At 37.2% G+C, this 57,671-nt stretch carries 58 protein-coding genes and 1 tRNA gene (2 of these 59 only partly in view); 11 read left to right on the forward strand and 48 right to left on the reverse strand.

What is annotated here, in order from left to right:
- The 3 genes from IGJ32_RS09640 to zapA all read right to left on the reverse strand — a co-directional run.
- Positions 1–888: the beginning of an endonuclease MutS2 gene (locus IGJ32_RS09640; protein WP_010718649.1), read on the reverse strand. It extends 1,473 nt beyond the left edge of the window; 888 of the gene's 2,361 nt are visible here — the first part of the coding sequence; the start codon lies at positions 886–888; the stop codon falls past the left edge of the window.
- Between the two features lie 130 nt (positions 889–1,018).
- Entirely contained in the window at positions 1,019–1,567 is a 549-nt protein-coding gene (locus IGJ32_RS09645; RefSeq protein ID WP_010718650.1) for a CvpA family protein, read from the reverse strand.
- Between the two features lie 21 nt (positions 1,568–1,588).
- Positions 1,589–2,026 carry a cell division protein ZapA gene (zapA, locus tag IGJ32_RS09650; RefSeq protein ID WP_010718651.1) on the reverse strand — a complete coding sequence of 146 codons (438 nt, stop codon included), beginning with the start codon at positions 2,024–2,026 and terminating at the stop codon, positions 1,589–1,591.
- A 221-nt stretch (positions 2,027–2,247) separates the two neighbouring features.
- On the opposite strand from zapA, the gene rnhC reads away from it, so the two are divergent.
- Positions 2,248–3,162: a ribonuclease HIII gene (gene rnhC, locus IGJ32_RS09655; protein WP_342081864.1), complete on the forward strand. Its 915-nt coding sequence runs from the start codon at positions 2,248–2,250 to the stop codon at positions 3,160–3,162.
- A 263-nt stretch (positions 3,163–3,425) separates the two neighbouring features.
- Here the strand turns inward: rnhC and IGJ32_RS09660 are convergent, their stop codons facing one another.
- From IGJ32_RS09660 to IGJ32_RS09695, 8 genes are all read right to left on the reverse strand, one after another.
- Complete coding sequence (locus tag IGJ32_RS09660) at positions 3,426–5,738, reverse strand: glycosyl hydrolase family 18 protein (RefSeq protein WP_373169210.1); 2,313 nt, start codon at positions 5,736–5,738, stop codon at positions 3,426–3,428.
- A gap of 456 nt (positions 5,739–6,194) precedes the next feature.
- Complete coding sequence (locus IGJ32_RS09665) at positions 6,195–8,840, reverse strand: hypothetical protein (protein WP_342081866.1); 2,646 nt, start codon at positions 8,838–8,840, stop codon at positions 6,195–6,197.
- Positions 8,841–9,121: 281 nt separating this feature from the next.
- Positions 9,122–9,694 (reverse strand): TetR/AcrR family transcriptional regulator, encoded by a 573-nt coding sequence (locus IGJ32_RS09670; protein WP_010738025.1) that lies wholly within the window; start codon positions 9,692–9,694, stop codon positions 9,122–9,124.
- A 21-nt stretch (positions 9,695–9,715) separates the two neighbouring features.
- Positions 9,716–10,387: an ABC transporter ATP-binding protein gene (locus IGJ32_RS09675; RefSeq protein WP_010718656.1), complete on the reverse strand. Its 672-nt coding sequence runs from the start codon at positions 10,385–10,387 to the stop codon at positions 9,716–9,718.
- Between the two features lie 12 nt (positions 10,388–10,399).
- Positions 10,400–11,470, reverse strand: coding sequence for an ABC transporter permease (locus tag IGJ32_RS09680; protein WP_342081867.1), 1,071 nt, complete (start codon positions 11,468–11,470; stop codon positions 10,400–10,402).
- Positions 11,471–11,732: 262 nt separating this feature from the next.
- Positions 11,733–12,839: an alpha-hydroxy-acid oxidizing protein gene (locus IGJ32_RS09685; protein WP_034699072.1), complete on the reverse strand. Its 1,107-nt coding sequence runs from the start codon at positions 12,837–12,839 to the stop codon at positions 11,733–11,735.
- A 308-nt stretch (positions 12,840–13,147) separates the two neighbouring features.
- Positions 13,148–13,939 (reverse strand): PhzF family phenazine biosynthesis protein, encoded by a 792-nt coding sequence (locus IGJ32_RS09690; RefSeq protein ID WP_010738028.1) that lies wholly within the window; start codon positions 13,937–13,939, stop codon positions 13,148–13,150.
- A 1-nt stretch (position 13,940) separates the two neighbouring features.
- The gene (locus IGJ32_RS09695; RefSeq protein WP_207426831.1) at positions 13,941–14,906 is read right to left on the reverse strand and encodes an ornithine cyclodeaminase family protein; all 966 of its coding nucleotides are present in this window, start codon (positions 14,904–14,906) and stop codon (positions 13,941–13,943) included.
- A gap of 91 nt (positions 14,907–14,997) precedes the next feature.
- Between IGJ32_RS09695 and IGJ32_RS09700 the strand changes: the two genes are divergently transcribed.
- Entirely contained in the window at positions 14,998–16,392 is a 1,395-nt protein-coding gene (locus IGJ32_RS09700) for a PLP-dependent aminotransferase family protein (RefSeq protein ID WP_342081868.1), read from the forward strand.
- A 181-nt stretch (positions 16,393–16,573) separates the two neighbouring features.
- On the opposite strand, the gene IGJ32_RS09705 is transcribed toward IGJ32_RS09700, so the two are convergent.
- The 6 genes from IGJ32_RS09705 to IGJ32_RS09730 form a co-directional block, all read right to left on the reverse strand.
- Positions 16,574–16,822, reverse strand: a complete 249-nt coding sequence (locus IGJ32_RS09705) for a hypothetical protein (RefSeq protein ID WP_178285764.1) — start codon at positions 16,820–16,822, stop codon at positions 16,574–16,576.
- A gap of 23 nt (positions 16,823–16,845) precedes the next feature.
- On the reverse strand, positions 16,846–17,133 hold the full coding sequence (locus IGJ32_RS09710) for a hypothetical protein (protein ID WP_342081869.1): 288 nt from the start codon (positions 17,131–17,133) through the stop codon (positions 16,846–16,848).
- Between the two features lie 44 nt (positions 17,134–17,177).
- Complete coding sequence (locus IGJ32_RS09715) at positions 17,178–18,368, reverse strand: hypothetical protein (RefSeq protein WP_342081870.1); 1,191 nt, start codon at positions 18,366–18,368, stop codon at positions 17,178–17,180.
- A gap of 26 nt (positions 18,369–18,394) precedes the next feature.
- Positions 18,395–18,790: a DUF1310 family protein gene (locus IGJ32_RS09720; RefSeq protein WP_342081871.1), complete on the reverse strand. Its 396-nt coding sequence runs from the start codon at positions 18,788–18,790 to the stop codon at positions 18,395–18,397.
- 305 nt (positions 18,791–19,095) lie between these two features.
- Complete coding sequence (locus IGJ32_RS09725) at positions 19,096–20,418, reverse strand: 2-hydroxycarboxylate transporter family protein (protein WP_342081872.1); 1,323 nt, start codon at positions 20,416–20,418, stop codon at positions 19,096–19,098.
- A 218-nt stretch (positions 20,419–20,636) separates the two neighbouring features.
- Positions 20,637–22,277, reverse strand: coding sequence for a malolactic enzyme (locus IGJ32_RS09730; RefSeq protein WP_034699054.1), 1,641 nt, complete (start codon positions 22,275–22,277; stop codon positions 20,637–20,639).
- Positions 22,278–22,560: 283 nt separating this feature from the next.
- Here IGJ32_RS09730 and IGJ32_RS09735 point away from each other — a divergent pair, with 283 nt between their 5' ends.
- A complete protein-coding gene (locus IGJ32_RS09735; protein WP_010718667.1) occupies positions 22,561–23,394 on the forward strand; it encodes a GNAT family N-acetyltransferase in 834 nt (277 codons plus the stop codon).
- A 72-nt stretch (positions 23,395–23,466) separates the two neighbouring features.
- Here IGJ32_RS09735 and IGJ32_RS09740 read toward each other — a convergent pair whose 3' ends face one another.
- The 8 genes from IGJ32_RS09740 to IGJ32_RS09775 all read right to left on the reverse strand — a co-directional run bounded on the left by IGJ32_RS09740 (position 23,467) and on the right by IGJ32_RS09775 (position 27,152).
- Complete coding sequence (locus IGJ32_RS09740; protein WP_241546312.1) at positions 23,467–23,643, reverse strand: SEFIR domain-containing protein; 177 nt, start codon at positions 23,641–23,643, stop codon at positions 23,467–23,469.
- Between the two features lie 157 nt (positions 23,644–23,800).
- Positions 23,801–24,361, reverse strand: a complete 561-nt coding sequence (locus IGJ32_RS09745; RefSeq protein ID WP_081128138.1) for a hypothetical protein — start codon at positions 24,359–24,361, stop codon at positions 23,801–23,803.
- 188 nt (positions 24,362–24,549) lie between these two features.
- Entirely contained in the window at positions 24,550–24,756 is a 207-nt protein-coding gene (locus tag IGJ32_RS09750) for a hypothetical protein (protein WP_342081873.1), read from the reverse strand.
- Between the two features lie 25 nt (positions 24,757–24,781).
- Positions 24,782–25,093, reverse strand: coding sequence for a DUF1292 domain-containing protein (locus IGJ32_RS09755; protein ID WP_010718676.1), 312 nt, complete (start codon positions 25,091–25,093; stop codon positions 24,782–24,784).
- A gap of 23 nt (positions 25,094–25,116) precedes the next feature.
- A complete protein-coding gene (ruvX, locus tag IGJ32_RS09760; protein ID WP_010718677.1) occupies positions 25,117–25,548 on the reverse strand; it encodes a Holliday junction resolvase RuvX in 432 nt (143 codons plus the stop codon).
- Positions 25,545–25,811, reverse strand: a complete 267-nt coding sequence (locus IGJ32_RS09765; RefSeq protein ID WP_010718678.1) for an IreB family regulatory phosphoprotein — start codon at positions 25,809–25,811, stop codon at positions 25,545–25,547. Before IGJ32_RS09765 ends, ruvX begins: the two co-directional genes overlap by 4 nt.
- 268 nt (positions 25,812–26,079) lie before the next feature.
- A complete protein-coding gene (locus tag IGJ32_RS09770; protein WP_010718679.1) occupies positions 26,080–26,796 on the reverse strand; it encodes a DNA/RNA non-specific endonuclease in 717 nt (238 codons plus the stop codon).
- Positions 26,797–27,081: 285 nt separating this feature from the next.
- Positions 27,082–27,152: transfer RNA gene (locus IGJ32_RS09775), tRNA-Gly, on the reverse strand.
- 119 nt (positions 27,153–27,271) lie between these two features.
- Between IGJ32_RS09775 and IGJ32_RS09780 the strand changes: the two genes are divergently transcribed.
- Both IGJ32_RS09780 and IGJ32_RS09785 read left to right on the forward strand, forming a co-directional pair.
- Positions 27,272–28,024 carry a threonine/serine exporter family protein gene (locus IGJ32_RS09780; protein ID WP_010718680.1) on the forward strand — a complete coding sequence of 251 codons (753 nt, stop codon included), beginning with the start codon at positions 27,272–27,274 and terminating at the stop codon, positions 28,022–28,024.
- Positions 28,025–28,039: 15 nt separating this feature from the next.
- The gene (locus IGJ32_RS09785) at positions 28,040–28,531 is read left to right on the forward strand and encodes a threonine/serine exporter family protein (RefSeq protein WP_063627444.1); all 492 of its coding nucleotides are present in this window, start codon (positions 28,040–28,042) and stop codon (positions 28,529–28,531) included.
- A gap of 142 nt (positions 28,532–28,673) precedes the next feature.
- Here the strand turns inward: IGJ32_RS09785 and IGJ32_RS09790 are convergent, their stop codons facing one another.
- Positions 28,674–29,537, reverse strand: coding sequence for a TIGR03943 family putative permease subunit (locus tag IGJ32_RS09790; protein WP_010718682.1), 864 nt, complete (start codon positions 29,535–29,537; stop codon positions 28,674–28,676).
- A gap of 10 nt (positions 29,538–29,547) precedes the next feature.
- On the reverse strand, positions 29,548–30,486 hold the full coding sequence (locus tag IGJ32_RS09795) for a permease (RefSeq protein WP_342081874.1): 939 nt from the start codon (positions 30,484–30,486) through the stop codon (positions 29,548–29,550).
- 221 nt (positions 30,487–30,707) lie between these two features.
- Here IGJ32_RS09795 and IGJ32_RS09800 point away from each other — a divergent pair, with 221 nt between their 5' ends.
- Complete coding sequence (locus tag IGJ32_RS09800; protein WP_342081875.1) at positions 30,708–31,055, forward strand: thioredoxin family protein; 348 nt, start codon at positions 30,708–30,710, stop codon at positions 31,053–31,055.
- Between the two features lie 291 nt (positions 31,056–31,346).
- On the opposite strand, the gene IGJ32_RS09805 is transcribed toward IGJ32_RS09800, so the two are convergent.
- The 10 genes from IGJ32_RS09805 to dnaX form a co-directional block, all read right to left on the reverse strand.
- Entirely contained in the window at positions 31,347–31,607 is a 261-nt protein-coding gene (locus IGJ32_RS09805; RefSeq protein ID WP_002328071.1) for a hypothetical protein, read from the reverse strand.
- Positions 31,608–31,752: 145 nt separating this feature from the next.
- Complete coding sequence (rsmI, locus tag IGJ32_RS09810) at positions 31,753–32,619, reverse strand: 16S rRNA (cytidine(1402)-2'-O)-methyltransferase (protein WP_010718684.1); 867 nt, start codon at positions 32,617–32,619, stop codon at positions 31,753–31,755.
- Between the two features lie 540 nt (positions 32,620–33,159).
- On the reverse strand, positions 33,160–33,504 hold the full coding sequence (locus tag IGJ32_RS09815; RefSeq protein WP_010718685.1) for a DNA replication initiation control protein YabA: 345 nt from the start codon (positions 33,502–33,504) through the stop codon (positions 33,160–33,162).
- The gene (locus IGJ32_RS09820; RefSeq protein WP_342081876.1) at positions 33,497–34,321 is read right to left on the reverse strand and encodes a PSP1 domain-containing protein; all 825 of its coding nucleotides are present in this window, start codon (positions 34,319–34,321) and stop codon (positions 33,497–33,499) included. The genes IGJ32_RS09815 and IGJ32_RS09820 overlap by 8 nt, the downstream gene beginning before the upstream one ends.
- A 35-nt stretch (positions 34,322–34,356) precedes the next feature.
- Positions 34,357–35,298 (reverse strand): DNA polymerase III subunit delta', encoded by a 942-nt coding sequence (gene holB / locus IGJ32_RS09825; RefSeq protein ID WP_010718687.1) that lies wholly within the window; start codon positions 35,296–35,298, stop codon positions 34,357–34,359.
- An 8-nt stretch (positions 35,299–35,306) separates the two neighbouring features.
- On the reverse strand, positions 35,307–35,636 hold the full coding sequence (locus IGJ32_RS09830; protein WP_010718688.1) for a cyclic-di-AMP receptor: 330 nt from the start codon (positions 35,634–35,636) through the stop codon (positions 35,307–35,309).
- A gap of 14 nt (positions 35,637–35,650) precedes the next feature.
- Complete coding sequence (gene tmk / locus IGJ32_RS09835) at positions 35,651–36,295, reverse strand: dTMP kinase (RefSeq protein WP_010718689.1); 645 nt, start codon at positions 36,293–36,295, stop codon at positions 35,651–35,653.
- 63 nt (positions 36,296–36,358) lie between these two features.
- Positions 36,359–36,955: a recombination mediator RecR gene (gene recR / locus IGJ32_RS09840; protein WP_010718690.1), complete on the reverse strand. Its 597-nt coding sequence runs from the start codon at positions 36,953–36,955 to the stop codon at positions 36,359–36,361.
- 23 nt (positions 36,956–36,978) lie between these two features.
- Complete coding sequence (locus IGJ32_RS09845; protein WP_010718691.1) at positions 36,979–37,290, reverse strand: YbaB/EbfC family nucleoid-associated protein; 312 nt, start codon at positions 37,288–37,290, stop codon at positions 36,979–36,981.
- Between the two features lie 24 nt (positions 37,291–37,314).
- Positions 37,315–39,063 (reverse strand): DNA polymerase III subunit gamma/tau, encoded by a 1,749-nt coding sequence (gene dnaX, locus IGJ32_RS09850; RefSeq protein ID WP_034699015.1) that lies wholly within the window; start codon positions 39,061–39,063, stop codon positions 37,315–37,317.
- A 297-nt stretch (positions 39,064–39,360) separates the two neighbouring features.
- Between dnaX and IGJ32_RS09855 the strand changes: the two genes are divergently transcribed.
- From IGJ32_RS09855 to IGJ32_RS09865, 3 genes are read left to right on the forward strand one after another with little or no spacing between them, the layout of a single operon-like run.
- The gene (locus tag IGJ32_RS09855) at positions 39,361–40,608 is read left to right on the forward strand and encodes an SPFH domain-containing protein (protein ID WP_010718693.1); all 1,248 of its coding nucleotides are present in this window, start codon (positions 39,361–39,363) and stop codon (positions 40,606–40,608) included.
- Positions 40,609–40,630: 22 nt separating this feature from the next.
- Complete coding sequence (locus IGJ32_RS09860) at positions 40,631–41,842, forward strand: TFIIB-type zinc ribbon-containing protein (protein WP_342081877.1); 1,212 nt, start codon at positions 40,631–40,633, stop codon at positions 41,840–41,842.
- Positions 41,839–42,636, forward strand: a complete 798-nt coding sequence (locus IGJ32_RS09865) for a TPM domain-containing protein (RefSeq protein ID WP_342081878.1) — start codon at positions 41,839–41,841, stop codon at positions 42,634–42,636. The genes IGJ32_RS09860 and IGJ32_RS09865 overlap by 4 nt, the downstream gene beginning before the upstream one ends.
- Positions 42,637–42,752: 116 nt before the next feature.
- Here the strand turns inward: IGJ32_RS09865 and IGJ32_RS09870 are convergent, their stop codons facing one another.
- Complete coding sequence (locus IGJ32_RS09870) at positions 42,753–43,409, reverse strand: Crp/Fnr family transcriptional regulator (RefSeq protein ID WP_010738044.1); 657 nt, start codon at positions 43,407–43,409, stop codon at positions 42,753–42,755.
- A 194-nt stretch (positions 43,410–43,603) separates the two neighbouring features.
- Between IGJ32_RS09870 and IGJ32_RS09875 the strand changes: the two genes are divergently transcribed.
- Together IGJ32_RS09875 and IGJ32_RS09880 are read left to right on the forward strand one after the other, a co-directional pair.
- Positions 43,604–43,882 (forward strand): hypothetical protein, encoded by a 279-nt coding sequence (locus tag IGJ32_RS09875; protein ID WP_010718697.1) that lies wholly within the window; start codon positions 43,604–43,606, stop codon positions 43,880–43,882.
- Between the two features lie 18 nt (positions 43,883–43,900).
- Complete coding sequence (locus tag IGJ32_RS09880; protein WP_342081879.1) at positions 43,901–45,088, forward strand: MFS transporter; 1,188 nt, start codon at positions 43,901–43,903, stop codon at positions 45,086–45,088.
- A 317-nt stretch (positions 45,089–45,405) separates the two neighbouring features.
- Here the strand turns inward: IGJ32_RS09880 and IGJ32_RS09885 are convergent, their stop codons facing one another.
- From IGJ32_RS09885 to IGJ32_RS09930, 10 genes are all read right to left on the reverse strand, one after another.
- Positions 45,406–48,156 carry an endo-beta-N-acetylglucosaminidase gene (locus IGJ32_RS09885; RefSeq protein WP_373169211.1) on the reverse strand — a complete coding sequence of 917 codons (2,751 nt, stop codon included), beginning with the start codon at positions 48,154–48,156 and terminating at the stop codon, positions 45,406–45,408.
- A gap of 206 nt (positions 48,157–48,362) precedes the next feature.
- Positions 48,363–49,133, reverse strand: coding sequence for a DeoR/GlpR family DNA-binding transcription regulator (locus IGJ32_RS09890; protein ID WP_096710034.1), 771 nt, complete (start codon positions 49,131–49,133; stop codon positions 48,363–48,365).
- 270 nt (positions 49,134–49,403) lie between these two features.
- The gene (locus IGJ32_RS09895) at positions 49,404–50,267 is read right to left on the reverse strand and encodes a ketose-bisphosphate aldolase (RefSeq protein WP_034698965.1); all 864 of its coding nucleotides are present in this window, start codon (positions 50,265–50,267) and stop codon (positions 49,404–49,406) included.
- Complete coding sequence (locus tag IGJ32_RS09900) at positions 50,267–51,694, reverse strand: PTS fructose transporter subunit IIC (protein ID WP_207426813.1); 1,428 nt, start codon at positions 51,692–51,694, stop codon at positions 50,267–50,269. Before IGJ32_RS09900 ends, IGJ32_RS09895 begins: the two co-directional genes overlap by 1 nt.
- Positions 51,695–51,765: 71 nt before the next feature.
- On the reverse strand, positions 51,766–52,230 hold the full coding sequence (locus IGJ32_RS09905; protein ID WP_342081881.1) for a PTS sugar transporter subunit IIA: 465 nt from the start codon (positions 52,228–52,230) through the stop codon (positions 51,766–51,768).
- A 249-nt stretch (positions 52,231–52,479) separates the two neighbouring features.
- Complete coding sequence (locus tag IGJ32_RS09910) at positions 52,480–54,006, reverse strand: M60 family metallopeptidase (protein ID WP_225792581.1); 1,527 nt, start codon at positions 54,004–54,006, stop codon at positions 52,480–52,482.
- 231 nt (positions 54,007–54,237) lie between these two features.
- A complete protein-coding gene (locus IGJ32_RS09915) occupies positions 54,238–54,501 on the reverse strand; it encodes a type B 50S ribosomal protein L31 (protein ID WP_010718705.1) in 264 nt (87 codons plus the stop codon).
- 97 nt (positions 54,502–54,598) lie between these two features.
- The gene (rho, locus tag IGJ32_RS09920; protein WP_010718706.1) at positions 54,599–55,894 is read right to left on the reverse strand and encodes a transcription termination factor Rho; all 1,296 of its coding nucleotides are present in this window, start codon (positions 55,892–55,894) and stop codon (positions 54,599–54,601) included.
- The gene (locus IGJ32_RS09925; protein WP_010718707.1) at positions 55,891–57,162 is read right to left on the reverse strand and encodes a UDP-N-acetylglucosamine 1-carboxyvinyltransferase; all 1,272 of its coding nucleotides are present in this window, start codon (positions 57,160–57,162) and stop codon (positions 55,891–55,893) included. Before IGJ32_RS09925 ends, rho begins: the two co-directional genes overlap by 4 nt.
- Before the next feature lie 222 nt (positions 57,163–57,384).
- A protein-coding gene (locus IGJ32_RS09930; protein WP_010718708.1) for a class II fructose-bisphosphate aldolase crosses the window boundary here: on the reverse strand, positions 57,385–57,671 show its 3' portion. 583 nt of this gene lie beyond the right edge of the window; only the last 287 of its 870 coding nucleotides appear in the window; its start codon lies beyond the right edge, outside the window — the gene reads right to left on this strand; its stop codon occupies positions 57,385–57,387.

Here is a 57,671-nt window from a genome sequence, read left to right on the forward strand (position 1 = left end):
ACTGATTGCAGGAACGATGGCTTTCAGTTCTTTCCCAAAACGTGCTTTGGCGTTCATCAAATCTAGTTTACCGATCACGTATGCGTTATGAATGATTTCATGTCGATGAGGAACCAGTTCAGCAGAAAGTTCACTTAAAATACGTTGGATCTCATTACGCTCTGCAATTTGATACTGTCTCAAGCGATTATTTAATTCAACGATCTGCTTTGGTTCAACAAATAATGTTTGCCCAGAAGCACTTTGATCATGGACTACCCCACCAAAGACACCCCGGTATTCTTGCTTGACAGGAATCACATAGCGATCATTTCGCATGGTAATAATCGTATCACTTAAGTATTTGGCGTTTTTCCCCCGAACAATGCCATCTAGTTGTTCTCTCACCGTTTGTTCACTTCGACGAATATTTTGACGAATGATTTTTAATTCAGGGGAAGCATCATCTGTTACTCGCCCATCTTCATCGATCGACTCTTTTAAACGTCGATTCAATTCGGGGATCGTCACCAATTGTTCTGCCCAGAAATAAAGACGTAAAAATTCAATTTCGCTATCTGCTAAATCAGCAAAGAATCGTTTTAATTCACTTGTAGTCGATAAAACACGCGCAACTTGCGCTAATTCGAGTCCATTCAAATCAGCACCGATCTCAATTCGTTTCATATGAGGTCGAATGTTCTCTAACTTAGGAATAGGGATTCCCCCACGTAACCTTTGAACTTTTAAGCCATCTTCTGTTTCTGCTAACCAATCTGTTAATTTCTCTTGTTGGTTGATTGGCACTAACTTTGCGAGTTCTTCTGTTCCTTGCGCGGTTACCACAAACTGACGAACAAGCTGTTTCACTTTTTCAAATTCTAATGTTTCTAGGATTCGATTATTCACGTTATCACCCTAACTTTCACTAAAAGAAGTTGTCACATTTCGCATTGACTCATTGGTCTTTGCTGTCCTGTCACAACTTCGTTTTTTTTCTTTCACTACTTACTGTTACACTTTTACAAAAAATTTTTGATTAGTTTATCACATTCGTTATCCATAAATCATGGATTTTATTGGTTAGAAATGGTGTCTGCTCTACGATAAAGCGGGCAAGACTATTTCCACTAAATTGTTTTTGAACGATATCTACTGGCACAAAAGTCAATAAACTCAAGAGCAAAAATATCGTGACATAGGCAACGATTAAAGATAAGATGCCTCCCGCAAGCCAATCGACTTGTTTTAGGATCGGAATATAGGTCAAGCTATGAACAAAAATCCCGATAAAACGAGTAAGCAATCCTCCAATAAATAAAATCAGCAAAAAGGCGACTCCTGCATAAAAAGCTTCATCTAATCTGAAAGAAAATGTCTGATCAAAAAAGACCATTTGGGAATTAGATGTTACCGCAGGATAAGGAATATATAATTCCAGACGACTTGCTAGATCCTTATAAAAGTGCTGTGCTGCCATAAAAGACAAGATATAACCGATCGTATAAACGACCTGCATAGAGAATCCTCGTCGCGCACCTGAAAAAAATGCAAGCAGCAAGATAAATAAAATCAAAAGACTTAACATGTCTTGTTCCTTTCTCTTTCATCAATTTGAAGATTTTTGTTTGATTTGACCTTTTCTTTTTTCATTTAAAATTTGTTGGGCTTCCACATGATTCTTGATTTCTCGATCTGCTTGTCCGTTTTCTTTCAACACTTCTCGTGCTTCGTTTTCAATCGCTTCAATTCTTTTGATTCGATTTTCCATTTCCACAAATTTGATCATTTTTTTCTTTAAATCTGCTACTTCTTTTTCAAGTTCGAGATTTCTTTCTTGCTTCTTCAATTGATCCGAGAGCGCATTGACAGCCATTAAGATCGCTGCTTGTTCATTATCGATTTGCGGAGACAAATCCTTCAATTCTTTTAGTTGTTCATTGATCAAATTTGTCACGATATCCATATGGTGCTTTGTTTCACGTCCAATAATCGTGTAAGTTTGGTCGGCAATCACTGCTTTATAGCGTGTTTTTTCGTGCGCCATCCGAATCATTTCCCCCTATTGATAAAATTATTATCTAGTGTACCATGAAATTAATGATTTAACAGTTGTACACAAATTTTCTTATATTTACCTTATCATTATATGATAAACTTTGAAAAAATGCTATGTCTCGTCCCCAACTGAACGACAAGGAACTATTGAGGGATCTTTCATCTAACAAGCATCTAAATTTATTAATTTAACTAAAATGGAGGTACATAATGAGTAATATTATCATCAAAGTAACGACTGCCCAAATGGAAAAAATGAAACAAGCTTATCTTTCTTATCTTTTACCTAAAAAAATTCCTTATACCGTATTTGCTGCTAAAAAAAATGGCACGACCATCACTGCATACACCTCAGGAAAAGTCATGTTCCAAGGTGCAAATGCCGAAAAAGAAGCAAGTCAATGGGGAAAGGCAGCTTCAGCAAAACCCAAAGCTGGAAAAACAGCTGCATCTTTGCCTAAGAACATCGAATCTTTATCTGTATTAGGAAGTGATGAAGTGGGAAATGGGAGTTACTTCGGTCCATTGACAGTTTGTGCTACTTACGTGGCCAAGGAGCAACTAACACAACTAAAAAAACTAGGCGTTCGTGATTCAAAAGAATTAAAAGATCCTCAAATCATTCAATTGGCTAGTATCTTGAAGAAGACGATCCCTTATCAACTTTTAGTACTCGATCCTAAAAAATATAACGAGATCCAACCGAAATACAATGCTGTGCGTATGAAAGTTGCTTTGCATAATCAAGCGATCCATTTACTGCTGAAAAAAATTGCTCCTGTCAAACCAGAGGCAATCTTGATCGATCAGTTTACACCAGAAAGCAATTATAAAAAGTATGTCCGTTTGGAAAAAAATCAAGTGCAAGAAAAACTCTATTTTGTGACCAAAGGAGAACAATACCACTTAGCGGTAGCTGCGGCATCGATCATCAGCCGAGCAAGTTTTCTAGAAGAATTAGCTAAAGAATCAGCAGAGATCGGTCTAGAGTTACCTTCTGGCGCTGGAACAAAGTCGGATCGAATAGCTGCAAAAATCATTGAACAAGGTGGCGTTGATTTGTTAGCAAATTATGCAAAATTACATTTTGCGAATACTGAAAAAGCAAAAAAAATGAGTTTATGATATCCCTTTAACGCTTTATTCTAAAGATAATAAACGTTGTTTCAGAAATCATTCTGTAGGTATGAAGTGTTGAAGCAGTGGATAAAAGCCCTCTTAAAACAGGCGGTACCACTCGTTTACCCTTAAGAGTACAGCTTGGTCTTTTAGATAGCATAAAAACTCCCATCACAGTAGAATAGAACTTTTTTCCACTGCGATGGGAGCCAATTAATTAGTCCCAAACGTTAAAACTTAGTATGTTTTACCCATTAATAACCAGCAATTTAATCAATCAACTCCCAAGGTCCCCATTGTTCAGTACCTGGTTCTTCCCCGCTTGTCCACCATTTCGCTTGATAGTTTTGCCCTTTATGAGACACCTTATCACCAGCTTTGTAAACATTTGTAGCACTCCATGCTTCATATTTTGATGAAGATGTGCTATCTAGTGTTGTTACACTCAAAGGTTGACTGTGTTCTGAAACATTACCAGAATGATCAAACGCTTTTACAGTATAAATGTACGTTGAACCAGCCATTAAATATTTGTCAATATAATTGGTAGTAGCTGTTTGACCAACTTGTTGTCCATCACGATAAACATAATATCCTGCTACTCCTTTATTATCCGTCGAAGCGGTCCAATTCAACGTCACGCTTGTCTCTGTCACATTTGAAGCTGTCAGATCAGTCGGAATAGATGGTGCTTCTTTATCTTCTGGATCTGGTGTTGGCGTTGGTGTTGGATTAGTTGAATCCTCTCCATAAATCGTTTGTTGCGAGATATCTATACCGGCTTTGGTAATTCTTTGTGCTAGATTTATAGAAGCAATATGATCAACGGATACATCAGTTGCATTTGATTTTAATCTAAACACATATGTCTCCCCTGGTTTAAGCTCTTTTCCTTCATAAACCCCACTTAAATCGATCGTCACCGTTCCATTTGAGGTTGAAACCTCGCCTGCTTTGTAATCACCACTACTAAGAATTTCATTTGAATTCAACGCTAAAGTGTATCGTGGTAATTTAATTGTCTTGTGAGAAGATTCAATAGCTGATAAAACGTCCGAATTTTCATTTAGTGTTTCTTTATTTTTGATGACTAATTCATACCCTTTTGAACTGTTTTCAGAATAAGTAGAAATCCCTACCTCGACATTTAGATCACTTGATACAATTTTATGCTCTGGAAGTTTTTCTGTACCAAACAACCCATTTTTGATTGCTTTGGTCAGTTCATCTCTTTTCGTACTCGTTGTTGGCTTATCTTGCGATTGCATCCAAGAGATTACACCACCTAATTCATGCTCTTTCACATATTGCGTTTTGTAATTAATTGATTTTACATTGTCATAGGTAAAGAACTCTTTTGAAACTTCGCTGTATAAAAATGGTGCTTTGGCTGTATCATCCCAATATTCTTTTAAAGTCGGGATTTTAGTTTTTAATTCATCAATGTTTCGGTAGGACCAAACTCCACCTGCTCGGCCACCATCCCCAAGTGCCAGAGAATGTTCATTGTCCGCACCATATGTCGGCGTTTGGTCTGCATCTTTATTGCTTTTTTCAGCAGGTTGGAATAATCCAGGAGTATTTGGGTCTGTCCCTTTAGCTACTTCATTCCACCCACGAGTATAGAAAGCTGCACCAATAACGATTTTTTCTGAAGGAGCCCCATGTTCTTTCAAAAAGCGAACGGTCTGATCAACGGATAATCCATTTGCATAGTTCGGGTCGTTAGGATTACCATAAAGCGCAGTATGATGACCACTTGTTGCACTCCAAGCACCATTCATGTCATAAGTCATCATATTCGCAAAGTCAACTACTTCAAATAGTTGTTTGATGTCAATTCCCTTGTCCAACATTCCTTGGGACGCAGGTAATGCTACAGAAAGTTCATAAGTCTTACCTAATTCCACTCCTTGTTTATCGATCGCCGCTCGAATATCTTTTAATAGTAAAATATAATTTTCTTTATCCTCTGGTTTTGCGTTAGGTGTTCCTTCATCATTTTTGTTGTCGACACGATCAGGCTCACGAACATCTGCTGGATATTCCCAATCAATATCAACGAAATCCATGTTGGTATATTTTAAGAATTTAGTAATGTTTTCCATTAATTTTTTTCGTTTCGCAGGACTAGCTGCAACTTCAGAAAAATCACCCGATTTTGACCAACCACCTAATGACACGCCAATTTTTAAGTTTTTATTTTGTCCACGCAAATTTTGAAGCGCATTCAACAACCCAGAAGCAGCATTTCCCCATCCGACTTCTGCTTCACCTGCTGGCACGCCTACAGCGGCTTCTTTATCTGTAAATTTCAACTCACCATTACTATCAAAATCTAAAAAGGCATAATTTAAATGCGTCAATTGGTCTGCGGCAATATCTTTAGGATAAAATTCTTGTTCTCCTCCCCAAATCGACCAATCACCATAATACATCACATTACGATAAGACGCTTTTTTTGTAATTTCCTGAGCTTCTTCTGCATGCACATGTTCTTTGTGGCTGAATAATGGCGTTGTCAGAGAAATAACAGAAGAAAATAACATCGCTGCCAAACTAATTTTTTTTAACTTTTTCATTTTTAACCCTTCCCCTCTTTTTCTATACGAACTCCCCTAATGAAACTTATTACCCATAAAATAAATCAGTTATTTTTAATAAACCAACCTCCTAAAAAACAAAAAAATGATAACCCTTACAAAACAAGGTTAACATTATCTTATCAAAGCATCAAATGATTTGATATTTTTGTATTGCATATTAACATTTATATATTTATAGTTATCTAAAATAACTAATTAATATCCCTATTCTCTTTTCTCTTTTTCATCTTTTTTTACTGCTTTATTTAAAATAACTATTATTTTTTATTTTTATATTTATAAAAGAACAAAAAAAGCATTTCGCCAAAATAAATTGGACAAAATGCTGCGAATCTTTTTATGTATGATTTGTTCATTTTTGAATGTATCCTCTTAGAGTTGGATCTTCCTGATTCTTTTCGTTTCATCATTAACATTTAACTGAAAACTTTTTCAACGAAATTGACGATCATATTTAATCTGCGATTCCTGCTCTCTAAAACAATTTAATGTACGTAAGTATCGTTTAGCCGATTTTAAATGTTCAGCTAGTGGTTTTTTTTCTCCAAGATAAGTATAATAATTAGCTAACACGACTCTTTTTACCTCGTCTTTAGTGATGGTCTCTAATTTTAGCTTTTTGATGGTTTCTTTTGCAATTTTGACTGGCATTTTTTGTAAGAAAAAGTAATTGACCAGCGCATGTATATGCCCCCCCTTGGATCGGTTCTCTTTGATTAACTCATCACAACGTTTCCTTATGTCCCTTTTCCCTTTGTTGATCTCATCTGCTGAGAGTTTACCATCAAAAATCGGTTGAAATAATGGAATCTCATAACGATCACTTAATCGATTACTGATTCTTCTACTTGCACCTATGGAAATCAATGTATTTTCTATTTCTTTCCTTTGCCAGAGCCAATCATCCTTTTTTTGTACGATATGATCACAATACTTCTCAATGATGCTCACCTTTAATGCATCTGAAGAAACCGGCAAAGGAAAATCAAACGCATCAATCACATGGAGTGTTTCCTTTAGTGGTCTCTCTGTAAATAATAGAAAATGAACAATAGCCTTCATTCCTTTTTCATTACCTAAATCCTTTAAAAAAGAGTGACAACGATTCAACTGTCCAGATAAACGTCCAGCTTTTGGGAATAACTCTTCATTTACATGGTTATTGATCAACGTGACTAATTCTTGATTCGCTCCCCTTAAGGCAAGGGCATTTTCACTTGATTTTTTCCACTCAATGAGCCCTAATTTATTAAAAGATGCTTGGCACTCCTTAACAAGTCTTACTTCTTCTTTGATAGTCAAATAACTATTATCAAGAACAACATTTACTTTTGAAGGGATTTTTGTAAAAATTTCCTCAAGAATATCTGGAGGCAGCTCTTGAAGCACAAGATAATTCCGTGTTGCCAATGGCTCAAAATGTTCACAACGTTGGACTACTTCGTCAATGAGTTTTTGAGACGACTTCATCTTCAAAGAAGGAAGCAAGGTGACATTTAGTATCTTACTCAATTGATCGATCTGCGTTCGAGTCATTCCTCGTAAAACAAGATATTCCTCACATTGTTTCTTTCCAACAGTTCCCTCAGATCCTATCAACATCGATTGGCACTTGTACACTTCCTCGAATTGTTTCTGTAAATAAAATTTATTGATAGTTTTAGGAAACCTTAGATCTCTAAAAATTTTATCAACATACTTGGGCGCTGTATTTTGTAACAATAAGTATTTTTGAATCGCTACAAAGCCTTTTTTTGGCCCTAAGTCTTCTAAAAAAGAATTGCACCGATCAACTAATGTGCTAATTGCCCCTCTTTTAGTCATATCTATCATTGGGAATATTGATTGATCGATGTATTCATTCATTTGATGAAGCTGTTGTAAACTAGGATAAGTTAAAATAAAATAATTCTCGAATTTTTTTCTGCCCATTTCTGATCCTAATTCTCGAACAAATTGGCTATATTTTATATATCTAGTTAAACAAAAATGGAAATTTTTTCGATCCTCATCATTCATAGAATCTTTTATTCGCTCTATGACTTCGATATTGATTGCAGGAGGGAAATCTTCCAACATAAGGTAATTATTGACTGATTTAACTCCATTTACTTTGTTTGGATACCAGTAATTTAAAAAACTTTGGCAATATTTGACTGCTTTAGTTATTTTCTCCTCCTTTGATAAAGGTTCATCTTTCAAGGAAGGCAATAAATTGATGTTTAAAATTTCTCCTATCCGATTGAAAAATTTACGATCTACTCCTTGTAGAACTAGCCGATTTTCTACTTCTGTTGCCCCCATATTATTATAATAGAGCGTTGTAACGAGAAGGTCTTTATACTCTTTTTGATTGATTGTCTTGGGTAATTGAACTTCATTAAGTATATCCTTCGCTCTGTCTGCTGTTGTATTTTGCAACAATAAATAATATTGAACAGCTAATAATCCTTCTGTCTCACCGAAATCCTTTAAAAAAACATTACATCTTTTGGCCGTCAAAGTAATTTGTTTAGAGGATCTGGAATTCTCCCATGTAGGAAACAAAAATTCTCCAATTGTTGCACTTATTTTGTTGTATTCAGATCGAGGAAGTTCATTTAAAATGAGTTGATTTTCAATTGCTTTTATCCCTTCATTTGTGCCATATTTGACCAATGTTTCATTGAACTTTTTATGTAATTGTTTTTTCTTTTCTATCTTTTTAAAAAATCCATGTCTGTTAACAGTTCCCTTAAAAACTAGTCCTTCAACAATTTCTTTAGTCAATTCTGGACTCAGGTCATGTAGCACAAGATAATTTGTAATAGCTTTTTTTCCTATCGCACTATTAAAAACATTTAGCAGCGATTGACAGTATTGAGTGGCTTCGTTAACTATCTCTTGCTGGGTTTTATCCTTAAATATTGGTAAGAAATCCATCTTCTTGATTTGACTGACTGTCTCTATAGACTTTCGATTTGCACCTTCCACTAATAAATGGTGTTCGATACTTCGTTTTTCATCTATCTCTTTGATTTTCTCTAATAAATAGCAAACATAACTATCCCTATCTAAATAGAACAAAGTTCTTTTCATTTCTCTTTCCCTTCTCGTTTATTCATTGAGCTTAAGTATAAAGTGGAAAATAGGGAGAAACGTTCCTTTTTTTTCAAAAAAAAAAATTTATTGAAATCCCCTAATAGAAAAGCCGCTTCAACTAACGAATGAATCCCATCCGCAACATCAACACAAAAAAACGGCGTGCAAGTGTTCGTTCTTTGAAATGGATCTGATGTTTTGGAGACAGCAAATAGTGTCTCCAAAGCATCAGATCCATCCAATCGAACGGAGCTTACACAACCGTTATTCGTCTCAAGCTAAACAATAACCCCATTTAAGTATAGATCGATCAAAGTCGCCACATCAAAAGGCTGTTCCTCTGAATGACCAGATTCAGTAATATAAGGGGCTAGCAAAAGGAAAAAATGTTTCGCTGCCAGTTCCTGTGTGACGTTTTTTCGTAATAGTTGTTGATGATTGGCAAAAATCTTTTCAAAAGGTTCCCGATAATTCTTTTTCCATAAACAAAACAAATGATTTCTTGTTTCAGCTGAAAGATTGAGCTTCAAATCATGCAGCATCATAAACAAATCAATGAGATGGGTTTCGATAAGATATTCAGCCATCTTAGTCAACGTTTGTTGAAAATCATCGGCACCCGTTGCGGCGATCTTCCTCAAATCGTCCCCTACTGTTTTCAAATGTTGTTCCAGAACTGCCTGGTAAAGTTTTTCTTTGTCACTAAAGTAATGATAAAGATTGGGTTGGGTAATCCCGGCGTTCTTAGCAATTTCACGAGTAGACGTACCGAGATAGCCTTTTGACATAAACAAATGATTGGCTTCATGTAAAATCTTTTTTTGCGTGTCTTTGTTATAGCGATGAACCACATACACACCTTCTTTTTATGCTTATTCTGTTTTTTCTTGAAAAACACCGTCTTCCATCATAAACACTTTATCACATTTGTCAATCAGGCGTGTATCATGAGTGACCATAATGATGGCTTTATTTTTTTCTTTCGATTCTTTCGCTAAAATATCTACGACTTCTCTTGCTTTTTCTGAATCTAAACTGGCTGTTGGTTCATCTGCTAAAATAATGGACGGATCGTTGTAAAGCGCTCTAGCGATGGCGACTCTTTGCCGTTCTCCTCCTGATAATTCTTCTGGATATTTGTTGACCAATTCGGCAACACCTAACTGTTCAAATAGTTCATTCGCTTCTTTCTGACGATTCTCATGTTTGACTTTATCCACTAATATCAATTGCTTTTTGACCGATAAAAATGGAACCAAATTAGACGCTTGTAAAATAAATCCGATTTCCTTAAAACGTAATTTTACCCGCTGATTCTCAGGTTGAGCACTAAACTCTTGCCCATTGATCAAAACAGACCCTTTACTAGGTGTTTGTAAGCCACCTGCAATAGTCAAGAAAGTACTTTTTCCTGAACCAGAAGGACCGATGATCGCAACAAATTCGCCTTTATCTACACTGACATTGGTTTTTTTCAGTGCGTGGACGATTTGATCACCATCTTTGAAATTCTTTTCGACATCTTTAAATTCGATTGCTTTCATTTTTTTCATCTCCTAACCAATTGCCTTCAACGGATCGATTTTTACAATTGCTCGTACCGAAAACAGCGCACCTAAAATGGCGACCACTAACATCAAAACACTGATAACTCCGAAAAATAACCAATTACTTTGAAAAGGTACGGTATCTGGTAAAAGGAACGAGGTCCCCACTGTTCCCAATAAACCAAGACCAATCCCAAAGAAAGAGAGTAAGAAGGTTTGTGCCACTACCGAGCGAGCGATAAACCCACCCGTTATTCCTTGCGCCTTCAAAACACCAAAAATATTGATCTTTTGCATGGTCAACACGTAAATGAAAATCCCAATTACAATCGCTGCAATCACGATCAAAAAGCCGATCATAAAACCAAAAGTGAGTACTTGCGCACTATAACCAGGTAATTCATTGATAAATTTAGAAATACTGATTTTTTCAAGATCATTTGGTAAATCATCTATCTTCCCTCTAACTACCACTGCATTGATTCGAGCATTCTCACTTGTATCTGTTTTTTCAAAACGAATCTCTTGGTAAGCATCAAGTGTTGTATATAAAACCGGCGATACATTGAACTTCGCATTTTCGGTAAATCCAGTTAATCGAAAAGTTTTGTCACTACCAGAAAGTTTAACTGTATCGCCAATTCCTAGACCATACTCTTCTTTTAAGCTAATATCACCCACTGCTTCATCATTCCCAACAAAGGCCTTACCTTCAACAATATTAGGTATGATAAATTGATCTGGATCAATACCAAAAAAACTCACATTGATTTTTCCTGCCTCATCGTTGTCTCTACTGGTTACGACACCTGGTGTTTGTGCTAAGTAAGCCACCTTATCCCCTTTTACTTCTTGCGCTGTCTTTTTCGTGATCATTGACATCCCTAGGTTCGTATTGGCATCTTTTGACAGTACAATATAGTCTGCCTCCCACTTATCGACAGCCGTTCGGTTATCTTGTGCCAGTCCATACGCTAAACCGGTTAAAAAAAAGACCAAATATGCAATTAAAAACATCACCCCAGCAACCAACGCATAGCGTAATTTTGAATGTATGATTTCATTTAATGCTAAAAACATCTAACTCCTCCTTTAAAAGTTTATCAAACAATAATACAAGTTTATCACTTGATAAATTTTTAGAGGAATAATCTGCTCACAAAAAAACGGTAAGGCTAAATAAGTTTGCCTTACCGTTTGATTATCGCTATAAAACTGGTTAATATCTTGTTGAAATATTCTTTCCTAAAACAAGCACAGTCATTCAAAAATGCTATCCAAAATCACTATCTGTTCCTGCTGTTTTGCTACTTAATCCCTATTGATAAACCGATTTTTTGTCTTAACACATGAAACGATTTTCTCTCAATTTTGCGTTTTTGATGTCTTCAACAGTTTGAGTTCCAGCTAATTGCATGACCATTTCAAGTTCTGTTTTGAAAAAATCAAATACTTGTTTGATTCCTGTACTTCCTCCTAAAGAAAGTCCATAAATGGCTGGTCTACCAATGGCGACTAAATCAGCTCCTGAAGCAATCGCTTTAAAGACATGTTGCCCTCGTCTAACACCGCTATCAAATACGATCGGTACACGTTTATCCACAGCTTCAGCTACATAGCGTAATGAATCAAAAGAAGCTGGACCACCATCTAACTGTCTACCACCATGATTGGAGACCCAAATCCCTTGTGCACCAGCATCAAGAGAACGATACACATCATCTTCTGATTGTACCCCTTTGACATAAACTGGCAACTCTGAATGGGTCGTAATAAATTCGATATCTTTTGGACTTAATTTTTGTTTAGACGATTTATAGACTGCATCCATCGTTTGACCGACTCCCGATTGGTAAGCTTGAACGATTGGCATGGGCAACGGAAAAGTAAAACCATTTCGCCGATCTGTTTCACGATTTCCGCCAACTGTTGCATCAGCTGTTAAAACAACCGCCTTTGCTCCGTTTCTTTTTGCCATTTCCAAGATATCCAAGTTGATCCCATCGTCCTTACTCATATAAAACTGAAACCATTGAGGAGCTTCAGGACCACCAGCTGCTCTAATTTCTTCCAAGGTACAAGAAGCGTAAGAACTAGCTGTATAGATCGTTCCAAATTCTGATACTCCTTTAGCCGAAGCTTTTTCAGCTTGTTCATGGGCTAATCCATGCGCTGCTACTGGTGCCATAATGATTGGTGCGGCTAATGTTTCATCAGAAAAATAGGTCGTTGTATCAGGTAATTCCACATCTTTCAAAACATGAGGGATAACCAATTGATGATTAAAGGCTTTTTGATTTTCTCGATAAGTAAACAAATCCCCTGCACCACTACTGATATAGCCATATCCACCACTAGGGATTACTTGAGTAGCTGCTAATTCCAGATCTTCCATATTGATGAAATCAATCATCCCTTCATGTGTACCAGCTTGATAAACTTTTTCCATAATAAAGCCTTCTTTCTCTCGAATTAAGAACCATGAATTTTATGATAGCGTTTGCATTATTATCGTACCTCTCAAAAATGATACAGGCAAATAATCTGTTTGAACTCTAGCAGAAAAGTAGTAGTAAAATAATAGAGAGATTTTCTAGGAAAGCTTCAATATTATGGTTGAAAAGAAGAGACTAAGCCAAAACCTGCCTCAGCCTCTTCTAGTATCTCTAAAAACAGGCTTACTTCTATCCTCTGGAAAATGCCCTAGAAGAAAAAGGTATAGATTGTCAGAGGGAACTCCTGCTTCATTTGCGATGCTTATTTTTCTGGAATATAAGCTTCTCCTTGAGCGAATAGCACTGCTTCTCCACCAATCATGATCCTCTCCCCTCGTAACTCACAATCAAGGTAGCCACCTCTTGGTGAAAGCTGATGGGCAATCATTTTTTTCTTACTTAATTTATTTGCCCAATAAGGAATAAGATTGGAATGAGCAGAACCGCAAACGGGATCTTCATTGATCGTTAATTTCGGGAAAAATGTACGAGAAACAAAATCTTCCTTCTGACCACGTGCGGTTACGATCACGCCAACGCCCAAATCAAAATTTTTAATAGCTGAAAAGTTTGGTTGCAACTGTTTTACGGTTTCTTCATCTGTCAGTTCAAAAAATAAATCTCGCGCTAAATAAGCAGCTTTGATTTTTGCACCGATCGCTTTTTCGTATTCAGGTAAAATTGCTACTTTTTTAGGCATGATACTTGGAAAATCCATATAGTAAGTTTCTTGTTGTTTTGTCACAAGAAGTTCGCCACTTTGACTAGTAAATTTGATTGTTTCTTCCTCTACCCCATAATAATTGAACAAAACAAACGCTGTTGCTAAAGTAGCATGTCCACATAAGTCGATTTCACGATCCGGAGTAAACCAACGTAACTCATAGTGTTCCTCCTTTTTGACAGTAAATGCTGTTTCAGATAAGTTATTCTCAATAGCAATTTTTTGCATCACCGTATCTGGTAACCACTTCTCTAAAACGTAGACTGCTGCTGGATTCCCTTTAAACACTTCTTGTGTGAATGCATCAACAACATAATAACTTAACTTCATTTTATTCAGACTCCTTAACTTTTTGATAAATATATTCTGCACAACATAGATCTTCAATCGCTAAGCCAACGGCATCAAAAATCGTGATTGTTTCTTGTTGGTCTTTTAATAATCTTTTTCCTGAAACCAATTCACTTAACGAGCCTGAGATCGCTGATTCTGATAATTCTCCTTCAGCAATCGGAATCAGTAGATCTCCACTTTCTTTCATTGCAGCTTCATAATCATCGACATAGATGGCACTGCTTTTCATCAACTCACTAGTGATTTCACGTGTATCTGGTGTAAACGTACCAATAGCATTGATATGCGTACCAGGAGTAAGCCATTCTTTTTTCAAAAACGCCTCTTTACTAGGTGTTAGCGTACAAATGATCTCAGCTTGTTCCACTGTTTCTGCGAGTGTTTCTCCACTTGAAAATTCAATTTTCGGGTATGCTGTTTGCATTTCCTCAATAAATTGTTGACTTCTTTCTTTACTCAAGTCATAGACAGATACTTTATTGATTGAACGTATAGCACAGATCGCATTCAAATGCGAGCTTGCTTGTTGTCCAGCCCCGATTAAAGCTAATGATGCAGCTTCTTTTTTCGCCAATATATCAGTGGCTAAAGCGGAAACTGCAGCGGTACGAATCCAAGTGACTGCATTCGCGTTGATTAGCGCTACAGGTACACCGTTTTTAGAATCAAATAATAGAATTTCCCCCAAATGTGAAGATAGTCCTTGTAAATGATTATCAGGAAATGCAGTAATGATTTTTGCACCAAAATAACGATCTTTACCAAGATAAGCAGGCATCATCGCAAAAACATTTTTGTTTTTACCATCTGGCAAAATCTCTACCATACGTGTATTTTGACTAATTTTTCCTTCGCCATAATCGCTAAAACACTGACGCATTACTTCAATTGCCTCTTGAAAATCTAATCGTGATACTGCTTCTTCAAAATCGATTTTTCTCATAAAAATCTCCCCCTCACGTCCATATATTATCATTGAATTATATACATTCAATAGTATAATTGTATGGAATACAATTTTAGAGGTGAATAAAATGCCCATAAATTCTTATGAAGATTATCCGATCACTTGGCGACCTGATAAAACAAAATTAACACGCCCCATCTATAAATCTCTGATCCAACAGCTAGAAGAAGATATTCTTACAAGTAAGTTACAAAAAAATACCCAACTTCCTTCTCAGAGAGAATTAGCCGACTATTTAGATATCAATTTTACAACTGTCGGTCAGGCCTATAAATATGGTATTGAGAAAGGTCTCTTGTACACCAATATTGGAAGTGGTACATTCGTTTCCCCTAATGCTTTTACTTCAATCACGATTTCAACTAATCAAGTAGCTGAGCATGTGATTGATTTTGGATTAGTTAGTTCTTTTGAAGACTGCAACCATCTTGTCCTGCCTTTTATCCATTCAGTCAGTCTCAACCCCAATATCGTGGGTTTATTGAATTATCGTGACCCTATGGGAACCAATTTTCAATTAAAGACGGCAGTCGAGTGGTTACAGACTCAAGGGGTTCAAACAACGATTCATCATACCGCAATCGTTTCTGGTGTTCAAAATGGTCTTGCTGTGACACTTGCCGCCTTTTTTTCTCCTGGAGATCGAATCGCTATTGATCGATATACCTATTCCAATTTTATTGAGTTAGCGCATTTGTATCACTTAGAAGTAGTTCCGATCGATTTCGACCAAGAAGGAATGAAACCTGAATTATTGCTACAAGAGTGTCATAAAAAGAAAATAAAAGGGATTTATCTGATGCCTTCTTGTAATAACCCCATCGGTTTTCAACTGTCTCTCCAACGGCGTAATGAATTGAAAGCTATTATTTCCAAAGAAAAGTTATTAGTTATTGAAGACGATATTCATTCTTTTTTAACGACCCATTTTCAACAACAAGTTTTGCCACCGTTTCAACAGCTGCTACCTGACCAAACCATTTACTTGTCAGGAATGACCAAATTCATTTGCTCAGGTCTTCGTGTAGCCTATCTTGTATTACCAGAACGTTTAAGAGAACGAATTGAACGAGCAATCTTTAATATAAACGTCAAAACATCTGGTCTAGATGCAGAAATCATCACTCAAATCTTGCACTCACCAGAAACAATCCAGAAAATCTTAACAACAAAATTAAAACGAACAGCCGAAGCAAATGACTGCTTTGATGCGTATTTTGATTTACCTCGTCCTTCGAATCCTTATCCTTATTATCGAAATATTCCGATCCGAGCCGATATTTCTCCCTTAGATGTAGAACAACATTTTTTGAACAAAGGGATAAGAATCTATCACTCGAATCGCTTCACTAGTCAACAACAAGCTGATCCTTTTATCCGAATCGCCTTATCATCCAATCATTTGGAGATTTTAAAGAAAGGATTACGGATCATTAAAGAAGAAATCGATGCTTATTTATGATTTTTTAGTTTCTATTCTTAGGTATACTCAAAAAATCATTCAATCACTGGCAAACAAAAGAAGATCCATCACTCCTTTGATTTAGAACGTCTTCTCTTGTTATTGCGGTTCATCATTGAATCGATCATTTATTCGTAGTAAAAAAGTTTAGCACAACTTCATGCTCAACTTTTTTACTTCCTTAAGTAAGCCCTTCGAATTGATTCGCCGTTCTTTCGATCACTTGGATAGCTGTCTTGACCCATGTTCCTTTAGAAACGTGACTTAAATGACTTGCATAACTTGTAGTCAGCTGTTTCAACGTTTGTTTCTTCTGTTGAAGTGTTTGTTTGGTCAAGTTTTTTCTATTTTGCGATGTGGCATGACTTGGTGTTGCAACAATAAGCCGAATGAGTTGTTTTTCCAATGTTTTTTGTAATTCTTCAAACATGTTTTTCTCCCGTTTCGTTTTTATTAGTTGTTAGATTCTTTCTCTAAAGTGGAATACTTCTCTACTAATGGACATTTAATGCGACATTCGATCATTCTTTTCTCTCTGCGAAAAATCACTTCTGCCTCTTCTTTGCTATCATTTAACAAACGATAGAACTGTTTTCTGTGGGGGGAAACATCAAAAAACGAAAAATCATGGAATTGGTTTGCTACTTGATCTAAGTAATAATCAAATTTACTTTTTTCTTTCTTTAGTTGGTCGAGTTGATTTTCTAATTGTTTTTTTTCTGAATATAACTGTTTTTCCATAGGTTGAGACTGTCCTTCACCTTTTTTTCCATAACCCCTCCATTTTATGAAAGATATTGGGACAATGTTTTATCTGTCCTCACCTGTTCTTCAACGGTGGTTACTATCTGTTTCAGCAGCGTATCTAATTCATATTGGACCTTTTGCAATAGGGTTAGTTGTTGTTCATAGGTAGCCACTGGTTGACGGACTAGTGTGTACTCTGTCACCTGATTTTCTGCCAGAATAGTCATTTTTTCGGTATCATTCAAATGTTCACCCCAGCGGTTCGTATCCCGTTTCGTTTGGCTCCAAAGAAGATTAGCCTGTTCAATCTCCTTGTTTAGCCACTTGACTACTGTGTCTATCTCAGATTGAATCGCTTGTTTGTATCCCAAGGTAATCGTTCTCGCTTGCATCGCATCTAAAAAAATCTCTTGTGAAGAAGAAATTCCTTTACCGCTGTGACTAAATTGATGATGAATCTCAGCGAGCCGATCCAACTCTTTGCTTGTCTGATGTTTTGCTAATTGGATAATCCCTTTAGACTGTGTCACTAGGTTCCCATCTTGATCAAATAAATAACCGCCCAACATATGCTGTTTGCCCAACTTCACTTTTTTAGATGTCACTTCAATTACTGTGCCCACTTGTTTTTTTGTCAGTGAATACCCGATCGGTACTAAATCTCTTGTGTCAATAAAATTGAAAATCTTTCCTTCATTCGTTAATTTATCTGCCGCTGCTTGTTGTCTGGGATTTAAAATACTGTAAATGTTGGGGCCTTGGTAGAGATATACTCCCTCTAGCCGATCATGAAAAGCAGTCGGCAAATCTGAAATAGCATATTGTCCATTCATTGAACCTAAAGAATGGCCATATACTGAAACTTTGGCATTGGGATACATTTGCATGGTTTCTTGTAATGTATGGGCAGCAGACTTTAATTGCGGCATCGCAGTTGCTCCTCCTGAATTGATCACTTGGACAGCCGTAGGAAGATTGTTTACTCCCCAATCTCGCCATACATCTCCAGGATTTACCAGTATTTTATTGATCCCTATCGAGCCTTGATAAAGGATAGTTATCTGTTTCACTTCTTTTGGCTTTTGCACTTTTGGATTTCCGTCGGTAATGATAAAACTTTTTTCTCCACTTTTTTTGTTATCTATTATCTTTGATACATAACCATATGTTTGACGATTCACTGAAATTTTTTTGTTCACTTCGAGATTCATATAGCTTTGGCTTATCATTCTTATTCTCTCTTCATCAGTCATCCTCATGACTGATCCGCTCTCTCAATCAGCCTATCTAGTTTTTCTGAGAGAACTAATCCATCATTCACTAATTGGTTCCTGCGCTCATTGACTACCAATCCTAATGTTAACTCTTTATCTTGATTAATGATCAATTCAACGTTGATTCCTCCTAAACGATTAGGTTCAATACTTTCGTAATCAATTTCATACGAATGGACGATTCCTTCAGCTGCTAATGCTTTGGGATCTAACCGTTTTAACTCAGATTCGATCAGTTGCGCTACTCGGTCACTCTTAATCATATTGACCATTTCTTCATTAAGCTGCTTTTGTTTCATGTACACAATCCCTCCGATTATGATTATTGCTATCCCTAAAATTTTCATTAAACGATACAACATTTTTTGTTTTTTCATAAATCCTCTTCCTGTTTTCTATCTATTTGACCAACACGTTCGTCATTCTCTTTTCATAATAGAGATACGCAAGTACTTGAAGATTTTTGTCAGATAAACCCAATTTTTTTGTTGATCTGGTTTCTTTTACGATTCATGCTTTTGGTTTGATGGATTATCCAAGAACACTCATGACTTTCATCATGGGTAGTTCCTGCTCAATTAGAAGAATGTAAACAAAAAAACATAGATTTGGAACAAACCTTGTTCCAGATCTATGTTTTTCTTATCGATTAAAGTAAGAAAAAAATTATTGTCTTCGTTTCTTAAGAAAATAGTTGCATCAAAAATCCTGAAATGATCAAGACGATTGCACCGCCTAAACGATTTCCCATTTGCGCAAAAGCAATTAGTTCCATTCGATTAGCCGCAGATAATACTGCTACGTTCCCTGTACCACCCATTGAGTTGTTACACAATCCAGCTGTAATGGTTGATTCAACTGGGTACAAACCGAACAAACGTCCCACGAATCCTGAAGTGAGCGAGATTGCTACAACACTTGTCAAACATAAAACAACGAATTGCCAAGTTAACGCTGAAGCTAAGACATTTAGATTCAATAGCGCAATCCCTATTCCTGCAAGGACAGCTGCTGTTAAATTCTTAACGATCAGATTATTGAACATAATTGCTGCATCCTCATAATAATCAGGTAAGAGATTTGTAATTTTACAAATCACGACAATGATAATCATGAATGCATACGCATGGATTTTTGGCACAAAGTAGTTGCCGATTTGTCCTAAAATAAAGAATGTCAATGACACCATTAGACCTACACCTAATTGGGGGATCGATGGTTTCACATTCCGTGGTTTACCGTCACCAAGATCGCCTTTTGCCATAAGTTTGCCTTCACCATTCAATTTAGGCATTGATTTTCCTGCACGAGCAACCAAAGCTGCTCCAATGATGGCTAAGACATTAGTCATTGCTGTAGCTGGGAGTAATTGAGAAATAATAGAGGAAGCATTCGTTCCTAAGACGTTCGCATAAATCGTAGATAATGGAACTGCGCCAGCTCCAACTCCTCCAGCCATTGCTGGTAAAGAGATATACAGTACGGAACGTCCAAACCCATTACCAATTAACATTCCAACTAGACCAACAGCAAAAAACGAGACAATCATTGAAATAAGTGCTACTGGAATGAAACGTACCGATGCTTTCATTAGTAAATTACGGTTCATCCCTAAAATACTCCCAGTGATTAAAGCTGCGATATAAAAATCTAAGAAACCCATGTTACTTACAAAATTTTCAGTAGCTTTCACCACGTATTCTGGTAATATACCAAAAGTCGCAATTGCAGCTGAGGCAAAGATCGCAAATACGGAACCTCCACCTAGATAACTTCTAACGATTGGGATTTTTGTACCAATAAAATGAAATAAATTCCCGAATATCACTAGAACAGCGATTGGACCAATCATATTCGTTGGTAATTTCCCAAGTGCCATTGCAACGATCAGGACTAATACCATAACCAAATAGATAGGAAGACTTACTCCAGTAATCTTAGTTGTCCAAAATCCTTCTTTTGTTTTTTCTTCAACTTTTGTAGTTGATTCTTCTCTTTGTGTCATTCATACAGATCCTTTCTGAATAAAAAAGCACGGTGAAAGGCTGAGGTACGTTGAAAAATAGTTCAATATCTGATTTTTATAGCTTCTTCATCAGGTGATTCCCATTTTTCACCTCGTTGCATCTAATCAGCTGCTTTCCTTTCACCGATTAACGTACTCTGTGTATGATTGTGCTCAACTAATCCTTCATTCACTTTGTTTTAAAAATTTGGTCAAGCTTATTTGTCTAACTCTTGGTATTCTGGTACCCATTTAGCAGATTCCACTGCTGCTTTGATATCAGTGATTTCTTCACGATTCAATTTTTGAGAAACAACAGATTTCGCTACTGTTTCTGCAATTGTTTGAGAAAATTCAGTGATCTTCGCAACTGGAGGTAAAATTGCTGCGCCTGGTTTTGTAACATCAACGATTCCACCTAATGCACGACTTGCTTGAGAAATGATCTCAGCATTCACACGTGTAGCCGTTGAAGCAATCAAACCAAGTCCTAACCCTGGATACATCAACGCATTGTTTGCTTGTCCGATTTGATAAGTTACTCCTTGGTATTCCACGTCTGCTGCCGGAATCCCAGTTCCTACTAATGCTTTCCCATCAGTCCATTCAATTAAATCTTTGGCTTTCGCTTCCGCTAATTTCGTTGGATTAGACAATGGCATGATGATTGGACGTGGTGTATGGCTTGCCATTTCCTTAACGATTTCTTCCGTAAACGCACCTGGTTGAGTCGATGTCCCAATCATGATTGTTGGATGAATTTCTTTTACGACCGCTTCTAAAGTTGTTAGTTCAGCAGAATTAGTAAATTCAGATCGTTTTCGAGCAAAAGGAATTTGTCCTGGAGTCAAACCTTCTGTATCTTCAAATAATAACCCTTGTTTGTCTACTTGATAAAAGTGTTTTCGAGCTTCTTCTTCTGATACACCTTGACGAATCATTTCGTCTAATAGAATATTGGCAATACCTACGCCCGCAGTACCGGCTCCAAAAGTCAAAATAGTTTGGTCTTTCAATGATTCTCCAGAAATATTCAGTCCACCTAGTACACCAGCAAGAACAACAATCCCTGTTCCTTGGATATCATCATTGAAAGTAGTGATTTTATCTTCATATTTTTCTAAGATCGTTGCAGCATTTCCTCGTCCAAAATCTTCCCAATGCAGTAATAGTTCTGGGAAAAGATCCGTTGCTGCATCAACGAATTGATCGATAAATTCATAATATTTTTGTCCTGTCACACGACGATGGCGATTTCCTAAATACAATGGATTATTTAGTAATTCTTCATTATTTGTTCCTGCATCGATTGATACAGGTAATACTTGGGCAGGGTTGATTCCAGCAGCTGCTGTATAAACCATCAATTTACCGATCGCAATATCTACACCATTGACTCCCCAGTCACCCATACCTAAGATTCCTTCTGCATCAGTCACCACGATCAAGCGAATGTCTCGACCGTCCGCAGCATTTTGTAAACTTGCTTTGATATTTTCTGGTTCATCAATTGAAAGAAACGCAGCATCTTGCGGTTTTAAGAAAATTTCATTGTATTGTTCGATTGAATCCGCAACGACTGGATCATAAACAACTGGCATAAACTCAACTAAATGTTGTCCCATTAATTTATAGAAAAGTGTCCGGTTTGTATTGAATAAATTCATTAAGAAGATTCGTTTTTCAAGATCACTTTGTTTACTCAAATATTGTCCGTATGCTTGAATCGATTGTTCCTCTAACGTTTGGACTGTGCTTGGCAACATACCTGTAATCCCATATTTCGCACGTTCTTCTTTCGTAAAAGCTGTTCCTTTATTTAAAAATGGATTATTTAATAAGTTTAATCCTGTCAACATAGCTAATTCCTCCTAGGTTTTAGTAACAAGGGAAGTATAGGCGTGAGAAAAGAATATAGTCAAAACTAATACCTACCATAAATTTTATTTATATGTCACTTTTCCTTATAAACTATATTTTTATGAGCATTGCATTTGTATGACACTCTCGTTGAATACAATGACTCGCTTTCTGGCTTCATGACCAAATGAAGGAACGACCAACTACCGCGATTCACTTTCTTATTGTGTTGGTTAAAAAAATAAGATAAGATGAGAAAAATCTTTTGATTGGGGAAAACAAATGAAAGCATCTATCACAAGACAGCTACAACCTGATACCAAGCAAACGATCCGTGAATTGAAAGAACAGATCGAACAGCAGCGTCACTGCCAGTTTAAACTAGCTCCTGATTTTGCTGAACAAACGAACGACCAGATCCGCCATGTCCTTTGTTTTAAAGAAGAGACACTTATTGCCTATGCTTTTTTAAGTTTTTATGATGAGAGCGAACTAGAAGTGACAATGATCGTGCATGAAAATTTGGCTTGTTTACAACAACTACTTGATGAAATAATGCGATTCGCTCAAACCATCGGTCGAACAACGATTCTTTACATCACTGATCCACGTGACCTTTTTTTGAAAAATTACTTTGAGTCGAAAAAAGAATTGAACAAACAGTTTACTGAGTATCGGTTGATTCTTCAGCCAAACAAATTTAAACAGCTAGATTCTCCTTATCGACCACAAAAAGCTACTCTAAAGGAATCTTCCCTAATTGCCCAACTCCAATTAGGAGAAATTGGGGCAACGGTTCCTCCATTGTCATCTGAAGATTTAGAGAAAACAGTTGTTTTTCATAAAGAAAATCAACTGATTGCTTGTGCCCGAATCGAAGAGGATCTATCTTCCTATGGTATCTACGGCTTAGTCGTAGCACCGGCTTTTCGTGGTCAAGGGTTAGGTAAACTTTGCTTGAACCGTTTGATCCAAGAATTATTAATCAAAGAAGAAAAAGAAATTTATTTAGAAGTCGACGCAACCAATCAAATTGCATATGATTTATATGTAAACATGGGCTTTGAAAAGAAAAGTACATTTGATTACTATGTTTGCCAACTGACTAAATATTGAAAGCTGTCACTCCAAAATATCACTAGAAATAAAACAGTTTTTCAGTTAAGAAATGCTCTATATAGAATGGCTTTATACGTTTTGATGTTGGTGAAGTTCACCAACATTTTTTATAGGCTCTCCCTCAATAATATCTGACAAGGAACCAAGATTCACTAACTCTTCAGCTAATCGTATTACCATTTCCTTGTGTTCTTCATTTGACCAACTATACGAAATAAACACCTTTTTTGTTTTAATATTTTCCAATAGTATTTTCCCTATGAATATGTAATTAATACTATATATGTAGCACAACTTACTCTTTCTATACCTAATGTAGATTATCTATAAAGGATAAAAATAAAAAACTTCTGCCCTCATAAAAAAACAGAAGCTTTTAAACTTTTATAAAAACAAGTACTTCCTAATTTCCTATAAAAGAAACAACAAAAAGAGAGACAGCAAAAATAAGACTATAAAGACCTAATTTTCTTTCATTCTCATACGCTTTTTCATCTAAGTCTAAAGGGAATGAACAAACGTTCAATGGATTATCTGGATGTTTTTCTAAATAATCATTCCAAAAACTATTTCGTTCTTTCAAACTAGGTTGTGTCAATATAAAAATAGAAATCAAACAGAAAGTAAGAGACAATAACACAAACGATAGATTTACATCTTTTGTAAATAATGCAATTATAAACATCGCTATCATCCCTATAAATGAACCGATTAGAGCAGTCATTTGAAGGTTATGTTTAAAACCACTATTAAGGTATAGCTGTTGGTAGTTAAATATTTTTATTTGACGATATTTGAGATCTTTCTTTGTGAGTTTTGGAAAACTCTTCTTTATATATTGTTTTTTCCTAAAGTTCAATCTATGCTGTACTATAGTAAATTTCATTATCATAATAAAACTAACAATCATAGTAATTAACATAGCCAGAGAAAAAATAGAAAAAATTAATTTAATGAATGCCATTTGTTCACCTCAATATTCTTATAAAAAAAAAATTATAACAAATATTAACTATGTAAACATTAATCTATAATAATTTTTTCTTTTTTGTTTATTAAGTCCAATTAATAACGGCATCTTTTACAGCTATTAAAGAAAATCTTTACAGTAATAACATCAAGTTACTATTGTAAAGATTTTCATCTTATTTCTTAAATACTCATCACTTCTAAGATGTACCCAAATGCTGTAGCTAGTACACTAACTATTGTAGCTAGAGTGACCCCTGATAATATAGCAAGACCAAATACCGCCCCTATTACTAACATAGCAAGATAATTTTCCTTAATAAATTCCCATAATTTTCCAAAAACAATCTTGGTCAAAACAAAACACAAAAAAGCTGAACCCTTATCCATCAAGGGTTCAGCCGTCGTTTTAAGACTATTCTTCTTCTTCAGCCATGAACGTGTTGAATACTTCTTCAATCATGTCCCATTCTGCATCAGTTTCGATTTGTTCTAGTTCGCCTTCTGTGCCGTCTTCATTTTCGACATAAGCATAGGCTTGTAACTCAACATCTTCATCTTCTGGTACACCAGCTGGATAAAGCAATACGTAGTTACGGCCAAATTCTTCTTGTCCATCAACTGTTAATAAGATTTCATATAATGTTTCGTTTCCTTGATCATCTACTAAGGTGATATGCTCGTGCCCTTCGTGATCGTGGTCATGTGTGTGGTTATGTTCTGTCATAAGTCTCCCTCTTTTCATTGAAATTAAAATAATTTTTTTCCTGAACCGTCTAAATAATTTTGTAAAATCATGACAGCAGCTAATTTATCAATCACTTTTTTTCTTTTAGCTCTTGATGTATTGGCTTGCTCAACTAACATTCGTTCAGCTTGAACTGTGGTTAGTCGTTCATCTTGATATTCAACTGGTAACGAGAATAATTCTTTAATTTTTTCTCCATAAGCCATTGAGCTTTCTGCTCTTGGTCCAATTGTATTATTCATATTTTTAGGTAAGCCTACGACAAATCGGTCTACTTCGTATTGATCGACTAGTTCTTTCAAACGGTCAAAGCCAAACTCTTCCGCCTCTTCATCAATACGAATGATCTCTACTCCTTGAGCGGTCCAACCAAATGGATCGCTAACAGCAATACCAACTGTTTTTGAGCCCACATCTAAGCCCATTACTCTCATATACTTACCCCATGGTTTGTTAGATAATCTTTAACAATTACTTCCATGATTTCATCGCGTTCGTGACGACGTATCAAGTTTCTTGCATCACGATAACGAGGAATGTAGGCCGGGTCTCCAGAAAGCAAGTAGCCAACAATCTGATTAATTGGATTGTAGCCTTTTTCTTCTAAAGCCCGATAAACGATCGCTAATGTCTCACTTACTTCTTTTTTACGACTATCGTCAAAACCAAAACGTACGGTTTCATCTGTAAAACCCATGATTCTACACCTCTTTCCCGCAAGGTATTCATTTACCTTCTACACTTTTATTTTACTCGAATTACCTTAAAACTACAAATAAATCTTAAAAAACTTCCGGTTAAATTAATAAACAGACTTCTCATTACTTTAACATATTTGTGATCAAATGTTCAGTTACTTGATCGTATCTTAACCAAAGTATACGCTATATTTAAATAAATATAAGCTTTTTCGATAATTCTTCAAAAAGTTCATACTTTTTTCGTATACTATCAAATGTCATTAGCTATTTTTTTCTCGCCTGTCCGGTATCATAGTTGATTTCATAACCCTCTTGAACGTTATAAATAAACACATTAAATTTTATTTTTTTATCTTCAATACTTTCTGCTTCTAATTGCACTCCTCTGGCAACTAATTCATTCCCCTTAAAATGTGGAGTGACACGATAACGAACGTGATGATTGGTTTCTTTGATATAAGCGGCAATATCATTTTCATGGACTAGCATATACGGCGCATTTAATGAACGAGTACCTGTCATCAAATTTTTGATGTTGTTGTTTTGTCCAGTCAATTGATAACCAATCAAATGGCTACGATTATAAAGCCATTGGCCATCGCTTAATTTTTTTTGTTTCCAACCAGTTGGATCAATATACAACGGCTCGCGTTTTTCTTTTGGAAAAAGGTCTTTTCCCAATAACGCATTGGCCGCACCTACACGGTTCAATCGATCAATATTTGAATAGCTTTGCCATGTTCCTTTAGCTAAGCTCAAATCTTCTTCAGTGAAATCCGGACGATTCTGATTGATCTCAATTTCTTGATGCTTCCCATCATATTCTGGTACGTCTGCTACTTTTGACGCTTGTGGGGTTGAGTCAAATAACCCAGTAATTTGTTGAACGATATCTGAATTTTTTTGTGTTGATAGTCCTAGTGCCCCTGCTAAAACAGCAACAACCACACCCATAATGGCTTTTGTTGATTTTTTCTGCATTTCTTTACTCCTTTTCTAAACAACTATTCTAAACTTTAACATACGTTCCCCTTTTTTAAAATATTTAAACTTATTTTATTCCATTTATTTCTACCTTTAATTCTCTATACTAAGTAAAAATTGATCTCTTCTTAAAAAGAATACGTCATAAAAAATCATTGATCTTAAAACAGTATGTTTTCACTTAATCAAGCAAAAAATACCTTGTGACTCAAAAACAAAAAACAGTATTGATCAAACAAAATGTGATCAATACTGTTTCTCTTCATTCTTATCGTTCGTTTAAGCGGGTGACGGGAATCGAACCCGCGACATCAGCTTGGGAAGCTGGGATTTTACCACTAAACTACACCCGCATCTTACAAAAATCAGTATACGCCTCTTTCATTTCATACTCAAGTATTTATTTATTTCTCTTTTATTTAGTCATTTGTAGTAAAATAAAAGCAACAAATGAACTATTGGAGAAAATATTATGACAGAAAAAGAGTTGGATTTATTACTTGATACTTGTTTATTAGCTGGCAAAATCATGATGGAAAGCAATGCTGAGATGTACCGAGTAGAAGACACAATGAGCCGAATCGCTCTTGCTTCTGGCAATTATCGCCTGGTCAGCTATGTTACTCAAACGGGTTTGTTTATTGGTCTTGACCGTACGTCAACCATTAGAATGGAACAAATCACCAATCGCTCCATTAATCTGGAAAAAGTTGTCAATGTCAATAATCTTTCTAGAAAATATGTTGCTGGTGAGTTAACTTTGAATGATCTCTACATTGCCTTACAAGCCATTGAAAAAGATCGGTCATTTTTCCCAGTATGGCTTCAAATTTTAAGTGCTGCGGTGATTAGCGGAACGATCATGGTATTATTTGGTGGAGAAATGAGTGATCTACCAATCACTTTGATGATCGGCGGTATCGGCTATGCGATTTACTTATATAGTTTAAAATTTTTTCGGATCAAATTTTTGTCAGAGTTCTTATCTTCCTTGTTAATTGGTCTTACAGCTATTCTCAGCGTTCGTGTCGGATTAGGTGCCAATCAGGATTTGATCATCATCGGTTGTGTCATGCCCCTTGTTCCTGGAGTACAGATTACAAATGCTATTCGGGATTTACTAGCTGGACACTATGTTTCTGGAGTTTCTCGTGGTACAGAGGCCATGATGACTGCCACAATGATCGGATTTGCGATTGCCTTTATCTTCCAACTTTTTTATTGAGAAAGGAACATGATGATGTGGAATCTATTTATTCAATTTTCTTTTAGCTTTTTAGCCACAGCGGCTTTTGCGATCATCACCAACGTTCCTAGACGTGCCTTGATTTGTTGCGGGCTCTCTGGTGCCTTTGGCTGGATGATCTATTGGGTATGTGTGGACTTAGGTGGTACGCCGGCTTTTGGTTCGTTACTGGGTTCTTTAGGTGTTGCATTTATCAGTGATCTTTTTTCTAAACGATTAAAAATGCCTGTAACCATCTTTAATATCCCTGGCATGGTACCACTAGTTCCTGGAGGTCTGGCTTATCAAGCAGTGAGAAATCTAGTAACTGGCTCGTATCAGGCAGCTGCAAGTTATACAGTTCAAGCGATCATGATTGCTGGTGCTATTGCTTTAGGACTCGTTTTATCAGAAGTCTTCAACCACAATATCCGAAACTTCAAATTAAAACGAGAAGCCATTTTTTTGAAACGAAAAAAAAGAACATCTAAAAACGTTCATAAATGAAAAAGTAACGGCGAAAATAATCGTGCCATGAATAAAAAAACAAAGTATCTAGAAAATAGGCAAGCTACAAGCTATTTTCAAGTACTTTGGTTTTTTATTGTCACATCAGTTATTTTTGTCACTAATAATTTTAGTCTTTGCTTTAAAATGACCGATACACATATTGATTTTTGGGCGCCTCGATTTTGGTTAGAGTATTGACCTCTACAACTGGAATGTCCCGTTTGAAGGGTTCATAGTAGTCAGATTGGATGGTGCCTTCTACTTTATACCACTCATCGTTTTTGACATTCGTTCCTTCCGGCATATGTGTCAATAGACCGAATACACCTGAGTCAGCAACGCAATGGATGATTCCAAAACGGAATAAGAAATTATCTTCTTTTTCCCCATCTGGCGTTTTATACACAAAGCCTTCATAAGAGATTTTTTTCCCAATAAATTCACTTGGGTAATTATAAATCAATTCCATGACTTCCAAGTAATTCTCATCAGTGATCTTAATAAGCTGTTTGTCATCATATTTTTCTTTTAATTTTTTCATCTGATCCAAATAGTCAGACTTGTTAAAATAAATGCTCGTATCAGGCTTTAAATATTGTGTCTGCATTTCAGGGTCTCCAACCGACTCCTTACTTATTGGAAAATTGAATCCTTTTGCTTCCACAATCGTCGTATCTAAACTGACTGTTGGAAATAAAGTACCGACAATAACAGGTAAAGCCAACAGAACATAAGCGATCACTCGTTGTGAGGGTTTGGTTAACCCGTGATCGTGATCATGATCGTGGTGATGGTGTACTTCTTCATCTACCTGTTTTTTCCCTTTTACTGAATCACTCTTGACCCAAATATACAATTGGACCAATGCAAGTAAAGCAGATAAAATCATCGATAAAATAGCCAAATAACGATAATGAACATTGATGTACTGATCTAATTTCCCAGATACTTGTAAATACATCATTAGCTCAAAATAACCAGATAATATCAAAAATCGTATCATACTGCTCCTCCTAGATAAATAATGTAAAACCAATCACACTAACGGCTATCAAACCAATGAGCATCAAAATAAAGCGACCATTAAAATAGCGTTTCATCATCAAAAGGTTTTTGATATCCACCATTGGTCCAAATACTAAGAATGCCACCACAGGAGCTGTACCAAAAAGGCTGAGTAAGGATGACCCGATGAACGCATCTGCTTCCGAGCATAGGGACATCGTAAAAGCTAGAAGAAGCATGATAATAATTGCTAGTAGTTTGGTTGAGCCCAGTGTCAACATGACACGAGTTGGCAAGTAAGTTTGCATACTAGCGGCAATCAGACCACCGACAATCAGATAACGACCCGTATCAAAAAATTCATCGATCGAATGTGTGAGGACATGACCTGTTTGCTGACTAAGTTGCTTGATTCTCCCAATTTTGACCTCCTCGTGTTTATTGGTACCATGGGTGTGGTCATGATGATGGTTATGATCGATTGTTTGTTGGATCTTCGTTTTCAATACACTTTCTTTTTGAAAATAAGCGAGCCAGATACCAATGATCAACGCTACCACAAAGCTTCCAACCATTCGCCAACCGGCCATTTTCCAAGAGTTCCCAAATGCAATAAAAGTAGAAAAAATGACGATTGGATTGATAATAGGTGCTGTTAACATAAATGCAAAAGCGGTATGCACAGGAACTCCTTTTTTGACAAACTGATGAACGATCGGTACGATCCCACATTCACAGGATGGAAAGAAAAATCCTAAAACAGAACCAGTCAAAATGGATAAAAAGCGATTATCTGGTAACCAGCGTTTGACTCGCTCAGGTGTTAAAAAGACTTGTAGTGCCCCAGAGATGAGACAGCCTAATAGAACAAATGGTAAAGCTTCAATAACGATTGATAGAAAAATCGTACTCATCTGCAATACCGAATTTGGTATAAAAGAAAACATTTTTTCGCTCCTTACTATAAACATCATTTGCCAGAATAATATACGCTTTTCGCTAAAAAAAAACAAGGTTACTTCTATTTCTTACCTAACTCTTATCTTTTATTTGATAAAAATAAGACAAGTTAGTTGACTTTTTTTCTTATTGTGATTAAATTGGTTCACGAAATCTTTCACAACATTTATTGTGAAAGGTTGTTTTGATTAGGAAGGACGTTTTTTATATGAAAAAAACCACGAATCTATCAGAAGTACATCAGTCATTAGCACAAGATGAAACGGTAGTTCTTTACTTATCTATGCCAAATTGCAGCGTATGTCATGCTGTTCTTCCTCGTTTGAAGAAATTATTGGATCAGTATGATTTTCCTAGTTTTCATTTAGATGCTGTGGAAACATCTGAAGTAGCTAGCGCCTTTCAAATATTGACTGCTCCTGTTATTTTGATCTACCATAAAAATAAAGAAGTCGAACGACAAGCACGCTTTATCAATTTTGCGAAACTAGAAACGCTGCTGGATCAGTTAAATAACTCTGATGAAACGATCAGCTATGAAGAATTGTTTCAGTAATCGTCGTCTTAACCTATACTATAGCTATATGAAGACAATTAATGCGCGCTAACCTTTAGATAGGATAAAATACTTCTTAGGTTTGCTTAAGTTACCTTCATCTTACTATGGCGAAATTTTGGAAATTCGTTCTAGTATTTTTTTCACTATGGTTTATTTAGCCATGTAGTTGACATTACGTAAAAAACACCATAGAGGTTGAACTTCATTCAATCTCCATGGTGTTTTATTATTTGAAATCTGCGGGTAACATTGCACCGCACTAATTTCATAGTACTTCTCGCACTCGCTCTAGATTTTGAGATTTCGTGTATATTGATCTGGGTTTCTCACTTGCAAACTCTCAACAACTAGCTGATTACGTCGATTCAAGTGTCCTGTAACAGCAATGTTATATTTTCTTTCTTCCATCATCATCAACTTATCCGCAATCTCGACATTTGCAACAATACAATTAAGTGGCTGATGAATGGTTTCCAATGTAAACCGAACAAGCAATGGTTGCGTCTTTATAACTCTGATCTTATCAAGTAAACCTACATATGTTTTCACATTGATCACCTCGATAATCGTTAGAAAAAGTCTCAAATCAGTTCAATTTTTGATTGATAGCAAATGGTCATTATCAAGAAAGAAACGTTCTTTCCTATGCAATTCGGACATAACTTTCCTTCAAAAAATATCTTTTTCGATACAACTAGTCCAAGTCGTGAAATTGTCGATATACTTCTTGCTTTTTGAGTCCGTTTTTTACAGCAACAGCTTTAATAGCTGCATTTGTTTTTTCCCCAAGAGCAATCAACTGTTCGACTTGTTCTTTCAATGATCCTTCAATTTGTGTTTGTGGCTCTTCACTTCCAGTATTTCCTTCAACCAATAAACAGCATTCTCCCTTTACAGGGTGTTCTTCAATGTAGTCTAATAACTCTTCAATACTTCCACGTAAATATTCTTCATGGATTTTTGTTAATTCTCGACACAAAACAACTTGACGGTTACCAAAAACAGTCAACATATTCGTTAAAGTTGCACTGATCCGATAAGGAGATTCGTAAAAAATCAATGTAGCTGTGTATTCTTTCAATGTTTCTAACGTTGTTTGTTGTTCTTTTTTCTTTCTTCCTAAAAAACCATAAAATAAAAATGGCTGAGGTAACAAGCCTGAAGCAATCAACGCAGTCATCCCAGCAGTTGGTCCTGGAATAGCGACTACTGGAATCCCCGCTTGGATGCAAGCAAGTACCAGCTCATGTCCTGGATCGCTAATAGAAGGCATCCCAGCATCACTTACCTGTGCAATCGAGCGACCAGACATCAACTCAGCGATCAATTGCGGAATTCGTTCCTTATAGTTGTGTTCATGTAAACTTTTTTGCGGTGTCTGAATCTCAAAATGATTCAGTAATTTTTGGGTATTTCGTGTATCCTCACTGGCAATCAAGTCTACTTCTTGTAATATCCGTACACTACGATAAGTCATATCTTCTAAATTGCCAATCGGAGTCGGTACTAAATAAAGCGAGCCAGTTTCATGATGTCCTTTAAAACTTTTTTGATTAAGCATGATTTATTCTCCTGTGTAAGAGGTCGTGAAAAGAGCGGTTTGACCTGAGAAATAGTGAAGAAAACTGAAAAATAGCTTCTCATATTTTGCAGTTTTTTGAACTATTATCAAAGGTCAGCTCTTTGAACGCCGTGTAAGAGGTCGTGAAAGAAGCGGTTAACTCCGAGCAAATAAGAGAGGATTTTTTAAAATAGCTTCCCATATTTTAGAAAATCATCGCTTATTGCTGAGGAGTTGCTTCTTGAACGCCGTGTAAAGGTCGTGAAAAGCATGGGCTGCTTCAAGAATTAAGAACGAAAAATTGAAAATAGCTTTTCATATTTTTAATTTTTTGAGCTTAACTCCGCAGAAGCAATGCTTTGAACGCCATATAAGAGGTCGTGAACAACACGGCCTCCTTTAAGAATTAAGGGCGAAACATTGAAAAATAGCATTTCTTATTTTTTATTTTCGGACTTAATTCCGTAGAAGTGATACTGTGAGTGCCGTTTATTAATCGCTAAAGATAAGCAATATCAGGCTTGTTTCAAATCTCTTTGTTTACCGTCCGCTTTCTCGATAGATGACTTCTAAACAAAAGGCACAAGGTTCGTCATTCTCACGTCTTGAGCCATAGAGATCATAACAAACATGAAAGCCTTCTTCATAAATCTTTTCTAAGTTCATACGAGATTTTGAAAGTTCTTGTTTCACATTATCTGCTGGTGTTTGTACTTGATTTAATTCCCGTAAATGCTCTCTTAAACGTTGATTTTCCATTTCCAACGTTGTATTTTTTTCAACGATCTCATGTAATGCTTGCTTCATTTCCACCAATTCAGTTAATGTATTTCTTAGCTCTGATTCTAATTGGTTCAAGCCATCATATAATGATCTCTTATCCATTTATCTCACCTACCTGGATGAAGTTTTTCAATTCATCCCATTCATATTCGATTGGATTTTCCCGACCTGTTAATCGAACATTTACTAGTCGATTAAGTAAGTTCAAGCCGACAACTTTCCCTTTACCATCAGGAGTGTTAACCACTGTTCCAAAATCTGGAAGTGCTTTTTTTGCTAATTCATATTCTTCATTTTCATATTGCAAGCAACACATCAAACGTCCACACAACCCAGATATCTTAGTCGGGTTTAAGGACAAATTTTGATTTTTTGCCATTTTGATTGAAACTGGGACAAAATCTCCTAAAAATGAAGCACAGCATAAAGGCCGTCCACATGGGCCAATTCCACCTAGCAATTTTGCTTCATCTCGTACTCCGATTTGTTGAAGTTCAATCCTAGTACGAAACACGGCAGCTAAGTCTTTGACTAATTCCCGAAAATCAATTCGTCCATCTGCTGTGAATGAAAAAATGAGTTTACTACGATCTAACGTATATTCTACATGAATGATCTTCATTTCTAACCCATGTTTTTTGACTTTTTCTTTCGCAATCAGCTTGGCTTGTTCTGCATCTTCTTTATTTTTTTGTTCTTTTTCGAGTTCTGCTTGTGTCGCTTTATGCAAAATTGAACTGATTTGCTCAGGCAATTCTTCCGGATCAAGTTCTGCTTTAGGAATGGCGACAGTTGCAATATGTAAGTTTTTTTGAGTTTCAACGATTACTTTCTCGTTGTATTCATACGTTAATTGACCAGGTTTAAAATAATAGATAGGACCTGCTTCTTTATAACGGACACCTACTACTTCGACCATTTCCATCCCCCTTGACCCTCATTTTTCCTGCTGTCTCAGCCAGTAATTGTTTGTAAAACAAACTGTTCCGCTACTGCTTGGAAGCTGACATTGCTTCTTAATTTCTGTTCCGCTAATAAAATACGCTCAATCGTCTGATTAATACGTGTTACTTTTCTAAGATTTTCTGCTATTAAAGCTTGTTGTAAAGCTTCTTGATAATAAAACATTAAGATTGATAAACCAGTAAATTGTTGCGATTTTTCTTTAAAAGTCTTTATTAACTTTTTTTGAACATAAATGAATGCTTGTGTATCATTTTTTTGCAAATACACAAACCACTGTTGAATCGAATCCTTAGCATCATTAAACCATTCATTTTGCGATATTTCAACTGCTTTTGTGAAACTGTTCGTCAAGAATGTCAAAAGTTTCGCTTTTTCTAAAGGAATCTGTGCTTGTTGTAATTTATAAATCAACGCATCTTTAGCCAGCTCCTGAAAATGCAAGATTTGGCAGCGTGATTGAATCGTTGGTAGGATTCGCCCAATCGAATCTGTTTCTAAGATCGCTAGAAAATCGCCTGGTGGTTCTTCTAAAAACTTAAGCAAACTATTTGCTGCACTTGCATTCATCTTTTCTGCTTCTTGAATAAGGAAAACTTTCTTCCGAGATTCATAACCACTACGACTAAATTCGGTTTGCAAACGTCTAATTTGATCGACTTTGATCGTTTGCCCTTCTGGTACGATCGTTAAAACGTCTGGATGTTCTTGGTTTTGGATTCGTTGACAATTATTGCATACTCCACAAGGAAGTTGTTCCTGCAGATTCGTACAAAACAGGTGTTGTGCTAACCAAATCCCCATTTCGTGTTTTCCCGTTCCTTTTTCGCCTTCAAAAAGATAAGCATGAGCGAGGCGCCCATGCTCAAAACTTCGTTGAAGCTGTTGATACACGATAGGTTGCATTTGATCCAGCGTAAATTCTTGATCCATGGCGCCTCCTAAAATTGATGAAATCCTTCAACTGGTAACACAAAGACGGTTGCTCCACCGACTTCAACTTCTACTGGATAAGGAACTCCACCGTCCATAGAGATATCCAACGTGACAGGTGTTGAAACAAATTGTTTTCTTGATTCACAAGTTTTTTTGATGATTTCTAATGCTTCTTCTACACGTTCGTCTTCAATCCCAACAATAAATGTACTGTTGCCAGCTTTCAAAAAGCCACCAGTTGAAGATAATTTTGTTGCACGGATATTGGCATCAATCAATTCATTGGATAAACGATTACTGTCTTTGTCTTGAATAATTGCTAAAATAATTTTCATATACAGTCACCTTCCTAGTTTTCAAAAAATTGTGGGTATTGTTCAACAATGGCTCTGTAACTTGTTTGAAGTACCTCTTCAAAGCTCTTTCTTGCATCAATTTTATAAATACGTTCAGGATTCTCTTCAGCTATTTTTAAATACGCATGACGTACTCGTTGATGAAATTCCAATCCTTCTGAATCTAATCGATCGATTTGACCTCTTCGGTTCTCTTTAATGCGATGCAATCCAGTATCTGAATCAATATCGAGATAAAGGGTAAAGTCAGGTGTCGTACCTTCTGTAGCAAATTCATTCAAGCGGGCAATCTCAGAAACACCAATTCTACGTCCCGCCCCTTGATAAGCCAATGAGCTGTCTACAAATCGATCACATAAAACAATGCTTCCTTCTGATAAAGCAGGTAGGACTTTCTCGACCAAATGCTGTCTTCTAGCCGCAGCATATAGCAAAGCTTCTGTCCGTTCATCCATCCGATCATTTTTAGGATCAAGGATAACTGCCCGAATCTCTTCGGCAATCGGGATCCCACCTGGTTCTCTTGTTTGAATGATCTTTGTTTTTGCTACTTTTTTCAAAAGAGGGAATAACTCATTTAGAATACTGGTTTTCCCAGCTCCATCTGGTCCCTCGATCGTAATAAATAGTCCGTTCACATTTTTGCCCCCATCTCTTGCGTTACTTCTTTATTGTAGCCGAAATTCTTTTTTATAGAAAATTTATAACTCGCGTCTGCCTTCTACCGCTTTTAACAGGGTCACTTCATCAGCATATTCGATATCCGAACCAACGGATAAGCCGTGAGCCAATCGAGTGACTTTGATACCAGCCGGTTTGATCAATCGTGAAAGATACATGGCAGTAGCTTCTCCTTCAGTGGTTGCATTTGTTGCAATGATCACTTCTTTCACTTGATCATCATGTAGGCGTTCAAGTAACGAAGAAATGTTGATATCTTCAGGTCCAGTCCCTTCCATTGGAGAAAGAACCCCATGTAGAACATGATAAAGCCCACGATATTCCCGCATTTTTTCTAACGCCATCACGTCTTTTGGTTCTTCGACAACTAAGATAACCCCCCGGTCTCTTGAAGGATCTTTACAAATCTCACATGGGTCTTCTTCTGTGATGTTGCCGCAAACACTACAAAAATGAAGATCTCGTTTGACACTTAACAACGATTTAGCAAATTCATTCACGATTTCATCTTTCATATCGATCGTGTAGAAAGCTAATCTTGTGGCTGTTTTCTGACCGATCCCTGGCAGTCTCATGTAACTATCGATCAATTTAGCAATTGGTTCTGGATATTGCATTTTCATTACCCCTTTAGGAAAAATTAGAAGGGTAACCCCTTAGTGTATTTTCCCATTGTTTTTTCAGATTCTGCATCGATTTTTGTCAAAGCATCATTGACAGCCATCATCAACAGGTCTTGCAACATTTCTGTATCTTCAGGATCCACGACACCTTCACTGATTTGGATGTCTTTCATCCGACGATCACCTGTAAAAATAACTTTCACTAACTCATTGGTTGCTACACCAGTAAATTCTGTTTCGTTCAATTGTTCTTGTGCTTGAACCATCTCTTTTTGCATTTTTTGGACTTGTTTCATCATCCCTTGCATGTTTCCCATTCCGCGCATCATAATTGATCATTCTCCTTTTTTTATTTAATCATCAATGATTGTCACAACATCTGTGCCAAAGATTTCTTCGGCTTTCGTGACGATCGTTTCTTCACTTGGTGCTTGTTGAGGGATCAGTTCGATCTCTTCATCTGAATCTTCCGGAGCAAAAGAATCATCATTACTCCCGTCTTTTGCTTGGACTAAATAGTCTTTGCGGATCGTTGGCCAGCTTTCTCTCGTGATATAGACTGAATCTGGTGCATAGTCTTTGATCATTCGACTTAAATTATTATGGATCGCCAACTGTAATTCTTCGTCGTTAGCAGCTCGTTGACAAACGATTTCGTAATCAAACGCAATGACTAACCCAGTAGGACTAGCCGCAACTGGTTCACTTGCTTTAAGCATCGCTCGTTGTGTCACAGACAAACTCATCAACAAATCGTCCCAGACTTCTTTGACTTCATTCAAATGCTTTCTGGTCGCTTCTCTTAGAACCTGATACACTCGTTCAGTTGGTATCCGATACGTACTTGCTTGTTTCTTTTGAACAGGAGCTTGTGTTTGCTTGGCAGTAGTTGAAGGGGTTCCCCCATTCGTTTTGATCTCATTGATCGCTTTTTTCAGCTCTTTGATCTCTGCTTGTAGCTGATTAATTAACTGACTGTCTACTTCACTTGCTTGGTTACTACTTGAAGGAGCAGCTGAACCAGAAGCTTGAGCTAGCTTGACGGTTGCTACTTCCAGATAGATCGTAGCACTATTAGTAAAACGAATCTCATTTTGTGTTTCACTCAAAATATGGATCATCTGAAAAAGTCGAGGTGCAGGTACTTCTTTTGCTAGTTCGACAAATGGTTCTCGAAGTGAAGTTGTTCGTTCTGCTACGAGATTTGGTGCTTGTTGGTACATCAGTAAGTCACGACAATACTGTAAAAGATCTTCTAAAAAGCGCCGTGCTTCCTTACCAGCAGCTAAGATATCTGTTAATGATTCTAACGCTTTGGGCACTTCATTATTCACACAAGCGCCTAAAAATTCATCCATCATCTCGTTGGTTAGACTACCGGTAACTTGCATCGCATCATCCACAGTTACGATCCCATTACTAAAAGAAATCGCTTGGTCCATGATACTTAGCGCATCACGCATCCCGCCTTCTGCTGCTCGAGCAATAACCCCTAGTGCTGGTTCTTCATATTGTACGTCTGATTGCTTTAAAATGTATGCCAAATGCTCAACGATATCTGCTGCATTGATTCGTTTGAAATCAAAGCGTTGTGTTCTGGAAATGATCGTTGCTGGTATCTTATGTGGCTCGGTTGTTGCTAAAATAAAAATAACATTTTCTTTAGGTTCTTCTAAAGTTTTCAACAATGCATTGAACGCTCCGGTAGAAAGCATATGCACTTCATCTATGATATAGATTTTATAAGTTGCTTTTGTCGGTGCGTAGTTCGCTCGATCTCGAATAAAACGTATTTCTTCGACTCCGTTATTACTTGCTGCGTCGATTTCAATCACGTCTTCTTGTGTTCCCGCTGTAATCGACTGACACATTTCACAATGATTACAAGGTTCTCCATCTTGACTATTCGGACAGTTGATAGCTTTTGCAAAAATTTTAGCTGCACTCGTTTTACCAGTTCCTCGTGGTCCTGTAAATAGATAAGCATGAGAAGTTTTATGGGAAACGATAGCATTTTTCAACGTCTGTGTCACCGCTTTTTGCCCGACAATGTCTTCGAAACGCTGTGAACGCCAGACACGATAGAGTGCTTGATATGCCATGAAGATCCCCCTTTTTTGAAAAATTCACTATCTTTTATTATACGTGATTTTACTAAAAAAAACTACTATAGTTATGAGAAGAATCATGATTTGTCGTTTGTAGTTACTTGTGTATTCCCCGATTCTTTCAAATAAATACTCACAAACAGCTTTCTCGATCTTCCTTGTTTTTTGCAACTGAAAGAAAATCAGCTAAACAGCTAATATCCATCTTCCGTCTGAGAGTTTTTCATTGCTCCTATGGTATAATAGAGTCATTCATTTAACAATCAACATTCATAAAGGGAGGAATTTTTTATGGGTCTTATCAAAGCAGCAACAAGCATGATCGGCGGTGGATTAGCAGATCAATGGATCGAAGTAATCGAACCAGCGGATATGAGCGATACAACAGTTATGACAAAAGGTGTGAAAGTACGTAAAGATGATAAACGTGGCTCCAATCGTAAAGGAACAGAGGATGTTCTAACTGACGGAACCGTTGTCCATGTCTATCCGAATATGATGATGCTCCTTGTAGATGGTGGTAAAATCATTGATTATACTGCCGAAGAAGGCTACTATACGATCAAAAATGACTCTGCTCCTTCCATGTTCAATGGTTCATTGAAAGGTGCGATCGCAGAAACTTTTGAACGTTTTAAATTCGGTGGCGTGACACCTCAAAAGCAACAAGTCTTTTATATCAATCTTCAAGAAATCAAAGGAATCAAGTTTGGTACCAGTGCGCCACTGAACTATTTTGACAATTTTTACAATGCTGAATTGTTCTTACGAGCTCATGGTACTTATTCGATCCATATTACTGATCCAATTTTGTTTTATACCAACGCTATTCCTAAAAACAAAACGCAAGTAGAAATCTCAGATATTAATGAGCAGTATCTGGCAGAATTTTTAACAGCTCTTCAAGCTGCGATTAACCAAATGTCTGCTGATGGTCAGCGCATTTCTTATGTTCCATCAAAAAGCTTAGAATTAAGTAAATACATGGGCAATGTTTTAGATGAATCTTGGAATGAATTACGTGGTATGGAAATCGTTTCTGTCGCAGTAGCAAGTATTTCTTACACAGATGATTCAGTGAAATTGATCAATATGCGTAATGAAGGTGCGATGTTGGGAGATCCAAGTGTCCGTGAAGGCTATGTTCAAGGTTCGATTGCTCGTGGGATGGAAGCAGCTGGTAAAAATGATGCCGGCGCGATGACTGGCTTTATGGGCATGGGAATGGGAATGAATGCTAATGGTTCTTACCTTTCACAAGCAGCACAAAATAACCAGGAACAAATCAAACAACAAGCTGAAAAACAAAACCAACAAACTGCTCAAGGGAGCAATGATACTTGGACATGTCCAGTCTGCGGAACTGAAAATACGGGAAAATTCTGTTCTAACTGTGGGGCAGCCAAGCCAGTTGCAAATGTCCAACCAAAGTTACAAATGAAATGTAGTGAATGTAACGAAGTGGTCGATCTTTCAAATGGTATCCCTAAGTTTTGTCCAAATTGTGGAAAACCATTCAAAGGAATCCCACTCGACTAAGTTTTAGAAAGGTGTGGATAGAATGGACGTTCTTACACATAAATGCCCAAACTGTGGGGGTCCTCTCACGTTTGATCCAAAAGATCAAAAATTCCACTGTGACTATTGTTTAAATGTTTACACTGAGGAAGAAGTCAGTCAGTACGAACAAGAACAAAAAGCAGCCCGAGGGATTCACTCAGAAGATCAACCGCCCTCCCAACAAGATTCTGAAAAAGATTTTACTTTTACTGCAGATGAACAGTTGGAGCAGATGGATGAAGCAGAACGAAAAGCGTTTGAAGAAGCTGGTGGTTTTTCTGATCCTAGCGATCAAGCAACACCAGCTGAATCAGTGGAAGAAGAAACAGAAGCAACGATGGAACTATTTCTTTGTCCAAGCTGTGGAGCAGAGATCGTGACCGATGTAACAACGGCTGCTACTTACTGCTACTATTGTCACAATCCAGTTGTTTTATCCGGACGGTTAAGTGGAAAATTACTGCCAAATAAAGTCTTACCATTTGCAGTCGAAAAAGAAGAGGCGGTCGAAAAATTCTTAGCTTGGACAAAGAAAAAATGGTTTGTACCCAAAGAATTTTTCAACAAAGACCAAATCGACAAACTAACTGGCGTTTATTTTCCTTATTGGACAACGGATGCAACCGTTGACGGCTCTATGCAAGCGACCGGAACAGTGATTCGTATTTGGCGAGTGGGTGACATCGAGTATACAGAAACCAAACAGTTTGCTGTTCATCGAGAAGGCTCACTTTCCTTTAAAGAACTAGTAAAAAATGCGTTGTCCAAGAATACCCAACAAAAAATGGTGGAAGCAGTCCAACCGTTTCCTTTGAACAAGGCAATTGACTTCAAAAGTCAGTATCTGGCAGGGTTTCAAGCAGAAAAACGAGATATCGAATATGAAGCAATCAAATCACAAGTGCAAGATGAACTGCAAGATTACTCCGAGAAATTGTTACGTGACACCGCAAATGGTTATACCACATTGACCAATGTTCGGACTTCGACAGATATCACTAGTGAGAATAATGAATATGTTCTTTTACCGGTATGGTTAGTCACTTATCGCAGTAGTGATGCCAATAAGAAAGTCTATTATTACGCCATGAATGGTCAAACAGGTAAAGTCAGTGGTGTTTTACCCATCAGTCATAAAAAACTGGGCTTGACGGCTTTTGGAATCTTTGCTGTATTGGCGATCCTCTTTATGATTGGAGGATACTTGATATGAAAAAAAGAATTTTACTTTTCTTTCTAGTCCTATTCGGTTTCTTTTGGAGTTCTTCCGTTGACGCTGCTACACCCGCAGTGAACGATGAAGCTGGTTTGTTCACGCAAGAGCAGATCCAATCTTTAGAGCAACAAATCCAGCCTATCAATGAGAAGATCAAAGGACAAATCTTTATCGTAACGACGACTTCCAACTCAGACGAACCTCGAACGTTTGCAGATGATTACTTAAGAAATGCGATCGGTAATGATCAAAATGGGGCTGTTCTGTTGTTAGATATGGGACAACGTGAGATTTACATTTCAACTTCTGGTAATATGATCGATTATCTTGATGATGCTCGGATCAATGACATGTTAGATGATGTCTACGACCAAATGACGAATTCGGCTTATTTTGCAGCAGCTCAAGCCTATTTGACTAAAACTTCAGAATATGTAGAAGCTGGAGTTCCTGGAGGACATTATCAAATTGATGAAGAGACTGGTAAGATCACGCGGTATAAAGTGTTGACGACGACTGAAATAGTGATTTCTATCATCTTAGCCCTGGCATTGAGCCTCGTATTCTACTTTGTAACAGTTTCGAGGTATCAGTTGAAATCAGGAACTTATAAATACCCATTTAGAGAAAAATCAAACGTAAAATTAACAGATAAAACAGATCGCTTAACCAACTCCTTTGTCACTACACGCAGGATTCCAAAAAGCCCACCTCCTGGCAGCGGCGGTGGCGGAAGTACGACTCATTCCAGCGGTGGTGGGACATTCGGTGGTGGTGGTCGAAGCTTTTAAAGCACCACAATAGGAACAATCATCCATAAATTAAGATGCTTCCTTCATGCATTGTCGTCAGCTAAAGCTGATACAACTACATGAAGGAAGCATCTTATATTTTCCACTGATCCTGTTTAAAAGATAATATTGTCTTCCAATAAATCCATATTGGTGATAATGATCCGATGATCTTTAACGGTGATTATCCCATTTTCTTTCAGTTGTTTTAAGATCCTACTCACGCTGCTAGCGGTAGAGATTCCGCAAAACTTGGCGATTTCTTCATTAGTGATCACAAAATCGATCATCATACCTTCCTCGGTCCGAACCCCAAATAAATCATATAACTCGTAAAGTTGCGTACATACAGCACCTAATTTCCCATTTAAAAGCATTTGTTGCATTTTTTTCATGGAATACAGTAAACGATAACGATAATATTCTTTTACATAATGTTGCATCTTTGGATCTTCATTGATATGTTCCCAAAATTTCACTCGATTGATTCGATAAAATTCTGCATATTCAGATTCAATCCGAATATTGTACGGCGAATCAATAAACTGCGAATATTCATCTTTTAAAAGTGAAACAATCTCTAGATCTTTAATATACCTCAAGTTGAACTCACGACCATCATTTGAGATGACACTTGCTTTGACCGTGCCTTCTTTTAAAATATACGTGTAACAATCCTCCACTCCTTCAAAAGTTAGATACTTATGATATCTTTTTCGTACAATTGGAAATTGATTTTTCTCTAAATATTCCTTTAGCACTCTGCTGTCCAATCATGCTCCCCCATCCAAACATTTATCTAAAAAAATAATACAAGATTTCTAAGTATTTTAAAGCCCAAAGGTATTTTACTAATGATATTAACATTTGTTAAGTACCATTTTAAATTATGTCTGTGATTTTTTTCTTCTTTTCGTTTCGTTATACTGCGAATGTAAAAAAAAATGAAAGAATTGAGGAAAAAAATATGAACTACTGGATGAAAACAATTATTAATCGACTTGAAACAGCTTATCAAACAAGATTTGACATGAAAGCTTCTTTGGTTTTCTTAAATGATGCTTACCAAAATTCAATTGAATTGATCAAAGCAGTTGATGAAAAACCATCGAACGAATTAGAAGAATTTTTAGAATTATTTATGACGACTCGAGACTTGTTCATTCGTCAATTGGTCGATCGCTACCCATCAAATTACCACGATGTTGAAGTACAAATCCAAAAATTAAAAGCTTATTCAGATTAAGGGGTAAACACAAAGCAAATGGAAAAAAAATTATTCAATAAACATTTTATCGGAATCACTCTTATTAATTTCATTGTCTATTTAATTTATTATTTACTGATGGTCATTATTGCCGTTATTGCTCAAGATGATTTACATGCTAGTATGAGCCAAGCAGGTTTTGCTTCTGGTATCTACATCATAGGTACACTATTGGCTCGTTTATTTATGGGTAAACAACTTGAATTATTTGGGCGCAAGTTTACTTTGCGTGGTGGAGCTATTTTTTATTTACTCTCTACTTTAGCCTATCTTTTCACCCCAACGATCGGCGTATTATATCTGGTACGTTTTTTAAATGGGTTTGGCTACGGGACCGTTTCGACAGCAACTAATGCGATCGTCACTGCCTATATTCCTGAATCAAAAAAAGGAGAAGGAATCAATTATTATGGTTTAAGTACTAGTTTAGCCGCTGCTATCGGACCCTTTTTAGGAATGATCTTGCTTAATCTGACTGATTTTCATTTTATTATTTGGTTTTCTATCGTTTTAGTTTTTCTTGTAACGATTGCCTGTCTGATGTTCCCAGTCAAAAACATTGATTTATCTGATACTCAAAGAAAATCACTACAATCTTGGAGTATCCATGGATTCATTGAGAAAAAAGCATTGTTCATTACAGGAATCGCCTTTTTAATGGGTCTTTCTTATTCAAGTGTTTTGTCCTTCTTGTCTTCTTATACGAAAGTCATTCATTTAGTCGCTGCAGGCTCCTTTTTCTTTGTGGTCTATGCGTTAGTTATCACCTTCACTCGCCCATTGACGGGACGTATTTTTGATGCTAAAGGTGAACAGTATGTCATGTATCCTAGCTATTTGTTCTTGACTGCTGGCTTGTTTCTACTAAGTGCGACAACGAACAGCATCTCCTTACTTATTTCAGGCGCACTCGTTGGTTTAGGTTACGGGACTTTCATGTCAAACGGACAAGCAGTTTGTTTGAAAATCGTCAAAGAACACCGTATCAGTATCGCTCTTTCAACTTACTTCATCGGATTAGATCTAGGTCTAGGTGTTGGCCCCTACTTGATGGGAATATTGAAATCTTATACGTCATTTAGAGGATTATACATTGTTTCTGGTATCATTCCTTTGATCTGTACAGTTCTCTATATCATTTATAATAAAAAAAAGAGCCACTCAGCAAAACTTGAATGGAATTAGTGATGAACTGAAACTGATTCAAGAAACGAATAAAAGGTGTTGAAGTATTCACCTCTAGCAAAATATTGGCCGAAGAGGGACTGAGACAAAAGTTGTCTCAGTCCCTTCTAGTATCTCTAAAAACGAATAAACGGTGATACAAAAGTAGCATCTTCGGAAATAAGCCGAAATTTACCAAAAATTTGAGAAGCAATTTTCGGAAATTCCTTCTTATTTCTTGATGCTGAACACTTTTGTCTCAACCTCTCTTCGGCTTATTTTCATGATTAGATACTTCTGTCAAAACTCCTTTTTGTTCAGAAACAATCACTCAACTTTTATTCTGCTAACCCATAAACTTCTAGTTCATAAAGACGGACAGCTGTATCTGCGCCTTGAGTTGGTTGATCGATGATGACTCTCACAAATCGGGCAGTCGTTGCTGCAAAGGTATTTAGCGTTGAACCTTGCGTATTATTAGTTGTTCGCGAAACTTCTTGGAAATTTTCTCCGTCTGCACTCACTTCTATAGTATAAGCTTTGGTATTCATGCCTACACTTTCTCCTCCTGCAGAAGCGTGGGCCATGCGCACTTCACTGATCAATTTAGCTGTTCCTAAATCAACCGTGATGGTATGTGGGGCACTCCCTACAGCACACCATTTTGTTCCAAGATCACCATCGACAGCAAACTTTGGTGCCTCTGATTCATTCACATATGAAGAGGCTTCTGCTTTGGCACCTTTAGATAATAAACTCAGACCAGCTTGGGCATTCTTGGTAACCGTAACGATCCCTTTCATTTCAGTTGTCGTTTCTCCTGCTTCATTGATCGCTGTCAATTCTACATCGTAGCTTCCTTCTTTTGAATAAGTGACACGAGGCTGTTCTTCCGTACTTGACTCTACATCAGCACCTTTGAATGTCCACTTTAAACTTTGGGTATTTCGTGAAGAGGTGTTCGTAAAAGTGATCGGTTCTCCTGGCGCTACCAAAGTTTTTGAGACAGTAAAGGAAGCACGTGGTAACTGAACAGGTGGCCAGTCAAAACTGTTTGGTCTGGAAGGTTCACCCTTGTTGCCATAGATATCAACTGGCACAACTTCGATAGCTGTAGCTGTTGCATTTTGACGTTCTAAGCCATTGATAAAATAATTCTCAGCAGGTGTGGCTCCGATAAAGACACGTGTTCCATCGTCTAGAACTCGGTAAATTTCATAGTATTTGATGCGATCTGCTTGTGGACTAGTCCAAGATAATCTGATCCCGGCAAACATTGCTTCTTCGTCAAATGACAAATCATCGAGCGTAACATCATTGACCGCTGTTGGACTCAGCACCTTTTTAGGTGTCGCAGAAATTTGACCTAAGAATAACTCATAATTCTCACTTGCTTTTGCTGAGGTTACCTCATAGGCAATCGACGTTACTTCTTTTCCAGTTGCTTTATTCAAAGGATAAGAAACCGTTGTCCAGTCATTCCCTATTTTTTTATTGCCATTAAACGTTTCAAATGTACCATCAGCAAAACCTAACACTAGTTTCAACGTGGTTCGATCAGATGCTTTGGCTGTCGTCGTAAATGACATGTTTTTCTCGACTTTGACTTTTGTTTGATACAGTTTGATCTTACTTGTTACTTTTTCCGCAAGTTTTCCTTTAAAAGCCAAGGAACTCCCACCATTAAAAGCAGTAGTATAGTCCACACTACCAGCTAATTTATTGCCAGCTCCTTCTTCGATAATATAGCGGTAAGTCGGCATGATATCTTGGAGACTTCGATTATTCCATTCATTTGTTGAAACTTGTTGCCCATTGCTAAAATAGCTGTAACCATTTCCAACATTGAAATTGGTGATAAAAGGCCATTGCGTAATAGCGGTTTGTTCAACCGAAAAAGTAGAGATTCCAGGCCAACTTGTGCCGGTTGGTAGTGTACTTTTAGTAGGATCCCCTTGTTCATTGATCCAGAATTTTTCTTCTTTTTGTTGGTAGTCCATTGGGTCATTGGAAGAAGAATAGGTCCAACTTGGGACGTAAAGCCCTAGTGAAGTATAGGGTATTCCCTTCTTATCCGTAAACAAATCCCATCTGACCGGTGTATCGTACCCTTTTTCTTGGACATCGATTCCCGCAAATAAATCATAGGGATCAATGGCTAAACTTTCTGCTTTTTCTTTTGATTTACGCAATAGATCTTGGCCTGCTAAGCTAGAGGTATTCCACCAAAAATTCAAAAACATGCTATCTGCTACTGGATTCAAATCAGCATCCACTAAATAATCTTGGTTTTGATCAGTCAACGCATTCTGCCAATCCATTTTCCCATCACTTGTCATGGAATCGTACCACATAACCTCTAACGCTCCAGCTGATTTTTGTTTAAATTCCCCAATCAGTTCTTTCATTAAATCAGCGTGCTTTTTCGTTAGATTGGTTTCTGTCTCTTGATTGATGAACCATCCATCAAACCCATATCTTTGGGCGACTTCGATCATCTTGTCCACGATTGGAAAATGACCTTGATCATCTTTTTCTAAAAAAGTATTCAACCATTCGATTTTTCCGCCATGGGCCCCTTGTGGAAAAAAGATCGTACCTAAAACAGGCACACCATTTTTATGCGCCGCATCGGTAACATCTGGGCTTGGCGGAACAATAATACCTTCGCCAGCTGAGCCTCCCCAATAAACCAATTGATCAATATATTGCCAATTCGAAAAAACATTTGCATCAAACTGATTGCTCCCTCTTGGTGCATTTCCACTAGTGCTATTATTCATGATCGAAAGTGCGACAACCTTCATCTTTTCGTTTTGGGTAGTATTCGATTTTAATAAGTGCGATTTCTCCACTCGTGCGGCTAAAGGCTCAACACTAACATTGTATTTCGCATCTGTATCCTGATCAAACGTCCATTTAAGCAATTCATCAGGGAACCAGTAAGAGGACTCCGGTTGATTATCCATCGAAACCCTTACCTCGGGATTTGTGGCATCTACTTGTGCATAAACGACCGGTTCTTTCAGAGCAATTCCCATCATCACCGTTACCAACAATCCAGCTAAAGTACCTTCTAACTTCTTCATCGCTACCTCCTATGATTTGTTCTTATCTAATCGCTTGCTGCAACTGTTCACTCGTTACTCCTTTCTCAATTATTATCTCCCACAATTTATGATAGCGCTTACCAAAAAGGGTGTACATGAACAAACTATAGCTTTCTTGATACAAATTATAGGTGTTATCAATGAATGAATTTTATGAGAACATTCACTTTTATTGGTCTTTCTGATTAATAAAAACACTCTGTGTGGTGTTCATGGATTTTTTTCAATTGTTCGTTCGTTAATTTCTGACTGGTCACTAAATAATCGATTTCATGACTAGCAATTGCTTGATGAATGAAGCGTTGTTCTAATTTATCTTGTGTAGCTAACACCATCAACTGATTGGCTTGTTTACGAAACGCTCTTTTTACTAACGCTTCTCCTTCATGCGTTTCGGTCACTCCTTGATTAAAATCAAATCCTCGACAGCTGATGATTGCAAGGTCAGCAGCATAAGTCAAAATATCATTATACGCTTTTGCTCCGTTGATCGTTGCTCGTTTTTGAACGATTTTACCACCGACGATCGATACTTTTGCTGAAGTAAATTCACTTAGCATCGCAGCAGTAATGACCCCATTCGTAATGATTTGCAGCCCTTCAAATCGCCCTAAATTTCGAACTAAATGCAAACTAGTTGTACTAGAGTCTAAAAATAAAACCATATCATCTTTGATCAAATTAGCTGCAATATCCGCAATATAACGTTTTTCACTTTCTTCCTCTAAATGGGTGATTTTCATCATATATGGTACATCGATTTTCTGATTATCTACTAACATAGCCCCACCGCGGACTCTTCGGATCAGACCACTTTGTTCTAAGACAACAAGATCTCGTTTCACTGTCGCTTCACTGTAATTTACTAAATCGATCAATTCAGTAATCCTGGCAAATTGGTTGATTTTCAAATGATTGACAATCGTTTGTTGTCGCTCTTCTACGTCACTTAACATCTTCCCCACTCCTTTCTCTTTCGCTTTATTTTACCATAAACAAAGATGCCTCCACCTACATCCAAAAACAGAATCGAGTGGTTAGAATGAAAATGCTTCGCTATAGGACATCAGCCGAAACAACTAAAATTAGCGATTCATTGGCTTATTCCTAGAAATACTGAGCATTTTTTCATGACCACTCGATTTCGATTTCATTGGAGACTGAGTCAAAACTTGTCTCGGTCTCTTTTAGTATCTCTAAAACGAATAAACGGTGAGAAATTCGTCTTATTTATAACACTTGGCTTGATCGATCGTGTTTAAGATCGTCATTTTATGTTTCACTACTTCCTGTACTTTTTGATTCGCATAAGGGTAGATCATATTCGGTTCATACATTTCCGGGTTTTCATTTAAGATTTCTCTTAAAGCATCGAAAAAGACACTTTTTAGATCCGAACTAAGGTTGACCTTAGCTACACCATATTTAACTGCTTCGCTTACTTCTTTATCCGGATTTCCTGAACCACCATGCAAAACAAACGGCAAATCGATGGTCTCATTCAATTCTTTCAATAACTCGATATTCAGTTTTGGTGTTTTATCTTTAGGATATAAGCCATGTGCTGTTCCAATAGCGATAGCTAATGTATCAATATTCGTTTCTTCAACAAACTGTTTTGCTTGTTCAGGATCTGTGTAAATAATATTAGCTGCCCCACCTTCTGCTGACCCATTATTCCCAATCGTACCAATTTCTGCTTCGACTGACACATCTACCTCGTGAGCTAGAGCCACCACTTCTTTAGTTATCTTTATATTATCGTCAAAGGATTGCAAGGAGGCATCAATCATAACCGAGGTATAGCCATTGCGGATAGCTCGTAACACATCACTTACTTTACCGCCATGGTCAAGATGGATCACTACAGGTACTTTACTTTTATGCGCATAAGCTCGAACAGCAGCAACAAATTCATCATTCAAGTAAGCAATCTCATCGGGATGGATCTCTAAAATCACTGGTGCATTTAACCGTTCTACTTCTTCCATGATTGCCTTTAACATATCATAACTACAAATATTAAAAGCAGGAACAGCAAATTGATTGTCTTTAGCTACTTTCAATAACTCTTTCATTGTATATAACATTATACTTCCACCTCATTTATTATTTTTTCTTGCTTCACTATTTTTTCTTCATTTCCGACTTGTTCTTCGCTTGATTTCTTTAATAATCCAAGTGAAAGAGCCGTAACTACTGTCCCAGCACCAATCGCTAGCAAATACATGGGTAGGTGATTGATCACGTTAGGTATCAGCATGACCCAAATCCCACCATGAGGAGCAATGGATGTGACACCGGCAGCCATTGAGATACCCGCTGCAGTAGCAGAGCCGAGAATCAAGCTCGGAATGACTCGAATCGGATCTGAAACTGCGAAGGGAATCGCTCCTTCTGTAATATAAGAAGCACCAAGCACCCAACAGGATTGACCAGAAGTCCGTTCTTCTTTCGTAAATTTTTTCTTGAACAACAGTGTGGCTAAAGCTATCCCCAGTGGTGGGGTCATTCCAGCTGCCATACATGCTGCGATCGGTGCATTGACTCCGGCAGACATCAAACCAATGGAAAAAGTTGAGATCGATTTATTGATCGGCCCTCCCATATCAGCTGCCATCATCACGCCGATGATCAAGCCAAACATTAACCCAGAAGTATTGCCTAAACTATTCAACCAATTGGTTAATACTTCTAATAACCACGAAATGGGTTGTTCGATCACGAAAACCATTGCTAAACCAATGATCAAGATAGATACTAGCGGAACAACGATCAATTGATACATCGCTAAGATACCTTTTTTTACAGGAATTTTATTTGCCAGAAAATCTGTCACATATCCTGCTAACAGCCCCCCGATCATCCCCCCAAGAAATCCAGAACCACCAGTAGATGCCAGTAGTCCTGCCACGATCCCAGGTGCAAAGCCAGCTTTCCCCGCAATAGAGGTCGCAATCCCTGCCCCTAAAGCTGGCACCATCATAGCAAAAGCGGTGTCTCCGCCAATTCTAGAAAATGCGGCAGCTAGGACATTATAGTCAGCTGATTCAGGATCCGCTGCAGTGATCCCAAAAGCAAAACTTAATGCGATAATAATTCCGCCCGCAATAACAAACGGTAACATATAGTTCACACCACTCATAAAATGGTTATAAAGTGTGGCTTTTTGTTTCGTGGCTTTTGTTTGTTCAACTGATTGAGCAATTTCTAACGTATTGATCCCTTTTAATGCTTCATCAATTACCAATTCTGGTTCTTTAATTGCTCGACTCGTTGAAACTTTTTTGATTCTTTTACCCGTAAAACGTTGCATATCAATTTCTTTATCAACTGCTAGAATAATCGCATCTGCTTCAGCAATCTCTTTTGTAGTTAACCTATTTTCCGTTTTGATTCCTTGCGTTTCAAACTTTGCATCATGGCCTAGTTTTTTAGCAGTCCCTTCTAATTTCTCAGCGGACATATACGTATGCGCAATTCCCGTAGGACATGCGGTTACACCAATTATTTTCATCGTTATTCTCCCCTATCTGCTTATTCAATAACGGTCTCAGTTGATGCGTGTGACATTATTCGATGATTCATTTAACGAATTGCTTTTTCTTCATTTTTTAAAACGGTCATAATTTCTGAGGCTGAATTTGCTTCTTTGATTTGTTTTCTAAAGTTTGGATCAATTAATCGCCTTGACAACGCACTGAGAATCTCAAGATGACTGTCAGCAGCGTTTGCAGGAACCACGATTGCAAAAGTATATGCAATTGGCTCCCCATCTAAGCCAAGATATCCTGTAATCTGGCTGCTACGAACAAAACAAATGGTTGGTGTAATGACAGCCTTGCTTTTAGCATGTGGGATACCAAATCCAGCTTCAATCCCTGTAGGCACTTCCTCTTCTCTTTTGAATAATGCTTTGATTATTTTTTTTGCACTTTTTACTCTATGTGTGGTTTCAAGTGTAGTACCGATACATTCAAATAATGATTTTTTTGATCGAATTGAGTCATCGAAAAGAATCAATCCTTCTGAAATCAGTTGACTAATCTCCACTCCATATAGCCTCCTTTCACTATTTGTTAACGCTTTCTAATAACTGTGGCAAGTATAGCATCCCTAATTCAGCCATTCAATGCTTTGAACGAATAACGAAAAATGGATCAAAATTTTAAAAAATCAGTCAAAAAAATGATCGATAGTGATCATCAAAATAAGAGGTTCATGTGTTTCAGGCCTTACTTATATAAAAAAACACAACGTATTTTGACCGTTACAATCAAAATACGTTGTGTTTATTGATGATCAATCAATTCTTTCCCAGTCAATCGTTTCTCCAGGAACTTTATCGGTATTCCACCATTTTGCACGATATTTTACACCTTTATACATGACAATATCTCCAGCAACATACACTTTATCTTTATCCCAAGTTTCAATTGAAGGATCTTCCGTGTTGCCATTGTTATTATCATCATCGGTGATATTTCCTACATCACCTTTCATTTCATCACGATATTCCCAGATTTTCTTCGTTAATTTTGGTAGTCTTGCTAATTCTTTTTTAGTATCAGCAGTAACTTCGATAGCCCATTTTTCAAAAAATGGCGTTAGATTTTTGTTACTGATCTTTGAAGCAGATAAGATAAAATGTTGTCGCTTGTCTTGTTCTGTCCATAGCTGTGGACTTTCTTCACGGTATAACTGATGTAGTTTAGGATAGAAGTCGCTGCCAAATGCTAATTCCAGCTGCCAAAACATTCCTAGTCGAACAAATTCATCTTGTTTATCAAAATTTTTCGATTGACTTCGATTCAAATAATTGAAAATATCCGTATATACGCGATCTTCTTCTAAACGACTACGCTGCCCTAATGCTTTTTGTACCCGCATCGAAAAGATATTCACGGTCACTTCGGTCATATCCTCCCAACCCATATCATCAATTTGATAGGTATGACCTAATTCATGCCAAATCCCCCACTGTGAGGAACCGTCTGGATCTAACAAGACTCTCATTCCATCTGCATAATTAAAACCAGTATGTTGTTCATACGCGTACATATAATCTTCTCTGGCACTCGTTTCACGCATATGTTGAACTAAGCCAGTTGGTTGACGATGGATTGTAGCGCTATTATCTAGTCCGGCTGTTTGATCGTGAAGATCAATTACTTTTTCTTTCGTTGTTAAAATTTTAGTTGGGTCCTTCACATAATTAATTGTTTTGTCGGATCCTGTAACCAAAACTCGATCACTGACCAATTCATAAGCAGGTGCATTTGGATGATTTCTTACTTCATTCTGCCAATCTTTATTGGTCATTTTTCCTAGAATAAAACGTGGAATTGTAATACCACCACGTATTTCAATTCTCGTTTTTTGTTGCGTAATGCGAGTGGATTCATTTTGGATATGGATCACACCTTCTTGAGTACCGGAAATGACGTTTCTTCCTCTATTTAGTCGTTTCCCTTTCGTTGCCCCTTCGAGATAATCTTTCAGACTAGCCCTGGTAATCGTATACGTCGGTAGTTGTTGCGCCGTTTCATCTACATAAATTTCGATCGTATCATTTTTACGTTTATAGATCCCTGTAGATTGATTGCTACTAGGACCAAACCAATTACCGATTTCTTCCCGATAACTCTCAACATCCTCACTTTGATAAGCATTCAAGACCGTTGAAACGTTTTCATTACTTCGCTCTGAAAGAACGACTTCCGTCCCAATAGTCGGTTCATTTACTGTTGCCTCAACATTTAGGTCATTTGATAAAATAACCATACTGAACAGTAAAGACCCCAAAATCATTGCTTTCTTCTTACTCATATTAGCACCCCTTAATGTTATTTTTTCTTTATAATATAACATTAACATGCATTATTTTATAAATGTTGTCGTTTTTTTCCAACAGAAGGAAATAATGAAAATCAGACTTTTAAATAATATGGTATGATAAATTTTTAGTGACCATTTTTTGATTATCAGAAACAGAAAACACAAAAAAACAGACTACCCTTATCAGATAGTCTGCTAAACATCGTATGAACAATGTTTTGATTATTCTGCAGCGTTTGCGTCTTTGAGACCGTATTTTTTGTTGAAACGGTCCACACGTCCGTCTGCTTGTGTGAATTTTTGACGTCCAGTATAGAATGGATGTGAGTCAGAAGTAACTTCGACACGGATGACTGGGTATGTATTACCGTCTTCCCATTCAACTGTTTCTTGTGAAGTTTTTGTTGAACCTGACAAGAATTTAAAGCCAGTTGTTGAATCCAAGAACACTACTGGATGGTAATCTGGATGGATGTTTTCTTTCATGCGTTTTCGCTCCTTTGCCCTGACCCATTTGCTGAACCAGAGTTGATTTGTCGATATACAACAGTAACATCTTAACATGTTTCTAACAACGTTGCAATTATCTTTTTAGATTTCTTGTCTGATTTTTTTTACCGAACGAGACATCTTGGAATTCTTTGAAAAATTGTTGATTGTTTTTGGTTTTTCTTAAAAAACGGATCAATTGTTCGGTGTATTCCAATGAATCGCCGACCATATTCTTTCGTAACTTCCAAATTTCTTCTAATTGATCTTCTGGCATTAGAAGCTCTTCTTTTCTCGTACCAGATTTCTTGATATCAATGGCAGGGAAGATACGACGCTCAGATAGTTCACGAGACAGTTGAAGTTCTAAATTCCCTGTTCCTTTAAACTCTTCATAGATCACATCATCCATTCGGCTACCCGTATCGACTAAGGCAGTTGCTAAGATCGTCAAGCTTCCACCTTCTTCGATATTTCTAGCTGCTCCGAAGAATTTTTTTGGTTTATATAGTGCGGCTGGATCGATTCCCCCGCTCAATGTACGACCACTTGGCGGTACGACTAAATTGTAAGCTCTAGCTAATCGGGTAATACTGTCCATCAAGATCACGACATCTCGTTTATCTTCGACTAAACGCATCGCTCTTTCCAGAACCAACTCAGATACCCTTGTATGATTTTGTGGTTGTAAATCGAAAGTAGATGAAACGACATCTCCTTTGACACTGCGTTCCAAATCCGTGACTTCTTCTGGGCGTTCATCGATCAGAAGAACGATCAGTTCTACTTCTGGATGATTTTCAGTGATTCCATTGGCGATTTCCTTTAACACAGAAGTTTTTCCGGCTTTAGGAGGTGCTACGATCAAGCCACGTTGACCAAAACCTACCGGTGAGAAGATATCGATCATTCTTGTTGCTAGTCTTTGAGAGGTTGTTTCTAACCTAAGCTGTTCTTGAGGATACAGAGGTGTCAAAGCTGGAAAATGCGGACGTTCTTTGGCTTCTTCTGGGTCTTTTCCATTTACACTTTCCACGTGCATCAACCCATAATAACGTTCTGACTCTTTAGGTGGGCGAGCCTTTCCTGCTACTTTATCTCCATTTCGCAAACTAAACCGTCTTATTTGTGAAGCAGAGATATAGATATCTTCTACACTTGGCCCATAATTGATTGGTCGTAAAAAACCATACCCATCTTGTCCAACGATATCTAAGATTCCTTCCATATAATAAAACCCTTGTTTTTCTGCTTGCGCCCGAATCACAGCTAAAGATAATTCTTTTTTATTCATTTTGCTATAATAAGGAATCTTAAATTCTTTTGCGTAACTGTAGACCTCTTTTAATGTCTTATTTTCCAGTTCCGCCATCGTTAAATAATCACTCATTCAGCTTCCACTTCCTCCACCATTTGGATTTCAGCACCTAATGCCGTCAATTTTTCAATAATATGATCATAACCACGTAAAATATATTCTACGTTATAAATAGTAGTTGTTCCTTCAGCCATGAGACCTGCAATAACTAAACAAGCACCTGCTCGAAGGTCAGAAGCGACTACCTCTGTTCCATGAAGTTTATTTGGTCCATTTGTAATGATCAAATTCCCTTCCACTGATATATCAGCACCCATACGTGCTAATTCAGGCACATGATTCACACGTTTAGCATAGATCGTATCTGTGATTTCAGCTGTTCCTTTGGTCATTAATAAGAGGGGAGTCAATGGTTGTTGTAAGTCTGTTGCAAACCCAGGATATGGATAAGTCATCACATTCACCGCTTTTAACTCTTTAGACGGAAACACTTCAATCTCATCTTCTCTAATTGTCATGTTTACGCCCATTTCTTGAAGTTTAGCAATAAAACTTTCTAAATGTTCGTAAATCACATTTTTGATCTTAACACCATTTCCTGCTGCTGCAGCAAGCGCTAGATAAGTCCCTGCTTCGATTCGATCAGGGATCATGAAATGGCGACAACCATGGAGTTTGTCTACACCTTCGATCCGGATCACATCCGTCCCTGCTCCTCGCACTTTGGCACCCATATTATTTAACAAAGTAGCAACATCGATGATCTCTGGTTCACGAGCGGCATTTTCGATTACTGTCTGACCTTTCGCTTTAATAGCAGCCAGCATCACATTAATCGTTGCACCGACTGAAACGACATCCATGAAAATCCGATTTCCCTGTAATCCCTGTTGGTCGGTCCGTAAATACATTGCACCATGTTCATTGTTGACTGAAGCACCTAATGCTTCGAAACCCTTGACATGTAAATCAATTGGTCGTGGTCCTAAGTAGCAACCACCTGGCAAACCAACCACTGCCTCACCAAATTTTCCAAGCAGTGCCCCCATAAAATAATAGGAAGCCCGTAGACTATTGATCTTACCACTTGGCATGGGCACAGAGACGATACCGCGGGGATCAATTTCTAAAATGTTTTGTGAAAAATGGATTTTTGCTCCCATGATTTCTAAAATTTCGATTAGTGAATGAACATCCTGAATATCAGGTACGCCTTCTAAAATAACCGGAGAATCTGCTAAAATCGCTGCAGGAATCAAAGCCACTGCACTATTTTTAGCCCCACTGATCGTTACTTCACCAGTTAACGGACGATTTCCTTCAATTATGATTTTTTTCATTGATTTCCACCTTGTTATTGTTCAATTTTATTACACATGCTTGTATTTTATCATAGATGAAATAAAGAAACGAGTTCCCAATTTTTTTTATTTCCTCAAAAATCAAAGGTCTATTCTGAAAAAAGATGGACAAATGTTTATCAAAGTGAACGATTATCAATTTGCGAAAAAAAAAACCGCAAAACAGGTTGAACCTGTTTTACGGCATTCTTAATCGATTAATTAAGCTTTGTTAGCTGAACCGAACCAATCAATGTGTTCTTCTGCATCTTTAATGATTGCAGCTTTACCTGGTGCTAACAATTTACGAGGGTCAAAACCTTTTCCTTCTTTATCTTTGCCAGCTTCGATATATTCACGAGTAGCTTTAGCAAATGATAATTGGAATTCAGTATTTACGTTTACTTTAGAAACACCCATTGAAATTGCTTTTTGGATTTGTTCTTGAGGAATACCTGATCCACCATGTAATACTAAAGGCATATCTGGACCTACAGCATCAGCGATTG

The organism is Enterococcus sp. DIV1639a (assembly GCF_050530445.1).
In the GTDB taxonomy this organism is placed as follows: Bacteria; Bacillota; Bacilli; order Lactobacillales; family Enterococcaceae; genus Enterococcus_B; species Enterococcus_B hirae.

Excerpts from the sequence above, each read along its gene's own strand:
- IGJ32_RS09890 (WP_096710034.1), bottom strand. The coding sequence starts at position 49,133 with ATGTTAAGTGACGTAGAAGAGCGACAACAAACGATTGTCAATCATTTG.
- IGJ32_RS09705 (WP_178285764.1), bottom strand. The coding sequence starts at position 16,822 with ATGTTTGAAGAATTACAAAAAACATTGGAAAAACAACTCATTCGGCTT.
- IGJ32_RS09895 (WP_034698965.1), bottom strand. The coding sequence starts at position 50,267 with ATGTTATATACAATGAAAGAGTTATTGAAAGTAGCTAAAGACAATCAA.
- IGJ32_RS09875 (WP_010718697.1), top strand. The coding sequence starts at position 43,604 with ATGAACTACTGGATGAAAACAATTATTAATCGACTTGAAACAGCTTAT.
- IGJ32_RS09880 (WP_342081879.1), top strand. The coding sequence starts at position 43,901 with ATGGAAAAAAAATTATTCAATAAACATTTTATCGGAATCACTCTTATT.
- IGJ32_RS09770 (WP_010718679.1), bottom strand. The coding sequence starts at position 26,796 with ATGCAGAAAAAATCAACAAAAGCCATTATGGGTGTGGTTGTTGCTGTT.
- IGJ32_RS09785 (WP_063627444.1), top strand. The coding sequence starts at position 28,040 with ATGTGGAATCTATTTATTCAATTTTCTTTTAGCTTTTTAGCCACAGCG.
- IGJ32_RS09865 (WP_342081878.1), top strand. The coding sequence starts at position 41,839 with ATGAAAAAAAGAATTTTACTTTTCTTTCTAGTCCTATTCGGTTTCTTT.
- IGJ32_RS09680 (WP_342081867.1), bottom strand. The coding sequence starts at position 11,470 with ATGTTTTTAGCATTAAATGAAATCATACATTCAAAATTACGCTATGCG.
- IGJ32_RS09750 (WP_342081873.1), bottom strand. The coding sequence starts at position 24,756 with ATGGATAAGGGTTCAGCTTTTTTGTGTTTTGTTTTGACCAAGATTGTT.
- zapA (WP_010718651.1), bottom strand. The coding sequence starts at position 2,026 with ATGGCGCACGAAAAAACACGCTATAAAGCAGTGATTGCCGACCAAACT.
- IGJ32_RS09855 (WP_010718693.1), top strand. The coding sequence starts at position 39,361 with ATGGGTCTTATCAAAGCAGCAACAAGCATGATCGGCGGTGGATTAGCA.
- IGJ32_RS09900 (WP_207426813.1), bottom strand. The coding sequence starts at position 51,694 with ATGAAAATAATTGGTGTAACCGCATGTCCTACGGGAATTGCGCATACG.
- IGJ32_RS09755 (WP_010718676.1), bottom strand. The coding sequence starts at position 25,093 with ATGACAGAACATAACCACACACATGACCACGATCACGAAGGGCACGAG.
- IGJ32_RS09685 (WP_034699072.1), bottom strand. The coding sequence starts at position 12,839 with ATGGAAAAAGTTTATCAAGCTGGTACACATGAAGGGATGATTGATTTC.
- IGJ32_RS09725 (WP_342081872.1), bottom strand. The coding sequence starts at position 20,418 with ATGACACAAAGAGAAGAATCAACTACAAAAGTTGAAGAAAAAACAAAA.
- IGJ32_RS09735 (WP_010718667.1), top strand. The coding sequence starts at position 22,561 with ATGAAAGCATCTATCACAAGACAGCTACAACCTGATACCAAGCAAACG.
- IGJ32_RS09665 (WP_342081866.1), bottom strand. The coding sequence starts at position 8,840 with ATGAAAAGAACTTTGTTCTATTTAGATAGGGATAGTTATGTTTGCTAT.
- IGJ32_RS09645 (WP_010718650.1), bottom strand. The coding sequence starts at position 1,567 with ATGTTAAGTCTTTTGATTTTATTTATCTTGCTGCTTGCATTTTTTTCA.
- holB (WP_010718687.1), bottom strand. The coding sequence starts at position 35,298 with ATGGATCAAGAATTTACGCTGGATCAAATGCAACCTATCGTGTATCAA.
- IGJ32_RS09800 (WP_342081875.1), top strand. The coding sequence starts at position 30,708 with ATGAAAAAAACCACGAATCTATCAGAAGTACATCAGTCATTAGCACAA.
- IGJ32_RS09815 (WP_010718685.1), bottom strand. The coding sequence starts at position 33,504 with ATGGATAAGAGATCATTATATGATGGCTTGAACCAATTAGAATCAGAG.
- IGJ32_RS09765 (WP_010718678.1), bottom strand. The coding sequence starts at position 25,811 with ATGGGTTTTACAGATGAAACCGTACGTTTTGGTTTTGACGATAGTCGT.
- IGJ32_RS09915 (WP_010718705.1), bottom strand. The coding sequence starts at position 54,501 with ATGAAAGAAAACATCCATCCAGATTACCATCCAGTAGTGTTCTTGGAT.
- IGJ32_RS09860 (WP_342081877.1), top strand. The coding sequence starts at position 40,631 with ATGGACGTTCTTACACATAAATGCCCAAACTGTGGGGGTCCTCTCACG.
- IGJ32_RS09700 (WP_342081868.1), top strand. The coding sequence starts at position 14,998 with ATGCCCATAAATTCTTATGAAGATTATCCGATCACTTGGCGACCTGAT.
- rnhC (WP_342081864.1), top strand. The coding sequence starts at position 2,248 with ATGAGTAATATTATCATCAAAGTAACGACTGCCCAAATGGAAAAAATG.
- IGJ32_RS09745 (WP_081128138.1), bottom strand. The coding sequence starts at position 24,361 with ATGGCATTCATTAAATTAATTTTTTCTATTTTTTCTCTGGCTATGTTA.
- IGJ32_RS09720 (WP_342081871.1), bottom strand. The coding sequence starts at position 18,790 with ATGAAAAAACAAAAAATGTTGTATCGTTTAATGAAAATTTTAGGGATA.
- rsmI (WP_010718684.1), bottom strand. The coding sequence starts at position 32,619 with ATGCTTAATCAAAAAAGTTTTAAAGGACATCATGAAACTGGCTCGCTT.
- IGJ32_RS09925 (WP_010718707.1), bottom strand. The coding sequence starts at position 57,162 with ATGAAAAAAATCATAATTGAAGGAAATCGTCCGTTAACTGGTGAAGTA.
- IGJ32_RS09730 (WP_034699054.1), bottom strand. The coding sequence starts at position 22,277 with ATGTTGACAGGATTAAACTTATTAAATAATCCATTTTTAAATAAAGGA.
- IGJ32_RS09710 (WP_342081869.1), bottom strand. The coding sequence starts at position 17,133 with ATGGAAAAACAGTTATATTCAGAAAAAAAACAATTAGAAAATCAACTC.
- IGJ32_RS09845 (WP_010718691.1), bottom strand. The coding sequence starts at position 37,290 with ATGATGCGCGGAATGGGAAACATGCAAGGGATGATGAAACAAGTCCAA.
- IGJ32_RS09790 (WP_010718682.1), bottom strand. The coding sequence starts at position 29,537 with ATGATACGATTTTTGATATTATCTGGTTATTTTGAGCTAATGATGTAT.
- IGJ32_RS09660 (WP_373169210.1), bottom strand. The coding sequence starts at position 5,738 with ATGAAAAAGTTAAAAAAAATTAGTTTGGCAGCGATGTTATTTTCTTCT.
- recR (WP_010718690.1), bottom strand. The coding sequence starts at position 36,955 with ATGCAATATCCAGAACCAATTGCTAAATTGATCGATAGTTACATGAGA.
- IGJ32_RS09715 (WP_342081870.1), bottom strand. The coding sequence starts at position 18,368 with ATGATAAGCCAAAGCTATATGAATCTCGAAGTGAACAAAAAAATTTCA.
- IGJ32_RS09910 (WP_225792581.1), bottom strand. The coding sequence starts at position 54,006 with ATGAGTAAGAAGAAAGCAATGATTTTGGGGTCTTTACTGTTCAGTATG.
- IGJ32_RS09820 (WP_342081876.1), bottom strand. The coding sequence starts at position 34,321 with ATGGTCGAAGTAGTAGGTGTCCGTTATAAAGAAGCAGGTCCTATCTAT.
- dnaX (WP_034699015.1), bottom strand. The coding sequence starts at position 39,063 with ATGGCATATCAAGCACTCTATCGTGTCTGGCGTTCACAGCGTTTCGAA.
- IGJ32_RS09885 (WP_373169211.1), bottom strand. The coding sequence starts at position 48,156 with ATGAAGAAGTTAGAAGGTACTTTAGCTGGATTGTTGGTAACGGTGATG.
- IGJ32_RS09780 (WP_010718680.1), top strand. The coding sequence starts at position 27,272 with ATGACAGAAAAAGAGTTGGATTTATTACTTGATACTTGTTTATTAGCT.
- rho (WP_010718706.1), bottom strand. The coding sequence starts at position 55,894 with ATGAGTGATTATTTAACGATGGCGGAACTGGAAAATAAGACATTAAAA.
- IGJ32_RS09830 (WP_010718688.1), bottom strand. The coding sequence starts at position 35,636 with ATGAAAATTATTTTAGCAATTATTCAAGACAAAGACAGTAATCGTTTA.
- IGJ32_RS09690 (WP_010738028.1), bottom strand. The coding sequence starts at position 13,939 with ATGAAGTTAAGTTATTATGTTGTTGATGCATTCACACAAGAAGTGTTT.
- ruvX (WP_010718677.1), bottom strand. The coding sequence starts at position 25,548 with ATGAGAGTAATGGGCTTAGATGTGGGCTCAAAAACAGTTGGTATTGCT.
- IGJ32_RS09675 (WP_010718656.1), bottom strand. The coding sequence starts at position 10,387 with ATGAAAGCAATCGAATTTAAAGATGTCGAAAAGAATTTCAAAGATGGT.
- IGJ32_RS09695 (WP_207426831.1), bottom strand. The coding sequence starts at position 14,906 with ATGAGAAAAATCGATTTTGAAGAAGCAGTATCACGATTAGATTTTCAA.
- IGJ32_RS09795 (WP_342081874.1), bottom strand. The coding sequence starts at position 30,486 with ATGTTTTCTTTTATACCAAATTCGGTATTGCAGATGAGTACGATTTTT.